Source organism: Blastococcus sp. TML/M2B (genome assembly GCF_016612865.1).
Classification (GTDB): Bacteria; Actinomycetota; Actinomycetes; order Mycobacteriales; family Geodermatophilaceae; genus Blastococcus.
This window is the reverse complement of record NZ_JAENZZ010000002.1, coordinates 111,634-169,304: the sequence shown is the minus strand read 5'-3', so window position 1 is coordinate 169,304 and position 57,671 is coordinate 111,634. Positions and strand designations below refer to the sequence as shown.

At 71.5% G+C, this 57,671-nt stretch carries 44 protein-coding genes, 1 tRNA gene and 2 pseudogenes (2 of these 47 only partly in view); 35 read left to right on the top strand and 12 right to left on the bottom strand.

Going from position 1 to position 57,671, the window contains the following annotated elements; all coding sequences use genetic code 11:
* The 3 genes in view from JKP75_RS09450 to JKP75_RS09440 are tightly spaced (at most 59 nt apart) and all read right to left on the bottom strand, a layout consistent with a single transcriptional unit that may run on beyond the window.
* Positions 1-393: the start of an MBL fold metallo-hydrolase gene (locus JKP75_RS09450; RefSeq protein ID WP_200491651.1), read on the bottom strand. It extends 987 nt beyond the left edge of the window; only the first 393 of its 1,380 coding nucleotides appear in the window; its start codon is at positions 391-393; the stop codon falls past the left edge of the window.
* Positions 394-452: 59 nt separating this feature from the next.
* Positions 453-758, bottom strand: coding sequence for a rhodanese-like domain-containing protein (locus JKP75_RS09445; protein WP_040339423.1), 306 nt, complete (start codon positions 756-758; stop codon positions 453-455).
* Between the two features lie 21 nt (positions 759-779).
* Positions 780-1,046, bottom strand: coding sequence for a metal-sensitive transcriptional regulator (locus tag JKP75_RS09440; protein ID WP_224499415.1), 267 nt, complete (start codon positions 1,044-1,046; stop codon positions 780-782).
* A gap of 1,762 nt (positions 1,047-2,808) precedes the next feature.
* Here JKP75_RS09440 and JKP75_RS09430 point away from each other — a divergent pair.
* From JKP75_RS09430 to JKP75_RS09295, 28 genes are all read left to right on the top strand, one after another.
* A complete protein-coding gene (locus tag JKP75_RS09430; RefSeq protein WP_200493005.1) occupies positions 2,809-3,393 on the top strand; it encodes a hypothetical protein in 585 nt (194 codons plus the stop codon).
* Positions 3,394-3,881: 488 nt separating this feature from the next.
* Complete coding sequence (locus tag JKP75_RS09425) at positions 3,882-4,334, top strand: helix-turn-helix transcriptional regulator (protein WP_040339420.1); 453 nt, start codon at positions 3,882-3,884, stop codon at positions 4,332-4,334.
* Positions 4,335-4,877: 543 nt separating this feature from the next.
* Positions 4,878-5,120, top strand: a complete 243-nt coding sequence (locus tag JKP75_RS09420) for a hypothetical protein (RefSeq protein ID WP_200493004.1) — start codon at positions 4,878-4,880, stop codon at positions 5,118-5,120.
* A gap of 778 nt (positions 5,121-5,898) precedes the next feature.
* On the top strand, positions 5,899-6,057 hold the full coding sequence (locus tag JKP75_RS09415) for a hypothetical protein (protein ID WP_200493003.1): 159 nt from the start codon (positions 5,899-5,901) through the stop codon (positions 6,055-6,057).
* Entirely contained in the window at positions 6,057-6,743 is a 687-nt protein-coding gene (locus tag JKP75_RS09410; protein WP_224499416.1) for an SAF domain-containing protein, read from the top strand. Before JKP75_RS09415 ends, JKP75_RS09410 begins: the two co-directional genes overlap by 1 nt.
* Positions 6,744-6,765: 22 nt before the next feature.
* Positions 6,766-7,563 carry a hypothetical protein gene (locus JKP75_RS09405; RefSeq protein WP_207147024.1) on the top strand — a complete coding sequence of 266 codons (798 nt, stop codon included), beginning with the start codon at positions 6,766-6,768 and terminating at the stop codon, positions 7,561-7,563.
* Positions 7,553-8,953: a CpaF family protein gene (locus JKP75_RS09400; RefSeq protein ID WP_040339418.1), complete on the top strand. Its 1,401-nt coding sequence runs from the start codon at positions 7,553-7,555 to the stop codon at positions 8,951-8,953. The genes JKP75_RS09405 and JKP75_RS09400 overlap by 11 nt, the downstream gene beginning before the upstream one ends.
* Positions 8,950-9,855 (top strand): type II secretion system F family protein, encoded by a 906-nt coding sequence (locus JKP75_RS09395; protein WP_200491653.1) that lies wholly within the window; start codon positions 8,950-8,952, stop codon positions 9,853-9,855. The genes JKP75_RS09400 and JKP75_RS09395 overlap by 4 nt, the downstream gene beginning before the upstream one ends.
* The gene (locus JKP75_RS09390; protein WP_040339416.1) at positions 9,852-10,766 is read left to right on the top strand and encodes a type II secretion system F family protein; all 915 of its coding nucleotides are present in this window, start codon (positions 9,852-9,854) and stop codon (positions 10,764-10,766) included. Before JKP75_RS09395 ends, JKP75_RS09390 begins: the two co-directional genes overlap by 4 nt.
* Positions 10,767-10,794: 28 nt before the next feature.
* A complete protein-coding gene (locus tag JKP75_RS09385) occupies positions 10,795-10,992 on the top strand; it encodes a hypothetical protein (RefSeq protein WP_040339415.1) in 198 nt (65 codons plus the stop codon).
* 85 nt (positions 10,993-11,077) lie between these two features.
* The gene (locus JKP75_RS09380; protein ID WP_309229719.1) at positions 11,078-11,464 is read left to right on the top strand and encodes a TadE/TadG family type IV pilus assembly protein; all 387 of its coding nucleotides are present in this window, start codon (positions 11,078-11,080) and stop codon (positions 11,462-11,464) included.
* Entirely contained in the window at positions 11,461-11,886 is a 426-nt protein-coding gene (locus JKP75_RS09375) for a TadE/TadG family type IV pilus assembly protein (RefSeq protein WP_040339414.1), read from the top strand. The genes JKP75_RS09380 and JKP75_RS09375 overlap by 4 nt, the downstream gene beginning before the upstream one ends.
* Positions 11,883-12,323, top strand: coding sequence for a hypothetical protein (locus JKP75_RS09370; protein ID WP_200491654.1), 441 nt, complete (start codon positions 11,883-11,885; stop codon positions 12,321-12,323). The genes JKP75_RS09375 and JKP75_RS09370 overlap by 4 nt, the downstream gene beginning before the upstream one ends.
* Positions 12,320-15,469 carry a LysM domain-containing protein gene (locus JKP75_RS09365; protein WP_242473274.1) on the top strand — a complete coding sequence of 1,050 codons (3,150 nt, stop codon included), beginning with the start codon at positions 12,320-12,322 and terminating at the stop codon, positions 15,467-15,469. The genes JKP75_RS09370 and JKP75_RS09365 overlap by 4 nt, the downstream gene beginning before the upstream one ends.
* A 225-nt stretch (positions 15,470-15,694) precedes the next feature.
* On the top strand, positions 15,695-16,174 hold the full coding sequence (locus JKP75_RS09360; protein WP_200491655.1) for a hypothetical protein: 480 nt from the start codon (positions 15,695-15,697) through the stop codon (positions 16,172-16,174).
* Positions 16,175-16,582: 408 nt separating this feature from the next.
* Complete coding sequence (locus tag JKP75_RS09355; RefSeq protein WP_200491656.1) at positions 16,583-17,155, top strand: hypothetical protein; 573 nt, start codon at positions 16,583-16,585, stop codon at positions 17,153-17,155.
* Positions 17,156-17,441: 286 nt separating this feature from the next.
* Complete coding sequence (locus JKP75_RS09350; protein ID WP_200491657.1) at positions 17,442-18,302, top strand: hypothetical protein; 861 nt, start codon at positions 17,442-17,444, stop codon at positions 18,300-18,302.
* Positions 18,299-18,673, top strand: a complete 375-nt coding sequence (locus tag JKP75_RS09345) for a hypothetical protein (protein WP_200491658.1) — start codon at positions 18,299-18,301, stop codon at positions 18,671-18,673. The genes JKP75_RS09350 and JKP75_RS09345 overlap by 4 nt, the downstream gene beginning before the upstream one ends.
* The gene (locus JKP75_RS09340; RefSeq protein ID WP_200493002.1) at positions 18,673-19,482 is read left to right on the top strand and encodes a hypothetical protein; all 810 of its coding nucleotides are present in this window, start codon (positions 18,673-18,675) and stop codon (positions 19,480-19,482) included. Before JKP75_RS09345 ends, JKP75_RS09340 begins: the two co-directional genes overlap by 1 nt.
* 118 nt (positions 19,483-19,600) lie before the next feature.
* Entirely contained in the window at positions 19,601-21,115 is a 1,515-nt protein-coding gene (locus JKP75_RS09335) for a hypothetical protein (RefSeq protein WP_224499422.1), read from the top strand.
* A complete protein-coding gene (locus JKP75_RS09330) occupies positions 21,112-22,626 on the top strand; it encodes an SCO6880 family protein (protein WP_375335656.1) in 1,515 nt (504 codons plus the stop codon). The genes JKP75_RS09335 and JKP75_RS09330 overlap by 4 nt, the downstream gene beginning before the upstream one ends.
* Positions 22,623-24,131, top strand: a complete 1,509-nt coding sequence (locus JKP75_RS09325; RefSeq protein ID WP_200493001.1) for an ATP-binding protein — start codon at positions 22,623-22,625, stop codon at positions 24,129-24,131. Before JKP75_RS09330 ends, JKP75_RS09325 begins: the two co-directional genes overlap by 4 nt.
* On the top strand, positions 24,128-25,297 hold the full coding sequence (locus tag JKP75_RS09320; RefSeq protein ID WP_200491659.1) for a M23 family metallopeptidase: 1,170 nt from the start codon (positions 24,128-24,130) through the stop codon (positions 25,295-25,297). Before JKP75_RS09325 ends, JKP75_RS09320 begins: the two co-directional genes overlap by 4 nt.
* Positions 25,298-25,355: 58 nt before the next feature.
* Positions 25,356-27,266, top strand: coding sequence for a type IV secretory system conjugative DNA transfer family protein (locus JKP75_RS09315; protein WP_200491660.1), 1,911 nt, complete (start codon positions 25,356-25,358; stop codon positions 27,264-27,266).
* Complete coding sequence (locus JKP75_RS09310; RefSeq protein WP_200491661.1) at positions 27,263-27,820, top strand: hypothetical protein; 558 nt, start codon at positions 27,263-27,265, stop codon at positions 27,818-27,820. The genes JKP75_RS09315 and JKP75_RS09310 overlap by 4 nt, the downstream gene beginning before the upstream one ends.
* Entirely contained in the window at positions 27,820-28,380 is a 561-nt protein-coding gene (locus tag JKP75_RS09305; RefSeq protein WP_200491662.1) for a hypothetical protein, read from the top strand. The genes JKP75_RS09310 and JKP75_RS09305 overlap by 1 nt, the downstream gene beginning before the upstream one ends.
* 16 nt (positions 28,381-28,396) lie before the next feature.
* A complete protein-coding gene (locus JKP75_RS09300; protein ID WP_200491663.1) occupies positions 28,397-28,693 on the top strand; it encodes a hypothetical protein in 297 nt (98 codons plus the stop codon).
* Positions 28,694-28,696: 3 nt separating this feature from the next.
* A complete protein-coding gene (locus tag JKP75_RS09295; protein WP_200491664.1) occupies positions 28,697-30,013 on the top strand; it encodes a hypothetical protein in 1,317 nt (438 codons plus the stop codon).
* Between the two features lie 840 nt (positions 30,014-30,853).
* Here the strand turns inward: JKP75_RS09295 and JKP75_RS23820 are convergent.
* The 4 genes and pseudogenes from JKP75_RS23820 to JKP75_RS09280 form a co-directional block, all read right to left on the bottom strand.
* Positions 30,854-31,480: a TIGR02391 family protein gene (locus tag JKP75_RS23820; protein ID WP_200493000.1), complete on the bottom strand. Its 627-nt coding sequence runs from the start codon at positions 31,478-31,480 to the stop codon at positions 30,854-30,856.
* 536 nt (positions 31,481-32,016) lie between these two features.
* Positions 32,017-37,248: a MobF family relaxase gene (gene mobF / locus JKP75_RS09285; protein WP_304504659.1), complete on the bottom strand. Its 5,232-nt coding sequence runs from the start codon at positions 37,246-37,248 to the stop codon at positions 32,017-32,019.
* 79 nt (positions 37,249-37,327) lie between these two features.
* A pseudogene (locus tag JKP75_RS21065) lies at positions 37,328-37,510 on the bottom strand (relaxase domain-containing protein); the annotation flags it as partial.
* A 527-nt stretch (positions 37,511-38,037) separates the two neighbouring features.
* Positions 38,038-39,186 (bottom strand): hypothetical protein, encoded by a 1,149-nt coding sequence (locus tag JKP75_RS09280; protein ID WP_200491667.1) that lies wholly within the window; start codon positions 39,184-39,186, stop codon positions 38,038-38,040.
* A 217-nt stretch (positions 39,187-39,403) separates the two neighbouring features.
* Between JKP75_RS09280 and JKP75_RS09275 the strand changes: the two genes are divergently transcribed.
* Both JKP75_RS09275 and JKP75_RS09270 read left to right on the top strand, forming a co-directional pair.
* Complete coding sequence (locus tag JKP75_RS09275; protein ID WP_200491668.1) at positions 39,404-39,550, top strand: hypothetical protein; 147 nt, start codon at positions 39,404-39,406, stop codon at positions 39,548-39,550.
* A 186-nt stretch (positions 39,551-39,736) separates the two neighbouring features.
* Positions 39,737-41,368: a hypothetical protein gene (locus JKP75_RS09270; RefSeq protein WP_200491669.1), complete on the top strand. Its 1,632-nt coding sequence runs from the start codon at positions 39,737-39,739 to the stop codon at positions 41,366-41,368.
* A 110-nt stretch (positions 41,369-41,478) separates the two neighbouring features.
* Here the strand turns inward: JKP75_RS09270 and JKP75_RS09265 are convergent, their stop codons facing one another.
* The 3 genes from JKP75_RS09265 to JKP75_RS23815 all read right to left on the bottom strand — a co-directional run bounded on the left by JKP75_RS09265 (position 41,479) and on the right by JKP75_RS23815 (position 48,451).
* Positions 41,479-45,099 (bottom strand): NACHT domain-containing NTPase, encoded by a 3,621-nt coding sequence (locus tag JKP75_RS09265; RefSeq protein ID WP_200491670.1) that lies wholly within the window; start codon positions 45,097-45,099, stop codon positions 41,479-41,481.
* A 143-nt stretch (positions 45,100-45,242) separates the two neighbouring features.
* A complete protein-coding gene (locus JKP75_RS09260; protein ID WP_200491671.1) occupies positions 45,243-46,478 on the bottom strand; it encodes a hypothetical protein in 1,236 nt (411 codons plus the stop codon).
* On the bottom strand, positions 46,475-48,451 hold the full coding sequence (locus JKP75_RS23815) for a DUF4209 domain-containing protein (RefSeq protein WP_200491672.1): 1,977 nt from the start codon (positions 48,449-48,451) through the stop codon (positions 46,475-46,477). The genes JKP75_RS09260 and JKP75_RS23815 overlap by 4 nt, the downstream gene beginning before the upstream one ends.
* 761 nt (positions 48,452-49,212) lie before the next feature.
* On the opposite strand from JKP75_RS23815, the gene JKP75_RS09250 reads away from it, so the two are divergent.
* Together JKP75_RS09250 and JKP75_RS24480 are read left to right on the top strand one after the other, a co-directional pair.
* Positions 49,213-53,352: a DEAD/DEAH box helicase gene (locus JKP75_RS09250; RefSeq protein WP_375539241.1), complete on the top strand. Its 4,140-nt coding sequence runs from the start codon at positions 49,213-49,215 to the stop codon at positions 53,350-53,352.
* The gene (locus tag JKP75_RS24480; RefSeq protein WP_375539240.1) at positions 53,312-53,995 is read left to right on the top strand and encodes a type ISP restriction/modification enzyme; all 684 of its coding nucleotides are present in this window, start codon (positions 53,312-53,314) and stop codon (positions 53,993-53,995) included. Before JKP75_RS09250 ends, JKP75_RS24480 begins: the two co-directional genes overlap by 41 nt.
* Before the next feature lie 347 nt (positions 53,996-54,342).
* On the opposite strand, the gene JKP75_RS09245 is transcribed toward JKP75_RS24480, so the two are convergent.
* Positions 54,343-55,572, bottom strand: coding sequence for an IS256 family transposase (locus JKP75_RS09245; RefSeq protein ID WP_200491645.1), 1,230 nt, complete (start codon positions 55,570-55,572; stop codon positions 54,343-54,345).
* Positions 55,573-56,112: 540 nt separating this feature from the next.
* Between JKP75_RS09245 and JKP75_RS24475 the strand changes: the two are divergent.
* Together JKP75_RS24475 and JKP75_RS21055 are read left to right on the top strand one after the other, a co-directional pair.
* Positions 56,113-56,460 (top strand): annotated as a pseudogene (locus tag JKP75_RS24475) (Arm DNA-binding domain-containing protein); the annotation flags it as partial.
* Between the two features lie 337 nt (positions 56,461-56,797).
* Positions 56,798-57,316, top strand: coding sequence for a site-specific integrase (locus JKP75_RS21055; RefSeq protein WP_255523330.1), 519 nt, complete (start codon positions 56,798-56,800; stop codon positions 57,314-57,316).
* A 101-nt stretch (positions 57,317-57,417) separates the two neighbouring features.
* On the opposite strand, the gene JKP75_RS09235 is transcribed toward JKP75_RS21055, so the two are convergent.
* Positions 57,418-57,502: transfer RNA gene (locus JKP75_RS09235), tRNA-Leu, on the bottom strand.
* A gap of 114 nt (positions 57,503-57,616) precedes the next feature.
* On the opposite strand from JKP75_RS09235, the gene JKP75_RS09230 reads away from it, so the two are divergent.
* Positions 57,617-57,671 carry the 5' end (the start) of a M20/M25/M40 family metallo-hydrolase gene (locus JKP75_RS09230; protein ID WP_242473270.1) on the top strand. The gene runs 1,286 nt beyond the window's last position, so 55 of the gene's 1,341 nt are visible here — the first part of the coding sequence; the start codon lies at positions 57,617-57,619; its stop codon lies beyond the right edge, outside the window.

Here is a 57,671-nt window from a genome sequence, read left to right as displayed (position 1 = left end):
GGTGAACACGGCCTGCACCTGACCGTCGGCGTCCGCGACGACGTAGCTGACGTGGTGGTGCGTGTGCCCGGGAGTGTGCAGCACGCGCAGCCGCATCGGGCCGGCATCGAGGACGTCCCCGTCGGCGGCCGGCACCCGGTCGTAGGCGACGGTGTCACCGGCCGGGACGACGTAGTCGGCGCCCACGCGGCCGGAGAGCTCGAGGCCACCGGTCAGGTAGTCGTTGTGCAGGTGGGTCTCCAGGACCAGCGCGATGCGGACGGCCCGCTTCTCGGCCAGGGCCAGCACGCGGTCGATGTCGCGCTGGGGGTCGATCACGACGCCGATCCCGCCGTCGCTGATCAGGTAGCTGCGGTCGCCGAGGCCGGTGGTCTCGATGATGTCGATCTGCACGGAAGGCTCCTCAGTACGGTACGGGGCAGGGGTATCTGCGTGGCAAATAGGAGACGACGTCAGGCGGTGGGGCGACCCTCGGCGATCCACTGCGTCATGCCCCCGTCGAGGTTGGCGACGTCGTAGCCCTGGCCTGCCAGGAACTTCGCGGCCTGGGAGCTGCGCCCGCCGCTACGGCAATCAGTGATGACTGGGCGGGCCCGGTCGAGCTCGAAGACGCGGGCGGGCAGCTGGCCCAGCGGGATGTGGGTGCTGCCGGCGATCCGGCCCTCGGCCAGTTCGGCGGCCTCCCGCACGTCGAGCAGAACCGCCTCGGTGCGGTCGGCGGCCTGAGCTGGAGTGAGCTGGGGAATCTGCTGGGTCATCGTGACTCCAAGAAAGATTGGTCAGGCGAGGGAGAGGAAGAGGCGCTCGAGCTCGCGCAGGTCGATCTCGCGGGTCTCGCTGTCCTCGTTGGTCGAGCAGAAGCGCATCCCGGTGGAGACGACGGCGAAGCCAGCCTTGTTCAGCGCCTTGGAGGCGGCGGCGAGCTGGGTGACGACGGCGGAGCAGTCCCGGCCGTCCTCGATCATGCGGACGATGCCGCCGATCTGGCCCTCGATGCGCTTAAGGCGCTTGACGACGTCGGCGAGTTCGCCCTGGGGGATGTCCACGGCACTACCGTACATACCCCGGGGGGTATCGGCAACCGGCCTTGCGGCGGCTCAGCGCCTCCGCGATACGAACCTCGCCGTGGGCTGACCGGTGCGTGTCCATGGGTATGCCTGTGGGCGGAACCGCGAGCCCTCTTCAGGGCGAACAGGTAGCCGGGTCTCGAGAGGTTCCCTGTCGAGCCGGTGGATGTTTCGCGGCACCGGTTTCGAGACCGGTCGTCGTTGGGGGGACCGGTTCGCCACGCGCCGACTCGTGAGGTGGGATGAGCGGCTGAGGGGAGGGGTCGACGATGGACCAGCGTTCAAGGCATCAACCGTGCACGGCAGTCGCGGCGGTCAGCGCCCAAGCGATTCTGCTCACTGGGCTCGCGTGGCCCGTCCGCCCGCCTCCCCACCCACGGACCCTCCGGTGGATCGGTCGCGTCATGAGTGGGGCGGGACTCGTCATAGCAGGGGTGGCCGCGGCCGGCTTGGGACCGGCGCTCACTCCCTCTCCGCTGCCTTCAACGCAAGCGCAGCTTCGGCGCGATGGAATGTTCGGGCGAGTGCGGCATCCGATCTACAGCGGCCTACTCCTCTTGGGCGCCGGTCGACTCCTGACCGCAGGCCGTCGTCGGGTTGCTCCGGCGGTCGCACTCACGCTGCTCCTGGCCGCCAAGGCACGATGGGAGGAGCGCCTCATGAGCACTCGCTTTCCGGATTACCCGTCATACGCCGCGACGACCCCCCGCTTCATCCCGGCCATGCGCCGGTCCCGCAAGTGACGCGGCGAGGCGGTCGTGCGCCGATGTGCTGCTACTCAGCTAGGCCATGTCCAAGCATGACCCTCTCAGGCCATCCAGGCCCCTCCGTGCGCCCGACTGGCGACCGGCAGGCCCCGCTGTGAGGGACGGGGTACGCATGCAGTCGTCTCTGAACTGAGCGGCCGACGGGTGGAGGCTCGTGCGTGCATCGCCCGGCGGAGCACGCACCACCCGGTCTGACAACTGAGGGGTGGGCACTGAGCCGGCGGGGTGTCGGCCCAGCCTCGTGACGACGAGAGGCGGCTGGCTGGGCCTCAGTGGTGATCGGCCGCCCGCTCCAGCCGCCAGCCCTCTCCACGGCACCCGTCCGGCAGCGGCGGGAAGCGGTGCCCCTTGACGTCGGTGGACTCGTAGGCATGGTCGCCGTGTCCCTCCGAACAGCGGTAAATCCCGCTGCGGGGAACCATCTGACCGGGGTGGAAAGTGTCCTCGTCAAGTGCCATCCGCGACCGGTACCCGGTAGCGGGCCCTGCACTCGGCGGGACGAACGGATCAGCCGCAGCACGCACAGTGCGCCGCCATGCATGCCGGCACGCTGATCAGAGGCCGTCCGTGCTGGAGCGGGAGTAGTCGGCGGTTGCCCGGGCATGAGTGGGGCGCCTGCCGGTGGACCCGTTGTCCGTGTGGCGCTCCACCGGGGGCGTGGGCGGCGACGTCGGCCGCGCGACCTGCGACTCAGGACGGATGTGCTGTGGACGTCGAGCTGACCACCGGGCAGAGCGTGATCGGCGCCTTCCTGATCGCCCTGGCACTCGCCGCGCTGCACCTGGCAGCCCCGCGGATCCGCAAGCTCCCCCTCGTCCCGGAACGGGCCACCGGCTCCTTCGCCGGTGGGCTCGCCGTGGCCTACGTGTTCCTGCACCTCCTGCCCGAGATCGCCGAGGGCAACGAAGCCATCGGAGAGGCGCTGTCCGACGTCGTGCGGCCCACACCGCTGATGGACCTCGGTCATCTTCCTCGTGGCGCTGTTCGGCTTCACCGTCTTCTACGGGCTGGAACGACTGGCCGATCGCCAGCACCGCGCAGCGCCCGTCCACGCCGTCTCACGGAGCAGCGGTGGCGCCGGCTCGCCGGAGGGCGGCACGGCGACGAAGGACGACCGCGATCCGGGGACGGAGCCCAGCCGCGGCGTGTACCTGCTCCACCTCTCCTCGTTCATGGTCTACAACGCCCTGATCACGTACACGATGGCGCTCCGGCTCCGCACCGGAATCGCCTTTGCAGTCCTGTTCACCATCGCCATGGGCCTGCACTTCGTGCTCACCGACCGCGGCCTGGAGGAGCACTACCCGACCCGGTTCACCGCCCGCGGACGCCTGGCACTGGCCGCTGCCCTCCTGGGCGGCTGGGCCGTCGCGGCACTGTTCGCGCCGTCCAGCACCCTCGTCGTCGCGCTGCTCACCGCTCTGCTGGGCGGCTCCATCCTGCTCAACGTCTTCAAGGAAGAGCTGCCCTCGACCCGCAGGTCCAGCTTCGGCTGGTTCCTCACCGGCCTCACCCTCTACGCGGCGCTGCTCACTTTCGTGACCGCACTGAGCGAGTGACCCGTCACGGCCCCTCGGAAGCCGGGCGCCAGCGACGGCCACCGCCCGATGAGGTGGCCGAACCCGTGCGGAAACGTTGTTCCGCCGGATCGGCCAACCCCTGGGCGCTACGAAGACCAACCCGGTCTTCCTGCAGTCGCTGAGACCTCGTCTCGATGCTCTGCCACGACGGTGCAGGCGCCCTCGGCTGCCGCGCGGGAGCTCCGGGGTAATGGTCCGGCCGTCCTCCGGGCCTTCCCAGCCCTGTGCCAGGAGGCTTGCGCAGCCCGCTGTAAGCCTGGAGACGTTCTCCAGTGAATGGAAAGCCGTCAGGGGACCGGACCCCCTCCGCCGCCACGGTTGCTCAAAGGTCAGCCCTGGCGCTCGAACGCTCGTCGGCCGCGTACCCCGCGCCGGACGATGAGGTGTCGTGCGACCGAGGCGGACGGTGAGCGCTAGGGTCCTACGCCACGAACGGGTGTCCACCGAACGAGTGATGGGGGGCTGCCGTGGCGCGGCCGCTGCTTCGAGGCGATCGCCTGCAGGCCGCCCGGGAGTCCGCGGGATTGAGCCGGGACGACCTCGCCGAACGCCTCGAGCTGTCGAGCCCCGCAAGAGTCCGCGTGTGGGAGCTAGGCCTGGAGCGTCCGCGGCCCCGCTTCGTGCCCCGACTGGCCGCCGCGGTGGGAATCGATCCGCTGCACCTGCTCGACGTCGATCCCGACGATCCACCGCTGGCGGCGCTCCGGCTGGCGGCCGGCCTGGCGACGAACGAGATGGGCGCACCGGGGGTGTCCGTCATGACGTACGTGCGACTGGAGGACGGCAGGCCCGGTACCGAGCCGACGGCGGACGCCGTCCATGCCGTGGCCGGATTGCTGGGTGTGGACGAGTCCCGCGTCCAGGCCGCGATCCGTCGCGCGCGCCGTGACCACGCGCCCTTGGCGTCAACTGGAGGTTGACCGGAGGATTACTGGAGATCTGGGGCTTTCCCTTCTGACGGTCTTTGGTGGTAATTTCCCGCAACCTCGTCCGGGAGGCGCCCGTGATCCGCAGGTCAGAGTCGCGTTGTGCGATGGCGGCTGGCCTCGGCGCGGTCCTGGAGACTGGACCGGCGAGCTCGCCGGCCGCGCTGCACGGCACCGCTTCGCGGGCGGTCGATGGGGTACGGGGCCGCATCGTCGCTCTCGCGTCGGTGCTGGCACTCGCCGCATGCGGAACGGACGGGGAAGCCACGGAGCAGACCTCGCCCCAGGCATCGGCCTCCGAGACCAGTGCGGCGTCCACCAGCTCGGGCCCGTCGATGAACCCTGACGAGGCGGCGGCCGCCGACGCGGCGATGGCCGTCTACCGGGATGTGACTCGGCTGGTCCAGGATGCGCGCCGCGACCCGACGCAGGACTGGCTGCCGGCCTACGCGCAGCTGTACCGCAGACCCCTATCGGTCCGCCGAGCTGCTCGAGATCTCGGCTCTCCGGGATCGCGGTATCGCCCACACCGGCGAGGTGATCCACACGCCCGACGTCTTCGCTGTCGACCTTGCTGGTGGCACAGACGGAACCCTCCGCACAGTCACGATCCAGGACTGCGTCGACACCCGAGACTTCCCGGCCACGGTCAAGGCCACTGGTGACGTCGTGAGCGTCGATCGACCGCCGCACGTCGCCGTTGCCACGGTTGTCTTCTACCCGCCACCCGAGGACCGCTGGTTGGTCGCCACCGTCGACGTGCAGGACGAGACGTGCTGACCCATTCCTGGGCGCGTGCGGCCGCCGGCGTCCTGGCGACCGTCCTCCTCCAGGTCCCGGCCGCGGTCGCCACCGCCGCGCCCCAGGAGATCTGCCTGCCCTCCGGCTTCTGCTACATCGAGGACATCCGGCCGGCCGTGCCCAGTTCGCCCTCCACCGTCCCCGCCCGGGCTGCGGCGCCGGCACCGTCCGAGTGCACCTCGTCGAACGGTGCTGCGGTGCCCTGCTACCAGGACAACCTTGGCTGGTATGAGTCATCCAGCGGCTGCTACCTCAAGCTGATGGACCCCCAACCCCCTCCCGGCTCGCCGCTGTGGGAAGGGCATACGCCAGGGGACGGCGGTGCCCTCTACATCGCCAACTGCGGTGCGGCGGACGGCGGCTCGCTCGGTTCCACGGCCACCGGGATCGCCTGGCGTCGCGGGCCACCGGCCGCAGTCATCGACCCCGAGGTCCTCGCACAGCGCGCCATCGCCGCCATGCAACTGCAGCCGCCGCTACTGCGCACCGCACCCCCGCAGGCGTCGGCCAGCGGACTGGTCGGCCTCCCGATGTGGATGTGGACCGATCGCGCGGAGAACGTCTCCGGACCCATCACGCGCTCCGCTACCGAAGGGCCGGTCGCCGTCGAAGCGACCGGCGTGGTCTCCCGCATCGCCTGGGACATGGGCGACGGGACGCCACCGTCACCTGCGGCCTCGGAACGCCTCACTCCCCGGGTGCCGACGGCCCCTCCCCGGACTGCGGCCACACCTATGACCGCGCATCGGCCAACCACGTGCCCGGCGGCGGACCGTGGCCGATCACCGCTACGACCACGTGGACGGTCACCTGGTCCGGTGGAGGTCGCACCGGCACCGAAACGGTGCAGCTGTCCTCGACCGGCGAGCTCTTCGTCGGCGAGCTCCACGTGCTCAACCAGGCCGAGGAGCGCTGATGGCCAGGATGCGGACAGCCCCCACCGACGACGTCGTCGAGGGCAACGGCTGGGTGCCCCCACCACTGCCCCAGGCTCCGGTGCTCCCGCCACCACGACGCCGCCGGCGCCCCGCCCTGCTGGCCCTGGCGGTCGCCATGGTCGTGCTCGGTGCACTCGGTGCCGCCTACCTCGCCACCTCGCTCGGCCAGACGACGTCGGTGATCGCCGTCGCTCAGCCGGTCGCCTGGGGGCAGACGATCACCGCTGCCGATCTCGTGGAGGCACGCATCGCCGCCGACCCGGCCCTGTCCCCGGTCCCGTACACCGACCGCGAGCGGGTCATCGGCCGAACAGCAACAGCAGACCTCCTACCCGGAACACTCCTCACCCGCGACGCGACCACCGATCAGCGGCTTCCTCCGCCCGGTCAACAACTCGTCGGCATCGGACTGCCGGCCGTGCAGCTTCCGGGCACGCCGCTGCGACCGGGGGACGACGTGCTGCTGGTGCCTCTGCCGACCGAAGGTCAGGCGGCACCCACCGCTTCTTCGGTCACCGTGGCGGCCACCGTCGTCCGCGCAGGGGAGCCGGGCACGGACGGGCGGCGTGTCGTCGACGTCCTCGTCGACGAAGCCGACGGCCCAGACGTGGCAGCCCGCGCAGCCGCCGGGCTGGTCGCTCTCGTCGTGGTCGCAGGGGAGTAGGCGACCCACCGTGCTGATCGCGATGACCTCGGCCAAGGGAGCCCCCGGCGTGACCACCGCCGCGCTCGCCCTCGCCCTGTCCTGGCCCCGCCGCACGGTGCTCGCCGAGCTCGATCCGGCCGGCGGCGACGTCCTGGCCGGCTACGGCCGCGGCGAAGTCTCCGCAGGCGGGCTGGCCGAGCTGGAGCTGGCGGCGCGGCGTGGCGGACCGGCACGGCACCTGGAGGCGCACCTGCTGCAACTGGACGCCGGCGCGCGGGTGCGGCTGCTGCCCGGTCTGACCGACCCCATCGGCGCGCGGCACGTGGACTGGCACCGCCTGGCCGGGGCGCTCGCCGCGATCGACGGCGGCACGACGGACGCGCTGGCCGACTGCGGCCGGCTCGGCGCCGAGCACTTCCCCCGGGACGCCGTCCGGCGGGCGGCCGCCGTGATCGTCGTGTCCCGGTCGTCGCTGCGCGCCGTGCGCGCCGCGACCCACGCGGTCGCCGCGTTGAAGGCCGAGTCAGCATCGGGGGCGGGTGTCTGTGCGCTCGCCGCGGTCGTCGTCGCAGCAGGGGAGCCCTACGGCGAGCGCGAGATCGGCGACGCTCTCGGCATCCCGGTCCTCGGCGCGCTGCCCCGCGACGACAAGGCAGCGTCGGTGCTCAGCGACGGCGTACCGGCCGGTCGCTCCTTCCACCAATCGGCGCTGCTGAGAGGGGCGCGGGAGGTCGCCGCCCGCGTCGCAGAGTTCGCCGCCCGGCACGAGGCCATACTCAGCCCGCCGGCCCAGGTCCCCGCACCGGTGCACCCGATCGGACACGAGCATGTCCGCTGAGCAGCTCGACCTGGGGCGGTCCCTGCCCGCCGTCAGGCCGCAGGTCGACTGGCCGTTGGTGCGCCGACTGCACGAGACGACGGCGACCGCGCTCGCCGAGGAGCTCAAGCGACGTCCTTCCCTGGGTTCGGCCGCGGAGCAGGAGCTGGCTCGCACGCTCATCCAGGACGGCATGGACGCGCTGGTCCGAGAGCGCATGCGCGCGGGGCAGGCGGTGCCGTCCCCGGACGAGGAGCTGGCGATCGCCGAGGCCGTGTTCGCCGCCCAGTTCGGGCTGGGCCGGCTGCAGCCCTACGTCGACGATGCGCAGGTCGAGAACATCGAGGCGCACGGCTTCGACAACGTGTGGATCGGCTACGCCGACGGCCGCGACGTCCGCGTCGACGCGATCGCCGACTCCGACGAGGACCTGGTCCGGCAGCTGCAGCACATCGCCGCCCGGCTGGGCCGCGCCGAGCGCACGCTGACCACGGCCAGCCCGCTGCTGACCATGCGCCTCCCTGACGGCTCCCGGCTGGCCGCGGTGATCGAGACCGTGCCCCGCCCGCAGCTTGTGATCCGGCGGCACCGGATCCGCGACGTCGACCTCGACGACATGGTGGGGCTGCGCGCGATCGACCAGCCGCTGGCCGAGTTCCTGCGCGCTGCGGTGCGGGCCCGGAAGAACATCGTGGTCACCGGCGGACAGGGCGCCGGCAAGACCCTGCTGCTGCGGGCGCTGGCCAACGAACTCCCGATCGAGGAGAACCTGGCCACGATCGAGAAGCACTTCGAACTGCTGCTGCACGAGCTGCCCGACCGCCACCCTCGGGTGGTGCCGTTCGAGGCGCGCGAGGGCACCGGCGAGCGCGGCCCGGACGGACGTCGCCTCGGGGAGGTGACCCTGACCGAACTCGTCGAGCACGCCCTGGTGATGAACGTCAGCCGGGTGTGGCTGGGCGAGGTCCGCGGCGAGGAGGCCTGGCCGCTGATCGAGGTCATGGAGGCCGGCGAGGGTGGTTCGGCCTGCACCCTGCACGCCCGGTCGGCCCACCACGCCTTCGAACGACTGGCCAACCTGTGCATGCGCGGCCGGGGCTCGGTCACCCCCGAGCACGCCTACCGGTCCTGCGCCTCGGCGATCGACCTCATCGTGCACATCACCACGGTTGACGAGCGGTGGATCGGCGGGCAGCGGCACCGCTTCGTCAGCCAGGTCGTGGAGTGCAACGGCATGGGGGAGGGCGGGCGACCGGCGGTCACGGAGGTCTTCGCCGCCGGGCCGGATGGGCGGGCGACGCCCGCGCACGATCCGGTCGACCTGGCCGACTACGTGCGGGTCGGCTTCGATCCCGGCTGGCTCCGCCCCGGCCAGGAGCACTGGGCAAGCGCCACCGGGGGACGGCGGTGACCGGCGTGGTGCTGCTGGCCGGCGTGTGCGGCGCGCTGGTGGTCGGTGGCCCCCTCCTCGCCGCGCATGCGCTCACCGCCGATAAGCGGCCGGCGCGGCCTCCTCGCCGACGCCGCCCGGCGGCGTGGGCCGACGGGCCTACGACGCGCCGGCAGCGAGCGCTGTGGGCGGCGGGTGCAGCAGCGGCCGCTGTCGTGTGGCTGGCTTCGGGGTGGCCGGTCGGCGGGGTCCTGGCCGGGCTCGCGGTAGTCGGGGTGCCGTGGCTGCTGACGCAGTTCTCCGCCGGGAATGCGGCGGTGGAGCGGCTCGAGGCGTTGCAGGAGTGGGTGCGGCGCACCTCCGATGTCCTGGCCGCCGGCGGAGGGCTGGAGCAGACGCTGATCCGCTCGGCGCGAACCGCACCGGAGCCGATCCAGGTCGAGGTCGCGACGTTGGCTGCCCGGCTGCAGGCGCGCTGGTCCACGTCCCGTGCGCTGCTGGCCTTCGCCGACGACCTGGACGACGCCGCCGGTGATCTGGTGGTCGCCGCCCTGCTGCTCGGTGCGGAGCTGCGCGGTCCGGGGCTGGCCCGGGTGCTGACCGAGCTGGCGCACAGCCTCACCGAGGAGGTCACCATGCGCCGCAAGGTGGAGGCCGACCGCGCCAAGCCCCGGGCCAACGCGCGCTGGCTGTTGCTCATCACCGTCGCCGCCGCCGGGCTGGCCGCCCTGAACGGGGACTACCTGGCTCCCTACGGCACCGCGCTCGGGCAGCTGGTGCTGGCCGTCATCGCCGCCTTGATGGTCGGTTGCCTGCTGTGGATGCGCCGGCTCACGGCGGCGGCGCCGACGGTCCGCTTCCTCGTCGACCCGACGACGCGCGGCGGGGCGGCACGGGACCCGGAGGAGGTGCCGGCCCGGTGAGCGCGGCGCAGGTACTCCTCATCGGTTGCGGCGCAGCCGTCGGGCTGGGGCTGTTCCTGCTGCTACGGACCGCGCTCGTGATCGAGCAGCCGCGGCTGTCCGACGCGCTGGCCCGGTTGGACGGGCGCGCCCCGATCGGTTCCGTGCGACCTGTCGGGGAGGTGGGAGACCGCTGGGCGCAGGCGGCAGGACGGACCGGGTCGTGGGCCGCCGCTCGGCTGCCCACGACCGGTCTGCAGGCGCCGGGATCGGCGTTGGCGCTGATCGGCTGGACGCCGGCGGGGTACGCCGTCCGCAAGATCGGCATGGCTCTGTTCGGCGCGGCGTTTGTGCCGCTGCTCACGGCCGTCCTCGGCATCGTCGGCGTCCACCTGCCGGTCGTGGTTCCGGTGGCCGGATCGCTAGCGCTGGCCGTTGGCCTGTTCCTCGTCGTCGACCTGGTCGTGCGGGACCAGGCCGCCGAGGCGCGCGGCCAGATGCGCCGGGCGCTCTGCTCCTACCTCGACCTGGTCAGCCTCCGCCGGGACGCCAGCGAGGGCCCCACCATGGCTCTGGAGCGTGCCGCCGCGATCGGCGACGGCTGGGTGTTCGGCCGCATCAGCGACGCGTTGGTCACGGCCCGGCTCGCAGGCGACCCACCGTGGGAGGGGTTGCGCCGGCTGGCCGCGGATTCTGGTGTCGGGGAGCTGGCCGACGTCGCCGACATCGCGGCGGTTGCCGCCCAGGAGGGCGCGTCGATCGCCCCGACGCTCCGGGCCCGTGCGCAGTCCCTGCGCGTCCAGCTGCTGGCCGACGAAGAGGCGGCGGCCAACACCGCCAGCGAGAAGCTCACCGCCCCGGTGGCGCTGCTGTCGATCGCCTTCCTGCTGCTCTTCCTCTATCCCGCCCTGGCCCGACTGATGGCCACCTGACCGCCATGCCCCTCAGAAGGAGAGTCCGATGATGCCGCTGATGACCACCCTGACCATCCTCGCCGCAGCACTGCGCGACCGGCTCCGCGATCTGCGGGGCGAGCCGGAACGCGGCTCGCTGTCGGTGGAGCAGGTGATCATCACGGTGGCTCTGATCGGCATCGCCGTCGCGCTGGTCGCGATCATCGCCAACGCGGTCACCTCCCGCTCAGCCGAGATCCAGTAGCCCGCCCGTGGCCCGCTCCGCCAGCTCACGCGGCCCCACACCGCTGTCCCGGCTGTGCCACGTCCGTGGCCGCCGGACCAGCGGCGTGGCGCGCCGGCAGCTGTCAGGGGAACGCGGCGCGGCGTCGGTGGAACTGGCGGTCACGTTCCCCGTCGTGCTCCTGCTGGTCATGACGTTGATCCAGGCGGCCCTGTGGTTCTACGCCCGCTCGGTCGCCCTGGGCGCGGCCCAGGAAGGCGCCCGCGAGGGTCGGGTGCAGCCCGCGTCGACCGCACGCGCCCAGTCGGCGGCCGAAGGCTTCCTCGACCAGACCGCGGAGGATCTGCTCACCGGCCGGGACGTGACCGTGGCGGGCTCCCCGAGCAGCATCGAAGTGACCGTGACGGGCACGTCGATCAGCCTCTTCCCCGGCCTGTCCGGGTGGGCGGTCACCCAGAGCGCCGTTGGCCCCGTGGAACGGCCCACGCCATGAACGGACGGGCGGGGGATCAGGGCTCGGTGTCGGTCGAGCTGGCGTTGCTGACCCCGGCGCTGCTGTTGCTGCTGTCGTTCGCCGTCGTGGCCGGACGTACCCAGGTCGCTGAGGGCGCCGTCGCCGAGGCCGCCCGCGCGGCCGCCCGGGAGGCATCACTTGCCCGGGACGACGTCACCGCCGCCGCACTGGCCAGAGCCCAGGCGGACCGCACCCTGGCCGCCCAGGACCTGCGCTGCCAGAGCACGAGCGTCGACATCGACACCACCGGCTTCCAGACTCCGCCCGGCCAGCCCGGCGACGTCACCGTGTCGATCACCTGCGTCGTCGGCATGGCGGACCTGCTCGCGCCGGGCCTGCCCGGATCGGTCACCGTCGAGGCGTCCTTCACCAGCCCCGTCGACGCCTACCGCGAACGATGACCAGCCAGCGACGCCGTCAGCAGTCGGACGCCGAGCGCGGCGCGATCGGCGTCTTCCTCGTCGTCCTCGTCCCCGGGCTGCTGCTCATCATCGGCCTGGCCGTCGACGGCGGCGCCAAGGTGGCCGCCACCCAGCGCGCCAACGCCATCGCCGACGAAGCCGCCCGGGCCGGCGGACAGGCGCTCGACGTCGCCGCTGCCCTCAGCGGGCAGGTCCGCGTGGATCCGGCCGCTGCGGTCGCCGCCGCGCAGGACTACCTCGACCGCAACGACGTGGCCGGGGCGGTGACCGTCGTCGACGGCGACACCCTGCAGGTGACCACCACGATCTCCGAGCCCACGACCTTCCTCGGCCTGATCGGGATCTCCACGCTCACCGTGGAGGGCACCGGCACCGCCGACCTGATCACCGACCAGCGCGGGGGAGAGGGCCCATGACCACACCACTGTCGGCGCAGGAGCTGCTGCGCCGGCTGATCGCCGGAGTCCTGCTGGCGGCCGCGGTCGCCGGCGTCCCGGTCGCACTCTGGGAGTTCGGCGGCGCCTACCTGCCCGACGAGCTGCCCTCCTGGGAACAGGTGACCACCGCGCTGAGCCGCCCGGACACCGGCGCGCTCTTCCTCGGCCTGCTCGTGGTCATCGGCTGGGTCGCGTGGGCCTGCTTCGCCCTCTCGGTGGCCGTCGAGCTCGCCAGCCAGCTGCGCGGCCTGCCACCGATGCGACTGCCCGGCCTGGCGGCGCCGCAGCAGATGGCCGGCCTGCTCGTGGCTGCCGTCCTCGGTGTCGGCAGCGGACCGCTGCTGGCCGCTCCCGCCCTGGCCGGCCCCCCGATCGTGGCCGACCAGCCGGTCGGCCACGAGGAGCCGGCGCCAGCCCCTGCACCGCCCGTGGACACCCGGCCGACCGGGCCTGCAGCGGCCGGTCCCACGTACACCGTGGCCCCGCGCGACACCCTGGGTCGCATCGCCGCCCGCTACCTGGGCGACTGGACCCGGTTCGAGGAGATCCTCGAGCTCAACCGCGGCCGGCCCCAGCCCGACGGCGCGCTCCTCACCGACCCGGGGCTGATCCGCCCTGGCTGGACGCTGGTCCTTCCACCGGACGCACGCCTTCCCGAAGCCGGCGCGACCGCCGGCGAGGTGACGGTGCAGCCCGGCGACACCTTGGCCGACCTCGCCGAGCAGCACGGCCTGGAGCACTGGCAACCGATCTTCGACCTCAATGCCGGCGGACCGCTGCCCGGCGGCGGTCGATTCACCGACCCCGACCTGATCCGCCCCGGGCAGGTTCTCGACCTCCCGCCGGCCGCCCCCGCGGCCGCCGCCTCTCCGCCGCCGACCGGTCCGGAGCCCCCGGCCGACGAGCCGGCGCCGGACGAGGACGAGCCGGCTGCCCCAGCGGAGCCCGCCCGGACCCCGGTCGCCTCGCCGACACCGGAAGGCATGCCCGAGCAATCGGAGCAGGCGGCGGTCGACGCCGACGCCGACGGTGGGGATGCCGCCGAGAGTCCGTCGGAGCTGGCGGCCGTGCTCGCCGGCAGCGGGGCGCTGCTCGCCGCAGGTGTGGGCGCCGCCTGGCTGACGCATCGCCGCCAGCGGCTACGCCGCCGCCGGCCCGGCCGACGGCTGGCCCCCGTTCCGAGGACGCAGTCGGCCACCCAGACGGTCGTGGCATCGGCGGCCGACGAGGGCACGGCCGACTACGCCGCATTGGACCTGGCGCTGCGCGGCCTCGCCGTGCGGATCTCCGCCGATCCGGACGGGCGGCTCCCTGACGTCGTCGCCGCCCGACTCCAGGGCGGCCGGCTCGAGCTGCGTCTGCACGCTCCGGCTGACCGTCCTCCGCCGGAACCGTGGATCGCGGACGACACCGGCCTCCGGTGGTCGGCACGGCTCGACCAGGACACCGGCGTCGATCCCCAGGTGGCCCGCACCCGCCTGGCGCCGTACCCGACTCTGGTCACCATCGGCACCGACACCGCAGGCCGCTGGCTGCTGGACGTGGAACGGCTCGGCGGGGTGTACGTGACCGGACCGGCCGACCGTCGCGAGGACTTCGCCCGGCATGTGGCCGCCGAGCTGGCCGTCAACGGCTGGTCGGACCTGCTCACCGTTACGCCCGTCGGCTTCGGCGACGATCTGGTCGACCTGGCCCCCGGGAGGATCCGCCCGGTCGACAGCGCCGATGATGCCGGCCTGCATGCCGGTCTGGCGGAAGCCGCCGAGTCCGACGACGACGTGCTGGACGGGCGGCTACGGGCCGGAGCCGGAGACGGCTGGATGCCGCAGGTCGTGCTCGCCCCATCCCCGCCGGATCGGGACTGCGCACTGGCCGAGGCCGTCGCCGTCCTGCGGGCCCGCGAGCGACGCGGAACGGTCGCCCTGGTGCTCGGCGCCGAGCCGGAGCAGGTCAGCGACGAGTGGCTGCTTACGCTGACCGACGACGGGTCGCTGCTCGTCCCCGCACTCGGGCTGCGGCTGCCGGCGCCACAGCTCACCGTCCAGCAGGCCCGCGACATCGCCACGCTGCTGGCCTTCGAGCGCGACTCCGAGGACGCCCCGATTCCCGCCGCCGACGGCGACCGCCCCTGGCAGGTGCACACCGACGCCGCCGGCGCGCTCCACGGCGACCTGACCGGTCCGGACACCGCTGCACCACCGACCTCCGCCCCGTCCCCACGGCTCCGACGGGGCTCCATCACCGAGGCCGTCCCGCACTCGACGCCACCCACGCCGACCGGCGCTCCTACGAGCGCGCGGACGTCGTGGACGACCAGCGGTGCTTCCGACGTTCCGGGGTCTGCAGCGCCGGCCGACGTACGCAGGGAGGTCGAGGACGACCTCGCCCAACTCGACCGCGATCTCGCCGACTGGTGGTCGCCGGACTGCGCGCGGCCGCGGCTGACCCTGCTCGGACCGGTCGCCCTGCGCGCGCACGGTGACGAGGCGGCCGTCGCCAGGTCCGGGTTGCGGCGCCGCTACGAGGAGACGGTCGCCTACCTCGCCACCCGCCCGCACGGAGCCACCGCCGACGAGGCCGCCACCGCGCTGCAGCCGGCCCGCGGCGGCAGGACCGACCCCGTCAGCGCCCGCGCCTACGTCCACCGGGTCGCCGCGGGCGCTCGCGCCTGGCTGGGCACCGACCCCGCCACCGGTCAGAAGCACCTCAGCTCCGGTCACCGCGGCCGCTACACGCTGACCGGCGTGCTCGTCGACGCCGACCTGTTCCGCCAGCTGCGCGCCCGGGCCGCAGTGCGCGGCGACGGCGGCCTGCCCGACCTGCTGGCCGCTCTGCGGCTGGTGTCCGGCCCGCCGTTCGCCCAACGTCCAGCCGGCTACGAGTGGTTGGACGGCCTGGACCTGACGCTCACCGCAGCCGTCTGCGACGTCGCCCACCAGGTCGTCGCCACGGCACTTCGCCGACGGCGACCTGGCCGCCGCCGCAACCGCCTCGGCCACCGCCCTGCTCGTCGCGCCGGACGACGAGCAGGTACTGATCGACGCAATGTGGGTGGCCTTCCACCAGGGGCACCGCGCCGAGGCCGAGACCTACGTCGGGCGCATCGTGGCCGTCCACGACGGTGAGGACGAGATGGACCTGCCCATGAGCACGGCGGAGACCATCAACCGCGCCCGCCGGCAGTTCCTCGACCGCGCGTCGTGAGGCCGCCGCACATACCCCATGACCAGGGAGCGGCCCGCCCACACGGGGCCGCAGCCTGGGGCGTGCGGGGATCCGTCTCCTGGAGATGTCGTACCGGCTGGCCACACTCGCGAGCGGGGGACCTGGGGAGGAAAGGAGTGACGCTGGTGAGCGTGGAGCCGATCGCCGCCGACCTCGATCTCGACGAGGTGGAGGCCGCGCTGCTGCATGCCGCGGTCGGTGACTACGCGGCCGAGGCTGCCGTGCTGCTGCTGGCCAACGACGGGTACTGGCCGGCTCGGCTGTGCGCCGCCGGCTTGGTCACGATCGAAGCCGAGCCGGTCGGCGGTCAGCTGTGGGCGCGCGTCGAATGGCCCGAGCTCGACCCCGCCCTCGCCCAGGGACGCCTGCACGGCAGCCAGGAGGAGCTGGCGGTGCTCCGGGTGGCGGTCAGCCTCGCCGACGGACGACCGGTCGACCTCGCCGACGTGGCGGTGGCGCTGGGCCGCCGTGCGCTCGAGCTGGTGTTGGCCGCGCTGGCCCACGCCGCCGGCAGCCACGATCACCGTGACGCCTCTCCGGCCGGCTCCGGCGCCGGTGCCGGCGTGCGGCTCGGACCGCTGGTCGCCTGGCCGGTGCGGGACTGACCAGCCATGCCCTACCCGTTCCGGCACGCCGTCGGCGCTGCACGGCACATGGACGGCAGGTGACCCCGCCCCATGAGGGGGCCGGACGTGATCCCGCACCCGGACGCCGTTCCGCGCGCGGGTCGACGCTCGTGGCGATGACAGGGCGGACCCGCGTCATCGATTGGACGTGGCACGGTCGCGGGGCTTCGGAGAAGCGGCCCGAGCAAGACGAAACCCCGGCGATGTGGCCGAGGCCAGGGATCGCTCCGGGGTCTTCACCGGCGAGTCTACGAGCGCCGGACTGACATGTCCACGTCCCCGCCGGGTGGCGGATCCGCGCCGGAGCCGATCGGTCATCCCTCACCCACCGCGCTGCTCGTCCAACGGCACCTGTCCGCGCCCCGGCTGGGAACCTATGCGCGCGCCGTGGGTGGCGACCTGGACCGCGCGGTCGAGCTCTACCTCTGGAACGCGGCGGTCGCCGGCGCGCTGTGGGAGGTGCTCGGCCACGTCGAAGTCGTGCTGCGCAACGTCCTGCACGATGCCCTGACCGCCCGTCACCAGCGGCTGGGTCGCGCCGGACAGTGGTACGACGACCCAGCTCAAGAGCTCGCCCAGCACGCCCGCGACGACATCACCCGAGCCAAGCAGCGGCTGCAGCGGGCCGGCGCCCCGCTCCTGCCCGGCAAGATCGTCGCCGAGCTCAACTTCGGCTTCTGGCGGTTCCTGCTCGCCCGCCGCTACACGGCCACCCTGTGGCCGGCCTTGCGGCCCGCGTTCCAGTACCTGCCCGGATCTGACCGGCGCCTACTGGAGGCCCCGGTCGCCCGGTTGCACGTGCTGCGCAACCGGGTGGCCCACCACGAGCCGCTGTTGTCCGAGCCCCTCATCGACCGCTACATCGACCTGCTCGACGTCGTGGGGTACGTCCACCCGCAGCTGCGCACCTGGCTGGACAGCCACAACCGCGTCCGCACCGCACTCGACGCGCGCCCCTGACCGGTAGCATCCGCCGGTCCACGGCACGGGTTCTCCGCTACTCCACCAGTCGTTCTCCGGCCCGAACGTCACCGCAAATGGGCAGACCGCGCCGGAGTGCCCGAGACCGCGGGAGGCCGCGAGCCTAGGTCGGCTGGAGAACTACTGGAGATCCGGTCGCCACCGTCGGCGCATGCAGACGACAACCCCGCATCGGGGATCGAGGCGCGGCCGGCCGAGCCGTGACGCGCCGCCGTCGGCGGCGACGGCGCCTCCCAGCCCCACCAATCCTCACCAGGCACGGTCGATGACCGTGCCTGCCATGCGCGCGGCCGTCGTGGCCATCCGCGCCGGTGTCTTCGACGACGTCACCGATGACGTCCTCGCGCACGGCGACCAGGCGTTCGGGGCCGCAGTCCGCAGCCGTGCCGGCCAACCCGACTCACCCATCCAGTGGACGCGAGCGGGCGTCGGCGGCCGTGTCGTCCTCGTCGTGGCCGGGCACGCGGGGGCCGGCGCTTCCACCGTCGCGTTGGCGCTGGCCGAGGGGCTGGCGGAGGGCCGGCGCGTGCAGCTGGTCGACTACTCCGAGCCGGCCCGGTCGGGGTTGTCGGCGGCCCCGACCATCGAGCTGGGCACCGACAGCGCCGGGTGGCGGTGCGGTCGCCGCGGTCGACTCGATCTCGTCCGGCTCGCTCAGCACCCAGCCGACGGAGCGCTCCCACCGCTCCCGGAGACCGACGCGGACGCCACGGTGGTGGTGGACACGGGGTGGTCGACGACCGGTGCGCTGCTCTACTCGCCCAGGTCGCTCGTCGGCTGCGCTCTGGTGGTCGTCACCCGGGTCACGGTTCCAGCGGTCCGGCAGACCGAGCACGTCCTGGCAGCCGTCGGCGGGGACGCGGCGGTCGCCGCGGTGGGCCCGGCGCGGTGGCCACGGCTGGTAGAGGCCAGCTGCGGTCCCCGGCTCCGTGAGGCGCGGTCGACGGGCCAAGTGGTCCCGGTGCCGCTCGACCGGCGTCTGCAGATCGCCGGGCTGACCGGGGACCGGCTGCCGAAGCCGGTGGCCGCCGCCGGCCGGGCGCTGGCTGCGCTCGTGGTCCCGGCGGCGCCACCCCGGCACCGGCGCCGGGCAGCGCGGACCGGGCGGGCCGGGGCGACCCGATGACGGTCGGGCAAGCGAGCGCGGCGGTGCGGGCGGCGTCGACCGTCGCGCTCGTTCTCGCCGGGCTGGTGGTGCTGAGCAGCGGACCGGCGAGCGCGGCGCCGGAGATCACCGCGGCGGTCTGCCCCGCCGCACCGCCCGGGATGCAGGCCTTCGCCGACGACGTGACCGCCTGGGTGAAGTGGGGCGTGCTGGCGCTGATCGGCATCGGCGCGGTCGCGTCCCTCGGGTCGATCCTGGTCGGGCGGATCTTCTCCCATCCGCACGCGTCCCGGTACGGCGCCATGGGCGTCGCGGTCGTGGTGATGGTGGCCATCACGTACACGGTGATCCTGACGATCATCGGCTCGATCACCGGCAGCGGGTGCACCTGATGCGCCGCCGCGCAGAACGCCCGGTGGGGGAGACGTCGACGTGGGGGCCCGCCCGCCTCCTCCTGCTGATCGTGGTCAGCGCCCTCGTGGCGCTGGCGGTACTGGCCGGACTGGTGCTGGCGGTCGTCGGGGCACTGACCGGGGAACGGCGGGACGGCGCAGGCGCCGCACCGCGGGCGGCCGCTCCCGCCACCGATCTGTCGCAGCAGGACGCGCTCGCCGCCGCGCCCATGCCGAGCGCCGACCCGGACGACGCGCTGCCCGGCCCGCTGTCCAACCGGGCCGCGGGCGTGCTCGAGGTACCCCGCGCCACGGGCGCCGGCCCGGCCGACGTGCCCACCGGCTTCCCCCGGACTCCGGAAGGCGCGCTGGCGCAGCTGGCGGCGATCGACGTGACGGCGATGCAGACCGGCTCGATGGACGGCGTGCGGCAGGTGATCGCCGAGTGGGCCGCGCCAGGTGGCCCTACCCCGCAGACCTGGTCCGGGGCGCATGGCATGGCCAGCCTGTTGTCGGCGGCGGGGCTGTCCGGTGCCGGGTCACCGCAGCTGGCCATCGTGGTCCGCCCGGTCATGGGACTGATCAAGGGCACGGTCGGTGAGGACTTCGCGGTGGTGTGCGTGAACTTCGAGTTCACCGTCACCGTGGAGGAGACCTCGCGGATCGCGATCGCCGACTGCCAGCGCATGGCCTGGACCGGGGACCGGTGGCTGATCGGAGCGGGGGCGGAGCCCGCGCCGGCTCCCTCGGTCTGGCCGGGCACCGACGCGGCGATCGCCGTCGGCTGGCGGGACCTGCGTCATGGCTAGGCCCCAGCTCGATCGAGGTGGCCGATCGCCGCGTCCGCTCATGCTGGTCGTCGTCCTGATGCTAGCGGTGGTGGGTTGGCTGACGACTGCGTCTCCGGCCTCGGCTGACTCGACGGTCGTGGCGTTCCCCGCAGCTCCCGCGGCGGACGACGTCTCGCTGCCGTGCCTGCCGATCAACCCGTTCTGCGTGATCGGCGAGGCGGCCGGAGCGGTGGTGGCCGACGTGTGGGTCAGCGCCATGTTGTCGCTGTGGGAGGCGGGGCTCTGGCTGCTGGGACTGGCCTTCTCGGTCATCGACGCCCTGGCGACCCCGGACCTGTCCGCCGACGGCCCGCTGGCCGGGATCTATCCGGTGACCTTCGGCATCGGTGCCACCGTCGCGGCACTGATGGCGCTCGTGCAGCTCGGGGCCGCGGCGGTGCGCCGGGACGGGCAGACCCTGGGCCGGCTGCTGATCGGGCTGGTGCAGTTCGGGTTGGTGTGGGCCGGCTACGTCGGCGTGGCGGCGTTGCTGGTCACCGGCGTCTCCGGACTGACCACCGCCCTGCTGCGCAGCCTGCTGGGCATCGACACGATGGCCGCCTTCGACCCGTCGATCAGCGTGGGCCGCGACCTGGTCGACGGAACGGTCGCCACCGTGCTGGGTGTCTCGTCGATCTTCCTGCTGGTGCCCGCCAGCGTCGGCTACCTGCTCGTGATGCTGGTTCGCGAGGCGGCGCTGATCGTGCTGGCGGCGACCTCGGCGATCTCGGCCGGCGGCCTGCTCGCGCAGTCCTCGAGCACCTGGTTCTGGCGCAGCCTGCGCTGGTTCCTGGCGGCGCTGCTGGTCGCCCCGGTGGCCGTGCTCGTGCTCGGGGTGGGAGTGACCATCACCGAGGGCATCGTCACCGGGGCTGAGGAGACCAGCACCGAATCCGCGATCGGCATGGCGGTGGTCGGCTGCCTGCTGATCCTGCTCGGCGCGATCTGTCCGCTGGCGCTGTTCCGGCTGCTGGCCTTCGTCGATCCGGGCACGTCGAGCGGGGCCGCGCTCCGCTCCTCGTTGGCCGCGTCCGGTGGAGCCGTGGGTGCACTGAGCAACCTCGGCGGCGGACGTGGTCGGGCCGCCGGCGCCGCAGTGGCCGCGGCCTCGGGCGGGGTGGCCGCCTCGGGAGCCGCGGCACAGCTGGCCGGTGACCGGGCCCAGGGCGAGTCGACGGCGGACGCGGCGACCAGCGGCCGCTTCGCCGGGGCACTCCAGGCAGTGACCGCCGGTACCTCCGCCGCCGGCCGGCTGGCGGCCGGCGTGGCTGCCTCGGCCGCCGACGTGCTCTCCGGCGTCGGCGTCGGCCACTCCGCGCCCTACTACGGGCAGCCGACACCGAAGGGGGCGCCTACGGGCGGACGTGGGAGCTCGGGAGCCGGACGACCGTCCCGGTTCGGGCGGCCGCCCGGCCGGGAGGACGGCTCCCGATCGCTGGGCGGCTCGACGCCCGGTCTGCACGGGACCGACGGAGGCAACGGCCCGGTCGCCACGACCTGGCCGTCGCAGCACCTCGACGGCAGCGGGCTCGGCGATGCCGACGAGACCGATCCGCCGGCCGCCCGGGCGGCGCGGACCGAGCACGGACCCGGCGACGGCGGTGCGCGGTGAGCGCCGCCCGATACGGCGACTACGCCAAGGACGTCTCCGGCTGGTTCCTCGGGATGACCGGCGCCCAACTGGCCCTGGTCACCCTCGCCGGAGTTCCGGCGCTGCTCGCCCTCAACGCCCAGGCCTGGGGCCTGTTCGTCCTCTGGCTGCCGGTGTGGGCGCTGCTGGCGGCGGTGCTGCTTGTGCCGGTCCGAGGGCGCTCGGCCGGCCGCTGGCTGGTCGATCTCCTCCTGCACGCGATCGGAGCAGTCATGGGATGGACGGTGTTCGGCTCCCGGGCCGCGCCCGGGACGGCCGAGAACCTGGCCGAGGCGGACCTGCCGGGCGTCCTGGCCGGCATCCGCACCCACGACGGGCCGCCCTTCGGTCAACTGTTTACCCGCCCGGTGATCGTGCAGAACTGCGCGGCTCGGACCTGGGCGGCCGTCGCGTCGATCACCCATCCCGGGATCGGCCTGGCCGAACCGGACGAGCGCAACCGGATGGGCGCCGGCCTGGCCGAGCTGTGCGAACTCGCTGCCCGAACCGAGCTGGTCGACGTCCTGGCCCTGCAGGTGCGCACCGTGCCCGACGACGGCACCGAGCGCGCGGCCTGGGAACGAGTCCACACCCGCGCGGACGCCGCACCCCTGGCCACCCGGATCAACGCGCTCCTCGGGGCCACCCTCACCCCGGCCGCGGTGCGCACCGAGGCTTTCCTCACTGTCGTCGTCGGCGAGGCGCGGATGAGCCGCGCCGCGCGGGAGTCCGGCGGGGGTGTGGACGGCCGCGCCCGGGTCCTGCACGGGGTGATGGCCGAGGTGGAGGCGGCGCTTCGCGGAGCGGTCGGCTGCACTGCGGTCACCTGGCTGGACTCCGCCGCCCTCGCCGCTGCGGTCCGCACCGGCTTCGCCCCGGGTGAGCGCGGCCAGCTCATCGCCGCCGACCTGGCCGCCGCCGACGGCGCCCAGCTGGCGACCGGGGTGCCGATGGCTGCCGCCGGCCCCAGCCAGGCCCGGGCCGAGGTGCGGCACTACGCGCACGACGCGTGGGCGTCGGTCACCGACACCGTCCTGCTTCCCGACTCGGGAGCGGTGCTCGGCGCGCTGGCGCCGGTGCTGGTGCCGACGGTGGCGGGGGAGCGGCGCTGCCTGACCGTCTTCCTGGCCCCGATGCCGCTGGACCGGGCCACCCGCCTGGTCGGCCGGGAGGAGCTGAGTGCCACCACCGGCAACGAGCTGCGCGCCCGGATGGGCTTCCGGCAGCGGGCCAGGCAACGGCGGGACACCGAGCGGATCGGCGCGGCGGACGAGAAGCTCGCGGCCGGGCGGGCCCTGGTCCGCCCCGCCGTCGCCGCCTGCGTCACGGTCCCCGCGACCTGGCCGGTGGCCGAGCACGGCCGGCGGCTGGATGCTTCCATCCGCGCTGCCGGCTACGTGCCGCTGCGGCTGGACCTGGCGCAGGACTCCGGCTTCGCCGCCGCCGCCGTTCCCCTCGGCGTCGGGCTGCCCGACCGCCGGAGCCGACGGTGATCGGCCGCGGGAGCCGCCGAGGTCGGGACGTCGCCGTCCTGCTCGACGACTTCGGCCACCGCCTCCCTCCGCAGCCCTCCGCGAACGCCGCACCGCGTGAACGGGGCCCGTTCACCCAGCTGGTGCCCGGCCGGGGAATCCGCGGCCGCGGCCGGGGCCGGGCGGCGGCGCTCGCCCCGCTGTCGGTGTGGCGGATGACCTCGGAGCAGACGCCGGTGGTGTGGCCGCTGATCGCCACCTCCGGTCTGCCACCCACCGGCGCGCAGATGGGACTCGACCTGCTGTCGGGCGGAGCGTTCTACTGCGACCCCGTCGGCTGGGTCACCGACGACGACATCCCGGTCACCAACCCGAACGTCGTCGTCTTCGGCAAGCCTGGCCGGGGCAAGTCAGCGACGGTCAAGGCCTTCGCGCTGCGCATGCTCGCCTACGGCTACCGCACCCTGGTCCTCGGCGACACCAAGGACGAGTACGAGCCGCTGTGCCGCGCGCTCGGCGTCGAACCGTTCGTCATCGGCCACGGCCTTCCCGCCCGGGTCAACCCACTGGCCTTCGGTCCGCTCGGGTACGGCTGGAAGCGACTCGACGCCGCCGAGGCCCGCCGCCGCGAGGCGCTCGTCTTCGCCCGGTGGCTCGTGCTGCTCCGTGGGCTGGTCGCCTCCCAGGCGGTGCCGTTCGGCCCGGTGGAGGAGACCGCCGTCGGTGAGGCGCTGCGCCTGCTCACCGGGTACCGCAGCGGAGCCACCCGGTTGACCGAGCCCACCATCCCGCAGCTCTGGCAGGCCTTGGACGAGCCTCCGCCGGAGCTGGTCAGCGGCTGCCGCTACGCCGACCGGCGGCACTTCCTCGACGCCACCCGGACCCTGCGCGACGCGCTCGGTTCCCTGGTCAAGGGCTCCCTGGCCGGGCTGTTCGACGACCACACGTCGATCGACGTCGACTGGCGCGCCCCGATTCAGTCCCTGTCGCTGTCCCGCCTCGAGCCGCTCGGTGACCAGGCCGTCGGCATCGCGCTGACCTGCCTGAACTCCTGGGGCCAGGCGATGCGGGAGATCGCCGACCCGGGTGACCTGCGCATCGTCGTCCGCGACGAGACGTGGCGGCAGATGCGCCTCGGCGCCGAGGCGATGAAGAGCCTGGACGCCAACCTGCGGCTGTCGCGCCGCGACGCCGACGTGCAGGTCCTGCTGGCCCACAAGCCGTCGGACATGCTCACCGCCGGCGACGCCACCTCCCAGGCTGTCGCCATCGCCCGCGACCTGCTGCACCTGTGTGACGTCAAGGTGCTGCACGGCCAGGACCAGGCCGTCGGCGACGAGCTGGGCAGCATGCTCGGCCTGACGCCGATCGCCCAGCGGCTGGTCACCGGCTGGGCGGTCGCCGGCAAGGGCCGGGCGCTGTGGTTGGTCGGGGACCGGGCGTTCAAGGTGCAGACCGTCCTCACCGGGCCGGAGCTGCGGCTGACCTACACCAACGAGGCGCTCGCCGCCGGAGGCCCGGCGTGAGCGGGACGGCGGCGCGGGCGGCGGAGTCGTACGTGCGGGCGTGGCTGTGGCAGGCCGCCGCTCCTTGCGCCCTCCCGGTGTTCGCGGGGCTCACGCTGCTGCTGATCCCGCTCGCGGTCGTCGGTGCTCACGAGGCGTCGACGCCGACCGGGTCGTCGGCCTGCTCGATCGGCGGCACCGGCGCCGCCGTCGCCGGCATCGAGCTGGACGCCGTCCAGATGGGCCACGCGCAGATCATCGCCGACGTCGCCGCGGCCCGCGGGCTCGATGCGTACGCGGCCACGGTGGCGCTGGCCACGGCCTACCAGGAGTCCCGCATCCGGTTGCTGGCCAACGACGGCAGCAGCCCCGAGCTCACCGGCGAGCAGGCGGCGGTGACCGCCACCAGCCTCACCTATCCGCACGACGGGCTCGGCTCCGACCACGACAGCGTCAACACCTTCCAGCAGAGGTGGCTGGCCGGCTGGGGCACCGTCGCCGAGCTGATGGACCCCGTCTACGCCGCCGAGGCCTTCTACGCCCGACTGGTCGAGGTGCCGGACTGGCAGACCATCCCGCTCACGCAGGCGGCCCAGGCCGTGCAGGTCTCCGCCGCCGGCGGCGCCTACGCCCGTTGGGCGCCGCTGGCCCGGGAGCTGACCGCCATGCTGTGGCCGACCGCCCAGGCCGCAGCGGCCGCCCCATCCGGCGCAGCGCCCGCCGTCTGTCCGGGACTGCCGGTGGCCGCCGGGTCGTGGACCCGGCCTACCGCCGGCACGGTCACCTCCGGTTACGGGTCCCGGTGGGGAACGCTGCACGCCGGCGTGGACATCGCCGGCCCCCGCAACACCCCTGTCTACGCCGCCGCCGACGGCACCGTGCTTCGAGCCGAGTGCACCAGCGACTACTGCGACCGTGACGGCAGCTTGAGCCTGGCCGGCTACGGCAACCTGGTCGAGCTCGCCCACGGCGGCGGGGTGATCACCCGCTACGGGCACCTCTCCGCGTACACGGTCACCGCAGGCCAGCACGTGGCCGCCGGAACGCTGGTCGGCTTCCAGGGCTCGACCGGCAACAGCACCGGTGTCCACCTGCACTTCGAGGTCCGCGAGGACGGCGCGCCGGTCGACCCGGTCCCGTGGCTGGCCGACCGCGGCGTCGACCTGCGCGCCTCCGATGCCGCATGAACCGCTTGGACTTCATCGAGGGAGAAGCCATGCACCACGCGAACGCAGGCGGTCGGCGATGAACGCCGGCCGGTCGCGGCCCGACGTCGGCCCCGCCAGCTGGGAGATCCCGCTCGCCGCCACCCTGGTGTGGGTGACGGCCGCCGCGCTCCTGCTGCCGGCCGGCCGCGCAGCCGCGGCACTGCTGGCCGGCGGCGGCTGGGTGTGGCCGCACGGGTCGGCCGCCCTGGTCACCTCCGTCGCTGGCCTGCTCACCGCCGATCCCACCGCCGGGCTGGACGCCGTCCAGGCGGCGGCGCTACCGCCGCCCGCGGTTGTGTACACCGTCATCGCCGGGTCCCTCGCACTCTTCCTGGCCGCCAGCGGGGGAGCGGCCTGGGCCGGGCACCGATGGCTGACCGGGCGGTCGGGCATGGCCACCCGCAGCCAGGTCGCCGACGTGCTCGGCAGCGGTCGGCTGCGTCGGGTCGGACCCGTCGTCCGCCCTGATCTGGCTCCGGCTCGCCGGTCCAGACCTCGCCGCGTCGTGAACACGGACGTGGGATGGCGGCTGGGCCACGCCACCGTCCCCGCCGCCGGGCAGCTGTGGGTGCCCTTCGATCGCACGACCGGCGTCTACGGCCCGCAGGGGTCCGGCAAGACCCTCGACCTGCTCGCCCCCGCTCTGCTCGACGCTCCCGGCGCGGCGCTGGTCACTCTGACCAAGGCCGAGGACCTGCTGCTCACCCTCGACGCCCGCGCGGCCGGCGACCGCCCGGTCGCCGTGCTCGACCCCTTCGGCGCGGTTCCTGGACTGCCGGAGCTGGTGTGGGACCCCGTCGCCGGCTGCGTGGATCCCATGACGGCCGAGCGCCGCGCCAAGGCCTTCACCGCCGGCACCGTTCCGGGTGCGGTCACCGGCGGCGCCACCGACTCGGCGGCCCGCTTCTACGCCTTCGAAGCCGCCAAGGTGCTTCAGGGCTACCTGCACGCCGCCGCGCTGACCGGCCGCACGATCGAGGACGTCCTGGAGTGGGCCGCGCACCCCCAGGCGGCCACCCAGCCGGCCGACGTCCTGCGCGCCCATCCGCACGCCGCGCCGTTCTGGGACGGGCTGCTGCACGGTGCCCTGCACGGCGACCCGCGCACCGCCGGGAACACCGCCACCACGGTGCAGCAGGCGCTGACCCTGTTCTTCCAGGCCGACATCCGCCGCCGGTGCACTCCCGCGCCCGGCCGGCCGGCCACGGACATCGCCGCGCTGCTCGCCGCCGGCGGCACCGTCTACCTGCTCGGCCGCGAGGATCCCTACGCCTCGGCGGCCCCGCTGATGACGGCTCTGTCCGAGCACGTCCTCGACACCGCCCTGCAGCTGGCAGGCGCCGCCCCGACCGGGCGGCTGTGCCCGCCGCTGCTGGCCTGCCTGGACGAGCTGCCCTCCACCGCGCCGCTGCCCACTCTGCGCACCCGTATGGCCAACGACCGGGCCCTCGGGATCAGCTTCCTCTACGCCGCGCAGACGTGGCGGCAGCTGGTGCTCATCTACGGCGAGGACGAGGCCCGCGCCCTGTTCGGGCTCACCAACGTGCTCGTCGTCTTCGGCGGCGGCAAGGACGGCGGCTTCTACCGCGAACTCTCCGAGCTGCTGGGCAGCACCCGGGTCCGGCGCACCTCCTACAGCTACCGGGGCACCGGATGGTCCCGATCCACCCACGGCGAAACCGTGCCCGTGCTGCGCCCGGAGGAAATACGCCAGCTTCCGCCCGGCCGGGCCCTCGTGGTCGCAGAGAACGCCCCACCGCTGATCGCCGGGCTGACCCGCTGCCTCACCGGACGTCGCGGCGAGCATCTGCTGGCCGCGCAGGCCTCGGCCCGCGATCGCGTCGCCGCTGCTCGCGAGCACACCGCCAGTGTGGTCGAGCGCACTGGCCGCGCGCACGCCGCGGCCGCCCGCGCGGGTCTCACCCCGGTCGAGCGGGGCCTGCGATGACCGCCTCCCACGTGGCCGTGCCGTTCCCGCTGCCGCCGCGGGAGATCCGCCGGGCCATCGAGCAGCTCCGGCAGGCCGAGGACGCCGGCCTCGACCCCGCCGGCCTACGGCTGCTGGACCGGCCCTGGGACCCGGCGACCTGCTCGGCTCATGTACGCACCCGGCTGTGGCCGTGGCTGGACGACGTCGCCGCCTGGCTCAACCACAGCTACGCCTGGCAGACCACCCAGGCGATCCCCTCCTGCTGGCCCGCCCATCCCCATCTCGTGCACGAACTCGCGGTCCTAGCCTGCCTGCGTGCCACCGCCGCCGACGCGGCGGCTCCCCACGCGCTGGAGGAGTGGCACCGCTACGCGCTGCCCGCCTTCCACGCCCGCCTGGCCGAGCGGCTCGGCATCGGCTGTCCACCCGGCCGGCACACCGACTGGCCCGCCCGCTCCTGGGCCGCCGAATACAACAGCCCGCAGGCGACCGCGGCGCGTCGAGCGTTATTCGACGGCGACCTCGGCGCCACCCCGACCGGCCACACCCCCGAAGCGGCAGGAGGCAAGTGATGCCCAGCGCCTTCCGGTCCGACCGCGGCGACTGGGTGTCGCTGCTCGCCGGCGTGCGGATCAGCCGCGCCTGGATGGTCCGGCACACCCCACACCTGCTCGCCGCCTGGTGCGACGCCGCGACCGACGAGGGCCGTCGCGCGATTGCCACGCGCATCCTGCAGATCGCCGCCGACCTGGAGAGCGAACCAGGGCACGGCGACGACGACGCAGCCACCGACCCGGCCTGGCGGCAGCTCGTGGCCGTCATCGACGCCCGCCTCGTTCGCGGCCCGGACTGGCTGCCGCTGGCCGCCGCGCTCGCCCGCGCCGCGACCGCCGGCTACGACGTCGCCGCCCGGCTGCCTGCGCTGGCCGCCGCCGCTCCGCTGCCCGACCGGCACCCCGCTCGCGAGCTGCACTGGCGGCTGCTCGACGACTGCGCCGCCGCCCTTCCGACGCGCGCTGCCACCGGTCACCGCTCCTCGACCACACACAGCCCGGTCGGTCCTCCACAGATGTCCCGCAACACCCCCGCCGCCGACCGCGGCGACGCAAGCGTCGACAGAACCAACCCCTGAGGAGAGGACGTGCCTCATGACCGTCGACACGGTCAGCGACCCCCTCGGCTACGCCGCCTCCCTGCTCGACGCCGTCGGCGCCGACCGGGAGCAAGTGCCTGCCGACATCGCCCTGGAGTGCCTCTACGCCGCCGAGCTCCTCGAGCTCGCCGGCGGACGCACCGAACCGGTCCCGCTGATCGACGGCGACCCCGCCGCCAGCATCCGCGCAGCCATGGGCGCACTCGGCCTCCTCGACGAGCACACCTTCGCCAGCACACCGGTCCTCGACGCCGCGCGCGCCGCCCGCCACGCCTTGCGACGGCTGGGCTGAACGGTGGTCACCACCCTGCGGCAGCTGCTCGACGACCTCACCGACCGAGCCGGTGCCCGCCCGGCGGTGGCGGCCATCGAGGACGTCAGCGGAGCACTGGCCCACCTCGGCCGGGCGCTGTCCGGGCTTGCCGAGGACGGGCTCACCCCCGGCGACAGCCACCGGCAGCGCAACGTCACCGCGCTCGCTGCCGCCTGCACGACCGCCGGCCGGCTGTGGCCGCACAGCGGCGGGCCGCTCACCGATCTCGCCGGCGCCGCCGCCGACCTCATCGGCCTCGACCGGTCGGTCATGGGCCGCTCCCACCGCTGGGCGGCCACCGTCGAGGTGGCCGAGGTCGCTGACCACTGCGCACGGCTCGGTCGCCGTCTGCTGCCGGAGGCGGCAGCTCCGGAGCTGGACGTCGTCCGCCAGTTGGCCGTCACCATCGAGCGTGACGCGCAGGCCGATCCGCCCACCGGCGCGGATTCCGTGGTGCTCGACCGTCTGGTTCCCCTGCCAGGACCGCCGTCCGGAGAGGCCGAGGTGACCGTCCTGGACGCCGCCGCCGGCCTCCTGGCCGCGCTCGACCGAGCACAGCGAGCCGACGACCTGACACTGCGGGACTTCCGTGCCGCCGTCGCCGCCGCCGAGCTCACCAGTCGCTACGCCGCCGTCGCGGCGGGCATGACCGGAAGGGACGCCGGACCGCTGCTGGTCGCCGGGCTCGCCTGGCAACACGCCGGCCGCGCCAGCATGGTCTTCCACGACGGACGCCGAGGAGCCCACGACGACCGCGGAGGCGTCGTCGCGTCGTCGCAGGCGCTCGTCCGCGCCTTGCGCAACGAGGTCGGCGCGCCCGCCGACATAGGGGAGCAGCACGACCGCAGGACTGCCGCGGACGCGGCAGCAGCGGTCCAGCAGGTCGCGAGCCACATGCCGGTTCTCGCCGACCACCTCACCATGGCGGTCGAGCGCTGGTCCCGCACCGGCCAGCTGTTCGCGAACGCCCGAGACCTGCCACGCATGGAGGCCATGCCCCAGGACCGGATCGAGGCGGTGATCGCAGGACGACACGTGCGGGCCAGCGGCGCCGACCTTGACGGTCTTCGGCAGGTCGTCGGTCGGGCCGCTGATCTGTCGACCGGACTGGCCGACGTGCTGCACCGAGCGGCCGGCACAGGGCCACGGGCGCAACAGCACCGAACCGACCGGCGCGACCGAGGAACGAAGGTGCCGGGCAACGCCGAGCGCGTGCTCAGTCGTGCTCACGCCGTCGACCGCGAGAGCGAGGGCATCCGGGTGCTCCACGCACCGCGACAGATCCCGCCGTCCCGATAGTCGATCCCTATGCGACCGAGCTCCCGCCCAGCGTCACAGCGAGCTGGTCTCGCCCTTACGGCCAGCGCGTTGTGGGTGCACCTTCCCTTGGCGTCACCCTCTCGTGCCGGCGCCCGCTCACCCCTCGACGACGAAACTGTCAGTGGTGGCCACTAGCTTCGATCGTCCGGCCACAACCCCTACATCTGGTAGCTACGTACAGTCCAAGAGCTAGATGTAGTGCTGGTTTGAGCGTGTCGCGCCCAACTTGTCGTGTCCGCGTGTTCCTCTAGTTACAGACAGCACAAAGCCCCGGAAGGTCCGGGGTGGGACCAGTCCGGGGCCTCGCGAGTCCTCTGGGCAGGAGGAAATCACGACGCTACAAGTCGTCGAGTTCGGCGCGGCCAGCGCCACGCTCGGGCGGACGGACCAGAAGCTGTCGGGAAGGAGACGACCGTGCCCCCTCGCCGTGTCGTGCGGACCACCAAGGTCGTCCGTGTGCCCGTCAAGGTGACTCGAACCGTCACCATCACGGTCAAGCCCCGCTGACTCGTCGCGCCTCGTCGCGATTGAGCAGCTGAAGTTGGCCTGACGCCTCCGCCGCCGGCCTGTTGGCCGGGGGCGTCAGCGCCTACCCCTCCCCACGGCCGTCCCTGTTGGAGGACACCATGGCAGCGAAGAACAAGACCAGCGCTAAGGCCGCCAAGGCGGCGTCCAAGGTGCTGCGTGACGGACGCACGTCGAAGGCTTCCAAGACAGCCGCCGGTAGCGCTCTGTCCCAGACCCCGGCCAAGCGCAAGGGGAAGTAGCAACTGCGGCGCGGGAGTCGGTTGACGCTGCCTCCCGCGCCGCGGCCCGGGCTCAGATCCGGCGGTCGACCGTCACTCGATCGAGGCGGCGGTGCAGGTACGACAGCATCGAAAACAGGTCTAGGGCATCGGCCTCGCTGACCGCCCACTCGGTGCGCGGAGCATGCGCCGTTGGATTGCGGAACGTTCCGAACACGCCCCGCAACACGTTGGCGAAGCCGCTGTGTTCGCTCACCTCACTAGAGGTTCGGTGAGCGTTGATGCGAATGACGGGATTGGCCTTGGCGAAGCAGGCGTTGACCAGATGAGCGCCGTCGAGCACGCTGCCGCTGATCTGACGCAGTCGTTCGGCCAGGCCTTTGGTCGCCTCGAACACGGCATGGAAGACCGAGCGTCGCAGCAGCTCCTCTTGGCAATAGGCAAGAACCTGCGGGTGCACGCCCCGGCGGTTCATCTCGCCGCGCAGCCGACCGGCCAACTCAGCAACCTCGTCGAGCGTCCGAGCCTGCTTGGCGGTGGTTGGCTTGCCTTGGTCGGTGATGCGAAGTCCGACCATCGACAGGACCTCGTTGACGCCCTGCTGCAGAGCTTCGAAGCGTCCGGGGTCCGCGATGTAGCGAGCGGGGTCGAGCGCAGCAACCACGAAGGTCAGGAGGCGATGGCTCGACTGGTCAGCCACCTGCCGATTGACGAGTGCCGCTGAGAGCCGATGCCGCTTGGTCCCCGTAGGGAAGGGGTCTTGGATGCGGACGCTATCGAGCAAGCGGGCGATTTCCCAACCCTTAAGCCCCGGCCACTCTGTCGATGCCAGTACAGCACTCAGCGAGTCGATTACGCCTTCAGACCAAGGAGGCCTTCTCGTCGGTGCCACGGGTGCGGACGGTACTTCGGCGCCGCGACAACTTCCGCGCCTCAACAGAGGCCGAGGTACTCCTCAGCTAGGTGATCGGCGAACCCGCGGCGCAGCGCGGCGGCGCGGGCTGGGAGCAGATCGCCCTATTCCCCGGTGTACTTGAGACTTCGCGTGGGACTCCACCACCGAGGGCATCGCCGAGCGACTGGTCGCCGACGCCACAGCCGCCGCTCGAGCTTGGCTGGCGGGCGCGCCCCTCCACTGACCCGTCCCTACGCCCCGGCCTGCGGGCCGGAGCGCCGCCTCAATACGGTTCCCGCCCTGCAGTCGGGTTCGACCTCTGATGTTCCTTCAGGGACCGACTATCGGGCGAGATGCAGGTCGGGAGAGTTGGCTCTCGGCGGCTGTCCCGTATGGGCAGCCCGCGGAGGATCCTCGGTTGGGGGCATCGAGCGGGACGCCCGTGGGGGATCAGCCGTGGCTCTGCTAAGCGCCGAGGTGTTCGAGTCGGCGTCGAGCACGGCCCTGTGGACGGTGCCGGGTGGCACGCCAAGTGCCTCGGTGACCCGATCGATGTGCGCCAGCCACCGGCAGGGTGGCAGGGCAACGATGATCGCGCCGGCCTCGCGCAGTGCCGCATGAATGTCCAAAACGCTCCGCCTGCACAAAGCCAGCGTCACGCGGGCGTCGAGCAGGATGTCGGCGAGGCTGCATGAGGAGTCGATGGCCGTCCGCAGCCCGGTGGCGCCGTCGCGGTGGACGAGGTCGGCGGGATCGAGCCCCTCGGGTAGGGCGAGGCGGCGCGGGGCGTCACCGCGGCTGGTGAGTTGCCAGTAGATGCGCTCGGCGGCGCGCTGCCCGGCGAGGTCGTTGTCGGTGGCCACGAGGATGCCGGGACCGTCGGTGCGGATGTAGCGGCCGAGGAGGTCGGCTTGCCGGTCGGTGAGGGCGGTGCCGAGAGTGGCAACGCCGACGGTCCGCCCGGCACCGGCCAGGGTGAGGGCGATGGCGTCCAGTGGTCCCTCGACGAGAGCCGGGGTGGCTCCAGCGGCGAGCGTGGATCGGGTTTCGTGGAGCCCGAACAGGTGCTCGCCCTTGCGGTACAGGTCGGTACCCGGGGTGTTGAGGTATTTGGGTCCGGCGCGTCCGTCGTCGGCTGCGGTGGGGTGGCGGCGGGCGATGAAGCCGACGATCGCGCCATCGAGGTCGTGGATGGAAAAGGTGAGCCGGTCGCGGAACCGGTCGATCAGCGCGCCGGTGCGGGCGCGCTGGGCGAGGCCCGCGGTGACCAGTTCGGTATCGGTGGCGCCGAGGCCACGCAGGTGGTCGACGAGCGCCGTCCAGCCGGCCGAGGCGTAGCCGGGGGTGAAGCAAGCATCGGCGGTGAGGTCGGTGCCCAGCCGGTCGCGCAGGTAGCCCGGCGCCCAGGAGTCGGGGTAGTGGTCGGTGAAGAAGGCGGCGGTCTGGGTGTTGAGCTCGATGAGCCGATCGCGGCCGACCACGGCGGTGGCCCAGAAGTGCTGCTCGAGCAGGTAGTCCGCGTCGTCGGCGGCCTCGACCGCGCCGGTCAGGGTGAACGGGTCCGGCGTGAGGTACCGCGGCGGCGACGCCGGGGGATGGGTGTCGTAGTCAGGGTCGAACGGCGCGTCCTCGTCGCCGGGCGGCACGTCCGCCGGGTCGGCGGCGGTGGTTGGCGCGGGCACGGTCGGCAGCAGGTGCGCGTCGTCGGGTGGCTGCAGATCGGCCGGCAGCGGTTCGGGGTGCTGCGCGGGGGTTGGGTCGGTGAGGGCGGCGACCCGGAAGACGAGCGCTTCGGCCAGCCCGGTCACGTCGCCGGTCACCGCGGGTGGCAGCCCGGCGAATGCGGCGGTGAGCAGGTCGGCGGGGGACCAGCCGGTGCGGATGCCGTTGGCGACCGCGGCGACCAGCGCCGGCCATGCGGGGTCGGCCAGCACGCGTTCGGCCTGTTCGACGGGCAGCCGGCCCAGCAGGGTGGCGCACCAGTCCGGGCGCGGTCCGGCCGAGCCCGCCGCGGGCACGGTGGCCGGAGCGACGTGGGGCGACAGCCGCCACCACAGGGCCGCGGCGGGCAGGTCGTCGGGCAGCGGACGCCGTGCGGCGACGGCGGCGAGCATGCCGGCGGCATCGAGACCGGCGCGGTCGGCGGCGGCCAGCCGGTCGGCGAGGACCGGCCAGTGCTCGTCGCGTCGGATGCGGGGGTCGATGCCGTCGGCCAGCGCTGCCCACACCGAGCTGTCCCGGGCGGGAGCGGCGGCGGTCACCGCCTCGTCGAGTCGCGTCTGGGATCGGCGTTCCGCAGCCGGCCGCCGGGGCGGTCCGGTGGGGCGCCGGTCGCTGTCGGGAACGGCGAGTGCTGCGCGCCAGACGGCGAGGTCGGCCCGCAGTGCCTCGTGGTCCGGGCCCAGCAGTCGCTGAGCCCAGGTCGGTGCGGTGGCCGCGGTCATCTCGACGACGGCGGAGGCAACACGGGCCGCGCAGGTAGTGACGTGATCCGCGCGGGCGGCCAGGTAGGGACCCCACCGCGGATCGTCGGCCAGGGCCGCCGGGATGCCGGGCAGCCACGGCAGCGGGCCAGCGGGGCCGGACACGGGCAGCCGGTGGTCGAGGACGGCAGCCGGGTCACTCGCCGTCTCCAGTTCCCGCGCTTCGACCGTCGTCCTCAAGACGGCGACAGGGTCGGCACCGGTGAGCGCGAGCAGCGCCAGGTGCCCGCGCAGCGCCGGCCACGCCGGCGCGCTGGTCAGCCCCGGGTGCAGGCGCTCGGCGGCGTTCTCCAGTTCTTCTGCAGTCGCGGCACCCAGGCGGTGGTCGGCGGCGACGCGCAGCGCGTCGGCGTACCGGGTGGCGGCGGAGTGCAATTGCTCGGCCGGGTCGGCCAGCGCCCGGCGGGCGCCGGCCGCGGAGGTCTGGGCGCCGTCGCGGGCCAGCATGCCGGCCAGCAGGTCGGTGGCGGTGGGCGGGGACACGGCGGCGGGGGTGACGATGCTGTGCGGATCGCCGTCGCCGACGGTGGTCAGGTACAGGTGGTTGGCGGCGCGCCCGCGGGAGAGCGCGACGTAGAGCAGCTGCCGGGACTCGCCGCCGGTGAGCACGGTGTGGCAGACGTCGGCGGTGACGCCCTGGGCGCCGTGCACCGTGGTCGCGTAGCCGAGCTGCACGTGCTCGGCGACGTAGCCCGCCGGCAGGGTGATCCGCCGTCCGGTGCTGGTGTGGACGACGTCGAGGGCGCCGTCCCGGCCGACGGCCCGGACGGTGAAACGGTCACCGTTCTTCACCCACTCGGTGGCGGTGATCGGCAGCCGCCGGTTGTTGGCGCGGGTGATGACCGGGTCCCCGGCCCCGGCGCGGGTGCCGTCGGCCAGCTCGACCTCCGCGCCCGGGGAGGAGGCAACGCGGGCCAGCCGTTCGGCCCGCGCCCGCTGGTTCAGCTGTGTGACCAGGTCCCGGGTGGCGGCCAGCAGCAGTGCGTCCAGACCGCGGGCGGCGTCGGCGGCCCAGGCGGTGTAGGCATGCTCGGCGCAGGCAGCCAGGTCCCCGACGTGCACGCGGCCGGAGTCCAGGTAGAAGCCCAGCCCGAGGGTGTCGCCGTCCCGGACGGCGACGGTGGCCGCGGCCTCGGCCGGGTCGGTGAAGCGCACCAACTGGGTCAGGGTGACCGCGCCGTGGGTGGCGGCGATCTCCGCCAGCACGCCGCCGGCGGCGACCGAGGTCAGCTGCTGGTGATCGCCGACCAGCCGCACCGATCCACCCCGCCCCAGGACGTACTCGACGGCGCGCGCCAGCTCGCGGGTGCCGGCCATGCCGGCCTCATCGACGACCACCAGCGTGGTCGGCCCGATGCCGGCCACCCAGTCGGGTGCCTGCCCGGCGTCGAGGCACCAAATGAGCTTGGCCAGCGTGTCGCACGGAGCCCTCACGGAGTCGCGCAGTCCGGCGGTGGCCACGGCGGAGGGCGCCAGGCCGAGCACCGTTCCGCCGCCGGCGGTCCAGGCGCGGGCCAGGGTCGCCAGCGCGGTCGTCTTGCCCGCGCCGGCCGGGGCGAGGGCCAGTTGCACCCGGGCGCCGCTGCCCGCGAGCTCGCGCACCAACTGCGCCTGGCCTGGATTGAGCTCGGCGCCGTTGGCGGTGGCTTCCAGCAGCGCCAGCTCCACCGTGGCCGGATCGGCACGTCGTCCGTCGCGGCGGCCGGCGGCTCCCAGGAGCAGCGCCTCGGCGTCCAGCACCGCCTCGTTGGTGTAGAGCCGGGCACCGGCGACGGTGTAGACGCTGGCCCCGTCCGAGCGGCGCATCTCCGCCGGCTCGACCACCGGATCCGACTCACCCAGCGGAACGGACAGGGCGGGGGAGAGCACCCCCTCGGTGACCCGGGTGACCGCGGCGTCCACGTCGTCCGGTGCCAGGGCGGCGGCCCGCACCACCCGCTCGGCCTCGGCGCGCACGTGCCAGACCTGCCAGGTGGCCCGCGCAGCAGAGACGGTGTCCAGCACCCGGACGGCGGCCGACCGGACCCAGGCCTCGGTGATCCCCGGGTGCGGGGATCCGCGCGCGCCCAGTACGCGGCCGAGCATCCGGATGATGCGGTCGGTGCCGCCGAGGACGGCGGCGGCCTCCCGCTGCCATGTGGCCCGCTGCTCGGCGAGCGAGCGAGGCTCGTGCTTGGGGCCGCGGGTCTCCAACGTCGCCTGCTGCGCCAGCGCGATCGCCTCCACCGCCGTGGGCGGCCGGCCGTGGTCGCGCTGGAAACCGTCGGCCAGCACCGCGCGGCGGACGTCGATGTCCTGACGCCGCGACGACCACGCCGTCAGGAGTCCCTCTTCCATGCCGGTGATCTCGCGCACCGTCCGCCGTCCCGGGGTGGGCCCAGGCCGGTCGGCGAACCGGAGCCCCAAGTGGGTGACCAGGTGCGCCTCCAGCCGGGTGTCGTAGCGCTCGGAGGCGGCGACGGCGGCCTTGTGCAGCACCCGCCCGTCCAGCGCCCGCCAGAGCCCGTCGCGGGTCTGCACTCTGTTGCTCACCGCCACGTGGCTGTGCAGATCGGGATCGCCGGCGCGGGAGTCGCGGTGAGTGAACACCGCGGCGATCAACCCGGTGGTCTCCACCTGTCGCACCCCGTCGGTGCCCAGCCGGGTAAAGCACGCGTTCTCCTCCAGCCAGGCCAGGGCGTCGGCGACCGCGGCGGCGTGGGCGGCCTCGATCTGCTCGGCCACCGCCCGCGGGGCCAGTGCCCACAACGCCGATACGGATTTGACGGGGGAGAAGGTGAGGTCGTAGCCGGCCACCGCCGTCGTCGCCGGCCGCGAGACCCGGGCAAGCAACCCTGAGAGCTCGCGGGCATCGTGCGGTGCGCGGCCGTAGGCCTCGGCGAACATGGCCCGGGCCAGGTCGCTGCGAATCCTCGCTCGGTCGTCGTCCGGAACCGGGGCTGTGGCCGGCTGTCCGCGGGCAGTGTTGAAGGCGGCGAACTCCTCCGCGCAGCGGGCTCGGAAGCCGTCGGCTCGAGGAGCGAAGACGTAGAAGGCCCGCCCCAGGGCTCCCACCGCCCGCGCCTCCTGAGGTGCCTGTCCCCGGGCCAGGGCCTCCTTCTCGAGCCGATCGGCGTCGGGATGGCGCCCCTCCCCGAAGAGGCGACTTCATCTGCTCCTCGGTGACGGGCTGACCGGCGCTTACTCCGCCGACCCCGGCCAGGCCGTTGCCGGTCCACCTCCCCGGGGACTCTCCGCGCTGGGAGTAGTAGTCACCCAGGCCGGCGTGACCCCGCTCCGTCGCGTCGAACGCTGCCACCTGCCGCGTCAGGTACGTGTAGCCGTCCCCGGCCGTCAGCTTGTGCAGCGTCATCACGGCCGCGGACCGTAGGAGGGCGGACTCCACTACGGCTGCCGCACTTCTCCAGTAGCCCGGTGCCGCAGAGTCCCGGGCCGGAGCCGCGTCGCTCGCTCAGATGGGCACGCAACGCTGAGCCCTAAGGCGCAACGACGAGCGGTTCGCTCAGGAAACCTCAGCCCAACACCGGAAGGCGCCGTCGGTTCCTGTCCAACCGAGCGCTGACGGGGCCCCGCTGGCCGGAATGCAAGACGTGTGATGCCTCGTGATCTTGGAGTCTCCAGTGCTGCTCGGCCCCGGGATGGTTGCTCCGCATGGGCGGGCAGCGCGCGATGCCCTTGTTGGAGGGTCGGCCCGGGTCTCGAGCACGCGGGGCCCGAGGACGGCCTATGGGACAGCGGCAACAGCAACGGCCCAACCGTCGGTTGCTCGCAGTTGCAGGAGAGTCGCTCGGGTGAGCCGTACACAGATCGCGCAGACGGCACGGGCATCGGACGCGCGCCGCGCGCGGGACAGCCTTGGGTGCTCCAGCATGTGCCTGGTTATTTCGCGCTCAGTCGGTTCTCCACCTCGTAGAGGTAGAACAGTTCGTGCTTGCTCAACTGTCTGCGCGCGTCGTGACGCCTATACGCCGCAGAGGCGGCTCCTTGCGCGGCAACAGCCGCCGTGGGCGCGGCTGCGCCCACAGCTTTGATCACGCCGTTGATCGACGTTAGGTCATCCATGGCCACCCACAAGCCCGTACCGACGAGGCCGCTGGCGTAGGTCTTCAGGTCAAGCAAGAGAGACCGCGACAACTCCCTAACGAGTCCATGCTCGGAGAAGCCCTCCCGTAGATCCCGAAGAGCAGGGTCCACCTCGTTCCGCCACAGGTCCTCGATCTCGACGGCAGACTCCTCGTCGTACGCCCTGTAAGCCAGCTTGCTGGCCATGAGGGACACGCCTCGGCGATAGCGGGCCAGCGGATCGGCGAGATCGGCCCGCAGATCCAAGAGTTCGTCGACCGGAGCTGCAGTGAAGGCAGGGAGTCGGGTCACGAAGCCGCTTCCCACGGCGGCCTCGCCCGCGTGCTTGACCGTCATCTGATGCGGCGTGGCCAGGCCGGCGTCCACTAATCCCCGCACCAGCTTCGCGACACTGTCGTCGAAGAGCAGTCGCACACGCCGGTTCTCCAGCAGCTCAGTGAGCAGCGCGACAAAATTTGCCGCCATTGCTCCTGGTTGCACCGCGTCATTGATCGCAAGTGGTGACACGGTCACCACGCCAGCCCTAATGGCCGGCTGTAGCTCAGACCCACCAGACTGCTCAAGCAGGCGGTCGGCGACCTCCCGAAACATGTCCAAGAGGCCATCGAACTGGCCATCGAAAGCAGCCATCTGATCGAGGACAGCCGGGTCGATCTGCCTTCCACCCGGCAAGCGTCGGACCCAGTCCGGGCCCATCTCAATGGCGAACATGGCCGCAGGAAGGATCTCTCGCCAGTTCTGCGGGAGCCTGCTCACGGTCTCGGCAGGTAGGCGTGCGAGAGCACCGTCCTCAAGGGACATCAACATGGTGAGAAGCCCGTAGCGGTCCCCGTCTGCCAGATCCGCCATGCTCGCCACCAGACCGGCGCCTGGACTGACCACCTCGATCTCGTCGGCGTACAACAGCGCCGCCCTGACGAGCTCGACCTCCTTCGCCAGCGACACCCCATCTGGGCCAGTTGACGGGAAGGTAGCCACGACAATCTTGAGCGGATCTACCGGTGGGCCGCTGGTTCGCCTGCGCGGCGGCCGAGGTCGGTTCGCCCTCGCCGGCCGGCGGCTCGTCTTTTGGACCACGGCTGACATGTTGCCCTGATCAAACGACACATTCGCGTACGGCTGCCGACGATCGCCTCGTACGTCGCCTCGGACGCGACGTCGCGTGGCGCTCCTTCGCCAACGCGACGAGCCCTACTCCGACCCTGGCGCCGACTGGCTGCGCCGCCGGAACGACGAGGCGCACACCCGCCGGCTGGTCTCCCAGCTCGAACGGCTCGGCCACACCGTCATCCTCGGTCCGGCCGTCTGACCCACTGCAGAAGAACTGAAGGACGGGCTGCGCCCGCCCCGCGCTAACGCGGCGCCTGCAACGGACCTGCCGGTCGATCTTGATGTCTCCAGTGCTGCTCGCCCCTGAGGGCTCCCCAGCAACGCCGTGCAGCCAGGAGGGGCACTCGCACTCTGGAGTGTCGGTGCGTCCTGGCACGCTTGAGCTGTGGCTGACTCCGAACGAACGCTCAACCGGTTTGTCCTGCGGGCGCGTCGGATCGAGGCGCATTCGCTGGCGCGCGACCGTCGGTCTCTGTCGGCGTTGAGCGACTTCTCGTTGACCGGCCAACTCCACTTGGACGGCACGATGGAGATGCGTCGGGCCCTGCCGGACGAGGAGGCGTTTGAATCGTTGGCTGCTCGGGTGCGTCCTGTCCTGGTAAAGAGTGAGTCGGTCTTCCAGGCGAATGTGCTGAAGGCGATTCAAGCGGCGGTCGATGTATCTCAATCCGAAGTGCCCGCGGACCTACTTAGACGGCTCGCGGATCTGAAGCGCGACTGGTCGCGTTTCGACCTCGATGGCACCAACGTTCTGCGGTTTGCCGTGCAGTCGTCTAGGGCCGACGGATCGGACGTCACGCCGCAGGTGTCTGACACTCAGTTGGCTGCTGCTTGGCTTTACGGCGACTTGGTCCACGTGGATACGCGTGGCAGTAAGAGTGACGGGCTACTTTTCCCGATAAAGGAGCGATATTCGGCCGCGGTTACATACTTCGCTCATGCGGCGGTGCTCTGCTTGATGACGCTGGACTTGGTGTTGGCGCTGCACAGACTTGGCGTAATCGCTCTTGATGCCGAGTCCGTCGAGCGCGAAGTCGTTGTCGGCGTGGGCGAACTGGTCGAGCGAGGTGCGGCCTACCTCGGTCCGGTCGGTTCGCCGATGCCAGATCTTGACATCGCGTTGGCAGAACTCCCTGAGGGGTTTCAGGCTTTCACGGTCACGGAACTTTTGCGCCAGTCGCCAGCGAACCGGGTCCGGGTGGAGTGTCGCGCGGCGGACGGCTCGAGCGTCTGCGACTACGAGGCTGCAGTGTCTCGACGTGGAGAGAGCGAAGGCCGACTGCACTGGGCGGCGCTTGTAGCGGGCAGCGTGACGTTCACGGTGTCCTTCGGCCTTAGGGGCGATCGGGTGACGGATGCTCGCTTCGAGGGCATCGAATGGCACGGCACGACGAATCGAATGAAGCTCGCCGAGGCGGTATTCGAGCAAGAATTGACCATGAGCGAAGAGGTCGTCTTCTTTGTCGGTGGCGAGAAGTTCTTTGTTCTCAGGGTCTCCGGGCTGGGGGCCAAAGATGCAGCGTCCATCGATGTGGCCGTCGACAGTCTCTATGACCTTGTCGTAATCGAAAACATCACTCGTCAGGCGCTGCAACCATTGAGTGGCATGTACAGCGGTTCTGATCGAGCTCTTCTACGTCGTACGCGTTTGCTCTGGGAGGGCGAGGTCGTTCCGTTCCGATTGAGTCCCCTGACGGCGACGGCACCGGCAGGTGTGGTTCCGAAAGCGATCGTGATGCCGGCAACCACCTTGACGATCGCCGGCACCGAGTTTCCTGTGCCGACCACGTTGATCCGTCACCCGCTAATGGTCCCCGAGTCGATCACGCGGACTCCCGAAAGCGATCCGCCGACGGATCAGATAACGATGGTCATTCCAGTGGAGGAACCATTCTTGGCTTGGGCACCCGAAAAGCGCACGATCAACGGGGACGACGACCTGCCCGAACCGACCCCGTGGGACCTATCCCATTTTGACGACCAGGTCTTCCTCGGCGGACGTAAGGACAGCGCCTGACGGTAGAACCATGCAGGCCTTGCGGGCGTCGATGGACGGGATCGTCCACGTCTGGGGGACGGAGTCGACCCGATCGTTAGGCGAACCCTGCAGGAGTCGACTGCGCTGGCCTACAGGGCGCCCGGCCGGGGACGGCTTCCCCAGTCGCAACTGTGACAGTCCTCGGCGTGGGGGTCGTTGCGTTGCGCGCACCAGCGGCATGACCAGTACGCGGGCGGGGGCACATCGGCTTCATCGAGGGAGGCGGCGCCGGCGGCGATCCGGATGGTTGCGTCCGCGTCCCGCAACGCCTGCGATCTCAGCACCTCCAACTGCGGGTCGTGTTCGTCGTCCTGCGACACGGCAGCCGCTGCTCGTCGGAGGGCAGGATCCTCGGTCTCGAAGAAGCTGTGCGCGCGGACGGCGGGTTCTGCGCTGAGGATGCAGCACAGCACGGCCACGAGGAACCGACGATCGGGGGGGACCTCTGGCACCAGGGCGGCAACCTCATCGTCGAGCCCAGGGAAGCGGGTGTCCCACAGGAGCCGGGCGGCTGATTCTGCGATCCAGTCTGAATGAGCCGCCAGCAGCTCGACGACCTCGGAGGGCTCAACAGGGTCGATCCGTCCGAAGTTCAGTTCAACGCCCCGTTCCGGCCACGCTGAGGCCATCTCGAAGGGCAAGGCGACCTGGTCGTCGGCTCCGTCTTCTTCCAGGGCGGCCCGGGCCTGAGCGGCCAGAAGCGATAGATCGAAGTCGGCGGCGAGCGCCATCGTGCGTATCCAGAGTGCCCGCGTCGACTCGGAATCCAGCCGCACTGCGGCGCGGAAATCGGGGATGCTCACCGAATCGTCATCGAGCAGCGCGATGAAGTCGCACAGGTCGGGCAGGCGCCACCGCTGAGCAGCGGTCAAGGCCACTTCGTCCTCAGCCAAGTCTGCGATGGCCGCGAGAAGGATCCGGGAGCCGTCTCGGTAATCGTCGCTGGCCTGTTGGATGAGCGCGAACGTCTCGGGCGACAGGGTTGGGAGCTTGAGGTCGTGGCCGTGGGCACGCATCGCGGCGGAGATGGCGATGGCATCGCGGTGTGAAGCCCTGGGCGCGAGGGCGGTGATCAGCTCCACCGCTCGACCGTCCAGTTCACCGAGCCGGGCCGCGGCGCGTGCTGCCCCCTGTCCCAGGCCCGCGAGCAGGCCTACCGACTGCCCGATCACCAGTCGACGGCGTGACGGATGCTGCAGCTCGACCTTCGGGGGGAGGGGGACGGCGAGCATCCGGAGCACGTCATCGCGCTCGTATGGCGTCAGCGGCCGGTGGCTGGTGTCCGCAGCTGTGAGAACCGCGATTCCGCGAGCGACGAGGTGCTGATCTTGGCTCACCGGCAGTGCCGCGAGGGCCTCAGCGCGCCGGGGCTCGAGGGAGGCCGGAAGCGGGAGCCGCGCGATCTCCAAGGCCCAGGGCCACACTGGTCCATCGCGCCGCAGCCGCCGCTCATCGAGCTTGGCTATCAGCTGCTTGGCCGTCGGCTTGTCAGTCGCCAACCCGGTGGTCTGGGGACCGGGGGTCGGAGGGGCGGTCGTCGCAGCGATCTGGGCCGCGTGGGCGAGCAGGTCCAGCAGTTGTGCGGCTTGGTCGACTGTCAGGGAAGCGCCGCTGTGGAGCGCCGCCGCGGCGAGGCGGCTACGTACATCGCTATCGCTTCCGGGCTTGAGTAGCTCGCTGATGATTCGCTGATCGAGCTGCACGGCCAGCAATAGTGCGGTGTGGCGGTCGGGGTCGGCCACGGCCGCCGACGTCCAGTTGGCGAGCTCGTCCGGAGGCATCGTGGGGCAGTACATGGCTGCCCCGATCTCGGCGAACACACGGCTGCGGGGGACCACATGGCCAGTGGGATCGGCTACGAAGACACCGACGTGGTCATCCCAGAAGCGCCGAACGAGGTCGGCGACCTCCGCGGCCGGCTCGGGGGCCAGCCCCCAGCGCGTCGCCATGGCCGAGGTGACGGCGGAGTCGACGTCTGCGATTGAGGCATTTGTTTGGTGGCTGAGCAGGAAGCCGATCGTCTCGAAGCCGATGAGCAGCTGACGGTCGCTTGGGCCGGGTGGCGTCCCCTCGGGTAGCAGCGGGCGGCGTCGCTCCCATCGGCTGACCGTCTGCGTGACTGCTCGGTGCAACACCTGAGCGGTGTGCTCGGGCGGGGCGGCGTCGCTGCTGTCTGCAAAGACCAGTGTGATCAGCACGGACAGCAGGGGAACGGTCCCCAGATCCTCGTGTGCTCGGCGGATGTCGCGGACCCGCCGTGCTCGCTCGGCCACCCAACCGTCCCGGTCCGCCTTGGGCACGCGGACCTCGGCGACGTGGCGCAGCAGCCGGTCTAGCACCGCGTCGAGGTTCCGTGGCGTCGTCAGACGGACGGCATCCAGGGCGAGCCGGCCCGCGGGCGTCATGCCGCTGGGGCGGGTGGTCAGCAGCACGCCCGTCTCGGTAGGCAGCGCAGACAGAACCTGCTTGAGGCCGTCGGCGACGAGGGCCCGACGGTCGAGGCACTCGTCCAACCCGTCGAGTAGCAGAACCGCCTCGCCGCGAGCGATCGACTCCTGCATTGCCTCGATGAGGTCGGCCTGCTCACTGGCCGGGGCCCGCGACGCTGCCGTCTCACACAGTCGCGCCAGGGTGACGTCCGAGGGGGCCTGACAGGTCCGGACGAAATCGCGCAGCCGGACCAGGATCGGCAGGGGTGCTGCGCGTTCCGTCGCCCATCGAGCGGCCAGCTGGGTCATCGCGGCGCTCTTGCCCACGCCCGGCAGACCCTCGATGAGCAACCGCGGCCGACGTCGGGCGAGGGGCAGTAGGGACACCTTCTGACGGTCCCGATCAGAGTCCTCGACCGTGACCTGCAGATGATCGGCGAGATCGCCGATGATCAGTGGCTCGAGGTCGTCGGCGAGCAGCGTGAGGTCCACTCGCCCGGATTCGGCCGAGAGCGAGACCCGGTAGCGCTCGACGGCAACTTGTCGGGCGCGGATGGCCGCGGCCGCAGCCCCGCGACGGTCGGCGTAGACCTGGACACCGAGGTCTACGAGATGGTCCACCCAGGTCTCTACGTCTCCGGAGTAGGCCGAACCGGCGTGAGTGTGTAGGTGCGCCTCCAGGTGAGACAGGGCAGTGACCCCGGAGCCGGCGGGCACCACCGTCCCCTCGAGCAGGCTGGAGGCGACGTCGTGTTGGGGCCGCCCGGGCTGGTCGGCATCGACGATCAGGACTGCGGCAGCGTCGAGGACCCGGTCTTGCTTCTCCTTCGGTACGTCGATCATGCGCTTCCGTAGCGCGGACAGAGCCTCCTGCTCCTTGACGGGGAAGACGGAGGTCGGGGCGGTACGCCGACGGCTCAGGGCCTTGCCGAGGTGGTGGACGATGCCTTTCGGCTCCGCCGTGGCCAACACCAGGCGGTCGCCTGGCTGAAGATCGTCAACCTGGGCCAGCCATTGCTCCACGGTGTCCTGCAGTTGGCTGTCATTGCCGCATGCGCGCTTGGCCGAGATGAACAGCCGGGATTCATCGGACAGCGTGCAGAGGAGGTCGTCCGTCGCGTGGGAAGTCTCGAACGCCAAGGCCACCGGCGTGGGGTTTCCGGGACCCGGATCGGCTGCCGCAACAGGGCGGCTGGCAAGGCCATGGGCGGCGAGGTAGACGGCGACGCCGCGACGGTGGACGCTGCCGGCCTCGTTCGCCTGGCCCGACCGGCTGGGCATGCCTGCCACCCTCCGCTTCCACTGGTTCTGCTGCCCGAGGGCTCCACAGTAGGGCAGCGGCGATCGCGGACCCGGACGCGCTGGCGACCCGTGGGCAGGTCAAGGGGCATGTCCGACTCGAAGCGACAACCTGGTTTCCCCCGTCAGTCCTGCCAGAGCTGCGCCAGCGGCGCCAGTCCCGCGGTCTGGAGGTCGCTCTCGAGCCACGACCGCTCGCCGGCGTATCCCGCGGCCCACACTTGGAGTTGCTCGTCGACGTCTGCCTGTAGGGGGATGATCACCGTCTCGCGCACCAGGTGCGGGCAGACGGTGCGCCGCAGCCCGGTTCCTTCGCTCGCAACAACGGTGACGTCCTCGATGGTCGGGTCGGTGGCTCCGGGTGCCACGGCCAGCCCGGAGGACACCACCACCCCAGCCACGTGTGACGCATCGGGAAAAGCCGCACGGAAGGCGACGCTCAAGAGTTGGATGCGGTCGGGCCACGGTCGCTGCTGCCAGTCGGTGAACTGGAACAGTCCGTCGAGCGCATCGACACGGATCCAGATCGAGGGCCAGCCGCTGGTCTGCCGGATCTTCCCTCCTACAGAGCGGGCGAGGCGGTACCAACGGTCGCCATGCATGGGCGCGCCCAGGAAGGTTGTGCCGTCGGTGGGCGGCTCGGACACCACCTGAATCGTTCCGGCCGGGGTGCGGAGTGTCTGACCCGTGCCGCCTCGTGACACGAGCACTGCGGCGGCGTCGACCTCGCGAAGCCACGCGCCGGTCGCGGCGGCGTCGAGATGGCCGGTGAGGTGGGTGATGGTGACGACTCCGTGGCGTTGCTCGATGGCGAGCAGCGCGTCCACGAGGTGATCTTCGTAGGCATGGTGGTCGCGGTCGGGGTCGGAACGGAACAGTGATGTTGTCTCCACGACCAGCGGCATCCGCCCGTCGGCTGTGTTGAAGACGACGTCGGCGCGGCGGTCGCTGTCGGGGGTGGGCGGCTCGAAGCCCGCTCGCCAACCGGTCGCGGTCGCAAGGCGCCCCACTTCCAGCTGCAGGAGCAGGTGTCGCCAGGCTTGCTGGTCCAGGCCGCGCTTGAGCTCGGCGCGCACCCGCGCGAATGATGGCTCGGCCGTGGCGGCGGCCAGTCGTAGTCCCAGGCTGAGGAACTGCGGTAGCGCGCCAGCATGAAACGCGAACAGGCGCAGCTCGGGCGGCAGCCCGCCATACGCGGCTTGCTGGCGACGGAGCCAGGAGGGCCCGAGCAGGGCCTCGAGATCCGCCAGGACCGCATGCACGGCCCGGCGGCCGTGGAGGGTAAGCCCGCCGGCTTGCGTGATTGCCCTGAGCTCTGCCCAACCGCTGATGGAATCGGCTTCGCGCCCTGGATGGGTCATGCGGACGAGGTGGGTCCGCTCGATCCGTCGAGGAGGCGGCTTCGTAGTCGGGCGCGCCGGCCCTCGACCGCGCTGTGCAGCCTCAATCCAGCGGTGGCGATCTTGACCAAGATGGTGTCGGCGATGTGCGCAGCGCCGGTGAGGGGCCGTAGCTGCGGAAGGACATCGACGTGGCGGCCAAGGTCGTCGGCGATGGGGCTGGCGGTGATGAGCACGGCCGCGGCGCGCAGGACGAGCGCGGTGTAGGTGGGAGTGAGCTCGGTGACGAAACCGTGCGCGACTTCGTTGCGGATGTTCGCCCCGAGTGGGCCGAGGAGGAGCCAGCGCAGGAACCAGGCCCAGTCCTCGTCGAGAGCGAGCTTTTCGAGTTCGGTCAGCAACACATAGAGGCCGGGGTAGCCCCCGGGGCTCTTGTCGACCTGAACGCGGTAGATCCCTTCGTCCAGCTCGCGGAGCAGTGCGCGCGCGGCGGCCTCGATCTTGGGGATCAGGACGCAGACGGCGGCCTCGTAGTCGCCGGCCCAGAAGTAGATGAAGCCCTTGGCGAGGCTGCGGGCGAGGCGGGGGTCGGCGGCGCCGACGTTGATCAGCAGGCCGGTCAGCTCGTCCAGGTCGGGCGTGCCGAACCTCTCCGAGATCCGGTGCAGGGCGATCGCTAGCAGCTGACCGTGGTTCTCGGCGGCGACGCGCCCGGCGAAAGCCATGTCGTGGCGGTCCTGCTCGGCCTCGGAGGAGAAGGTGGCTTGGGGCAGTCCGTTGCCGTAGATCGTGGTCGAGAAGAGCCGGCCGAGGCTGCCACGTCGTTCGACGGCGTACTCCCGAAGGCTGCTAACGCTGCCTGACGGAGCATTCGGGCTGAGCAGGAACACGGCGATGCCCCTCCGCCAGTCGGAGCCTCGCGTGAACTCATCGAGGTAGGACTCCGGGACCCAGTTGGGCAGGCTGCTGCTGGCGCTGATGCGCTGCATCCCGAGCTCTTCGGGCCGGATGGCCTGCATCTTGGCGGCGATGTCGCGCGCGTGGTTCGTCATGCCGCGCGTGGTCGCGGTGCGGGCAGCCGCTTCCAGGCGGTGCATCCGCACCGCAGCGTTCGGGGAGGCATCGGCGTCGCGCAGGTAGCCGGCGAGTTCGTCCCCGTCGATCGCGGCCAGGTCGCCGGCGGTGGCTGCACCGCCCGCGACCTTGCGTCGCATGGACGCGACCTCCGAGGCGAGGTCGGCGCGCGACACCACGGAGGCAAGGGTGGTGAGAACCGTGTTGGCGTGGTCACGGAGGGACGTGGTCTGCGTGGCGTCCAGGGGCTTCTCACACAGAGCCGCCACGAGCGGAAACAGGACGCCGGGACGATTCTTGCCGTCACCGGCCACGAGAGAGTCGACGCGTCGTTCGATCTCGTCGAGTACCTCTCCCTCAACTTCGGCAGCTTTGACCAGCCGGCAGAGGGTCCATGCCCGCACCAGGTAGGTGGTGGTGTCCATGTCGTCGGCGCGGTCGCCGACGGCGTCGAGGTAGGCGCGCCCCGCACGCCGGGCGTGACCACCGACATTCCCAACACGGCGCAGAAACAGCAGATCGCTGAGGCGGGCGAGCGCGGCCGGTGCAGTGACCTCCTCTGCGAGTGCTTCCCACAGGGCGACGTCGTCGGCACCCACGTCCCTGATGGAGGGAAGGCCAAGGCCGCCGCCGACGGCGAGGTCGGTGCCAGGTCGTCCCCGCAGCTCGAGGTTGAGGGGCCGGGCGGCGAGCTGCCCGAGGACCCGAACACACTCCTCGCTCAGCGGTGAGGTGAACTCCTTGACGGCCTTCTCGATGGCCCCCCATCCCTCCCAACCCTCGATCAGGTCGGTGAACGCGGCGTCGAGGACGCGTGCAGCGTGGGGTACGTCCGTGGCTGCAAACGTGTAGGGCAGGGGAGCGGCCGGAGGTGGATCGTCATCGGAGGTGGCGCCCTCGTCGGGACTCTCGTGGCCCACCTCCGCGGACCCGGTTGTGCCCTCGCCGACCGTCGAGGGAAGGTCGGCTCCAGGAGGTACGTCCGGCCGTGGCATTGGGAGGGATGTTGATTCCTCGTCGGGGTCGGACGCACTCACCCCGTCATGTTCCCAGCGCGTGGGAGGGACGTCATGCGGGTTGCGCGGGTCGAGCAAGGTCCAGCCGGCTGGGGGAATCACTGACAAGTGCCCGAGGGGGATTGGAAACCACCGTTACGCCGGACCGGCGAGTCACCTCCGACACGGAGCTGGCGTCTTGGCCCCATCACCCACTGCTCGCAGACGGCGGCTATAACTCAACGCTGGCGTAGGTGGTCATTGGCGACCCGGCATGGAACCGGGCTGGTTGCACTCGTGGTTGCAGTTGGCCCCGTCCGCGCTAGTTCCTCGTTACCCGCCGTCGCGCAAAGAGGCGGCTCAAGCGGCATACAGAACGCCAGCGAACTACGACGAACGCGATCATGACGGCCTGGCAGTGTCGGAGTTGGAAGTTCGAGCCAGCAGTCCCTCTGATCAAGTCGCGGTCGTAGAGCGTCGTCGAGCGCGCCGCCCAGCGCCGTAGACACGTCAAGTAACCCAGCACCTCGTGTTGCAGAGCCTCAGATGACGGGTTGAACCAGGTGGTCGTCGACCGTAGGTCAACGTCGATGGACGCGGGCCAGTCAATCTTGGGCCCTGCGAGGGGTTGACTCGTCCGGGCGGGGCAACCCTGTCCGGACGTTCTGTCGGGCAAGATGCGAAGCGTGACGGGGACCATCCACGCTGTCCTGGACCGGCTTCGCAGCGAAGCGCTGGACGAGCGGGACAAGGGCAGCAAGTTCGAGCGACTGATCAGGGCCTACCTGACCTCCGACCCCGAGTGGAAGTCGCGGTTCTCCGACGTCTGGCTGTGGTCGGACTGGCCCGAGCGTGCCGGTCGGCCGGACACCGGCATCGACCTGGTCGCGGCGAATGCCGACGACGGCGGGCTCACCGCCATCCAGTGCAAGTTTTACGCACCGGGTCGCACGGTCGCCAAGGCCGACATCGACTCGTTCATCTCCGCCTCGGCCTCCTCGCAGTTCACCAGGCGGATAGTGTTCGACACCGCGGCCGGCTGGTCGGCCAACGCCGAGGAGACGCTGGCCGGGGGAGTGGCCCAGCGCGTCGACATCGGGTACCTGGCCGACGCCGCCATCGACTGGGACCAGTTCTCCTGGACGACGCCGGAGATCGTCGTCCCGACGGGCAAGAAGGCGCTGCGCCCACACCAGCAGAAGGCGCTGGATGACGTCCGCGTCGGGCTCGCCGAGCACGACCGGGGCCAGCTGGTGATGGCCTGCGGCACCGGGAAGACCTTCACGAGCCTGCGGATCGCCGAGGACCTGGTGGGCGCGGGCGGCGCCGTGCTGTTTCTCGTGCCGAGCATCCAGCTGCTGAGCCAGAGCCTGCGGGAGTGGATGGCCAACGCCGAGGTGGACATCGCGCCGTACGCAGTCTGCTCCGACGTCCGGGTCGGACGGCGCACGCCGTCCGACGACGCCGACCAGCTCCCGATCGACCTGACCGAGCCCGCCTCGACCGATCCGCAGACCTTGCTGACTCGCTTCGAGAAGGGCGAGCAGGCTCCCGGACGCATGCGGGTGGTCTTCTCCACCTACCAGTCGATCGACGTGGTGATCCAGGCCCAGGAGCGGGGCCTGCCGAGCTTCGACCTGGTCGTCTGCGACGAGGCCCACCGCACGACCGGCGTCACTTTGGCCGAGGGGGACGAGTCGACGTTCGTCCGGGTGCACGATGCCGACGCCCTCAAGGCGACCAAGCGGCTCTACATGACCGCGACTCCACGGGTGTTCGGCGAAGAGGTCAAGCGCAAGGCGACCGATGCCGACGCGGTGCTGGCCGACATGGGCGACGTGGAGGTCTTCGGCCCCGAGCTGCACAGGCTCAGCTTCGGGCAGGCGGTCGAGGCCGACCTGCTCACCGACTACAAGGTGCTGGTGCTGGCGGTCGACGAAAAGTACGTCGCGGAAAATTTCCAGCAGGCCATGGCCAACTCCGGAGAGATCCCGCTCGACCAGGCCGCGAAGCTCATCGGCTGCTGGAACGGTCTCGCGAAGAACTTCGGACCGGCAGCGACCATCGGCGACGGTGCGGTCGTCGACCCCACACCGATGCGGACCGCGGTGGCCTTCGCCCAGCACATCAAGGCGTCCAAAGCGGCGGCTGCCGCGTTCCCCGACCTCGCCGACCGGGCGCAGATCGACACGCCCGAGGACCGGCCGCGACTCCGCATCCAGGCGGCGCACGTCGATGGCACCATGGGGGTTCACGAGCGCAACACGCACCTGGCCTGGCTGAAGGAGACCCCGCAGGACGGCGTGTGCCGGGTGCTCACCAACGCCCGGTGTCTGTCCGAGGGCGTCGACGTGCCGGCGCTGGACGCGGTGCTGTTCCTCACCCCGCGCGGCTCGCAGGTGGACGTTGTGCAGTCCGTCGGCCGGGTGATGCGCAAGGCACCCGGCAAGGAGCTCGGCTACATCGTGCTGCCGGTGGTGGTGCCCAGCGGCATCGCCCCGGAGGAGGCGCTGCGGGACAACGAGCGCTACAAGGTCGTCTGGCAGGTGCTGCAGGCGCTGCGCAGCCATGACGACCGGTTCCACGCGATGGTCAACCAGATCGAGCTGAACAAGCGAAAGCCCGACACCGTCGAGATCGTCACGATCACCGGCCCGACGGACGGCGACGGCGTGACCGTGCCCGACCCGGACCAGCCCACGCGGAAGACCACCGAGCAGCTGCTCATGGAGTTCCCGGCCGACGAATTCCGGGACGCGATGTACGCGCGGATCGTCGCCAAGGTCGGCGAGCGCCGGTACTGGGAGACCTGGGCGAAGGACATCGCCGACATCGCCGCCGCCCATGTCACCCGGATCAAGGGCCTGCTCGCCAAGCCCGGACCGGCGGCCGACGAGTTCGAGCACTTCGTCGCCGGCCTGCGCGGGAATCTGAACGACTCGATCACCGATGACGCCGCGATCGACATGCTGGCCCAGCACCTGATCACCCGGCCGGTGTTCGAGGCGCTGTTCGCCCACTCCAGCTTCCTGGCCGGCAACCCGGTGGCTCGGACGATGGAGAACATGCTGGCGGTGCTCGATGCGCACGCTGTCGGCGTGGAGAACGAGACGCTCGAGGGCTTCTACGACACCGTGCGCAAGCGGGTGGCCGGGGTGGACAACGCGGCCGGCAAGCAGCGGGTGCTCGTCGAGCTCTACGACAAGTTCTTCGCAACCGCGTTCCCGAAGACGGTGGCGAAGCTCGGCATCGTCTACACGCCGGTGGAGATCGTCGACTTCATCCTCCGCTCGGCCGACGAGGTGCTGCGCGCCGAGTTCGGCCAGGGGCTTACCGATGAGGGCGTGCACGTGCTCGACCCGTTTACCGGCACCGGGACTTTCCTGGTGCGGCTGCTGCAGAGCGGCCTGATCGAGCCGCACGACCTGGCGCGGAAGTACGCCAACGAGCTGCACGCCAACGAGATTCTGCTGCTGGCCTACTACATCGCCGCGGCCAATATCGAGACGACGTTCGAGGATCTCGAGGGGACGCCGCAGCCGTTTCCCGGCCTGGTGCTCACCGACAGCTTCCAGTCGTGGGAAGACGGCGACCAGCAGGACATCGACGTCATGCCGGAGAACAACGAGCGGCTGGAACGGCAGAAGCAGTTGCCGATCCAGGTCATCATCGGCAATCCGCCCTATTCATCTGGGCAGGATTCCGCCAACGACGACAACGCGAATGAGAAGTACCCGACCCTGGACGCCGCGATTCGGGACACCTACGCCGCGCGGTCGACGGCGACCAACAAGAACTCGCTGTACGACTCGTACATCCGGGCCATCAAGTGGGCCACGCTGCGGATTCAGGACCGCGGCATCGTGGCGTTCGTGACCAACGGCGGGTTTCTGGACTCGAACACCGCTGACGGCATGCGCAAGACGCTCGCCGAAGAGTTCTCCGCGATTCACGTCTTCAACCTGCGTGGCAACCAGCGCACCTCGGGTGAGGATTCTCGGCGCGAGGGCGGCAAGGTCTTCGGCAGCGGCAGCCGGGCCACCGTGGCCATCACGATTCTGGTCAAGGAGCCGGCAGCGACTGGGCCGGCCAGCGTGCATTACACCGACGTCGGCGACTATCTCACCCGCGAGGAGAAGCTTGCCACGGTTGCGGAAGTCGGCAGCATCGGCAGCCTGACCCCGGTCGTCATCATCGCCAACGAGCACGGCGACTGGGTGAATCAGCGAACCGACGACTTCGACCGCTTTCTGCCCGTGGAGGACGTGTTCGCCGTCCAGTCGGGCGGCCTCAAGACGAACCGGGATCCCTGGTGCTACTCGTTCGGGCCACACGCGGTCGAAGCAAACATGCGGCGCCTTGTCAGCACCTACGAGGCTGACAGGGCCGCTGGGCGGTCCTCGTCCAATGCGACCCGCGACGACAAGCTGATCAGCTGGAATCGCAGTCTTCTGGCGGACCTCGACCGGCGGCGGGAGCGCCGCTTCGAAGAGGACCGAGTCGTGACCAGTGTGTATCGCCCATTCACCAAGCAAGCGGTCTACTTCAGTCGCGCATTGAACGACATGGTCTACCGCCTATACGAGCTTTTCCCTGCTCCACAGGCGAGCAATCTCGGCATTTACCAGGTCGGGGCGGGCTCGGATGTCCCCTTCTCGGTACTCAGTCTCGACTGCCTACCGAACCTTCATGTCACAGGCGCAGGTAGTGGCGGCAAGTTCTTCGCGCGGTGGCGGTACGAGAAGGTCGACGAGTCGGGGATGTTCGACGGTCCACCAGGGGGAGGTGGTCGACGGCTACCGGCGTATCGACAACATAACCGATGAGGCACTGGCCGCGTTCTCGGCGGCGTACCCGAACGAGTCGCTGAGCAAGGACGACATCTTCAACTATGTGTACGGGCTGCTGCACTCGCCGGAGTACCGGGAGAACTACGCCGCGGATATAAAGAAGATGCTGCCCCGCATCCCGTTCGTCATGGACTTCCGCGCCTTCGTCGACGCGGGTAAGCAGTTGGCCGAGCTGCACCTGGGCTACGAGACCGTCGAGCCGTACCCGCTGGAGGGCCTCGACGTCTCCGGTCCCGGCGGCGAGGCGGACTACGCGTTCTTCGCTGTCCGGGACAAGAAGATGGCCTTCGGCAAGCCGACCGCGGAGCAGAAGGCCGCTGGGCTACGACACGATCGGTCGGTGATCCACTACAACGACCGGATCACCCTGCGCGGCATCCCAGAAGAGGCGTACCGGTACATGCTCGGCAGCCGGTCGGCCATCGAGTGGATCATCGACCGCTACTGGGTGAAGACCGACAAGGCGTCGGGCATCGTCAACGACCCCAACAACTGGTCCCGCGAAGTCGGCGATCCGCGCTACATCGTTGATCTGCTGGCACGCGTCGTCACAGTCTCCTTGGAGACGATCAGGGTGGTGGACTCGCTGCCACCGCTTTATGTCCGCCACGACGCGTGAAAGACGCGGGACGGTCAGCCCGCGATCACGGTGCGCCGGCCGCTCTTGATGCGGCACAGGCCGGCCACGAGACAACGCTTGGCGGTCCATACGCAGCGTCGCTCGTGGGCTGGCGGCCCGTGCCCCTGCACCTGCACGAAGCTGCGCGACGTCGAGGTCATTCACGGCCGGGGCGTGCCTTATCCGTGCCTTAAGCACCGGCCAAAGCCGGTGATCAGCGGTCAGCAGGGGTCAGCACCGTTATGGCACGGGAGCGGCGCACAGGCTGCGCTGAGCTGCGCAGACGGAGGTGACGTCCCGCTGAGTGGTGGATGTAGTCCTCACCGTGTTGGTCAGCGGTGTGGTGACTATGACGCGATCAGTGCCGGTTGCGCCACCTCCTTGGTCGGGTTCGGGTGGTTGAGCACGGCCATGGAGCCCTCGGAGAGGTAGCGGCGGTCGGAGACCTGCCATTCGTCGTGCGCCTCGACCAGCACCGCGCCGGCCAGCCGCAGCAGTGCCTCGGGGTTGGGGAAAACGCCCACGACGTCGGTGCGGCGCTTGATCTCCTTATTCAGCCGTTCCAGGGGATTGGTCGACCAGATCTTCTTCCAGTGCGCGACCGGGAATCCAGCGAAGGCCAACAGGTCCTCCTCGGCCTCGCGCAGCATCGCCTCGACCTTCGGGAACTGGCGGCCGAGCATGCCGGCGATGACGTCGAGCTGGGAGTGCACGTGTTCGGCGTCGGGCTGGGCGAAGATCGTGCGGATGGCGGCGGCGACCATCTCGCTGTTGCCGCGCGGCACCTGAGCGAGCACGTTGCGCATGAAGTGCACCCGGCAGCGCTGCCAACTGGCGCCGAGCAGGACCGCGCTGATGGCGGCCTTCAACCCGGCGTGGGCGTCGGAGATGACCAGCTGCGTGCCGGTCAGCCCGCGGGCCTTCAGTGAGCGCAGGAACGCTGTCCAGAAGGCGCCGTCCTCGGAGTCGCCGACGGCGAAGCCGAGCACCTCCCGGTGTCCGTCGGCGGCCACCCCGGTGGCGATCACGACGGCCTGGGAGACCACCCGCCGGTTGACTCGCGCCTTGCAGTAGGTCGCGTCGAGGAACACGTAGGGGAAGGCCTGATCGGCCAGCGAGCGGTCGGCGAAGGCGGCCACCTCCTCATCGAGGTCGGCGCAGATCCGGCTGACTTCGCTCTTGCTGATCCCGGTGTCCGCGCCGAGCGCCTTGACCAGGTCATCGACCTTCCGAGTCGAGACGCCGTGCAGGTAGGCCTCCATGACCACCGCGAACAGCGCCTGGTCGATCCGCCGACGCCGCTCCAGCAGCGATGGGAAGAACGAGCCGGCGCGCAGCTTCGGGATCCGCAACTCCAGATCCCCGGCCGTCGTCGACAGGGTTCTCGGGCGGGAGCCGTTGCGCTGCGCGGTCCGGGCCTCGGTGCGCTCGTGCGGGGCGGCACCGATCACCGCGGTGAGCTCGGCCTCAATCAAGGCCTGGTAGATCGTGGTCGCTGCCGACCGGATCCGGTCATCGACATCGGCGGCCTTCAGTGCATCGAGCACCTCGAGCAGGGCAGACTGGTCCAGGGCCATCGTGTGCTGTGTCCTTCCGCGAGAACCATTGGCGTGGTCTCGCTGACCATCACACGATGGCCCCTCGCACGTGATCACCCACGCGGTCGTGGCCTGGACTTACACCACCAGCGGGGACGTCACCCAGACGGACATACGAGCCGGTCAGGGCATGGAGCGGGTGACCGGGATCGAACCGGCATGGCCAGTTTGGAAGTCCGGCTATCGCGCCGCGCTCTTCATGTCCCGCGATTTTCGTCGCGTCATCGACGTCCGAGACCGAGGATCGAGTGCGTCCACGCGGTACCTCTCCGCAGGGCGGCCTACCGGAGAAGGACTGGAGAGGCTCGGTAGGTCGCTCGTGAAGAGTCCCACGGTGCGGGCGTTCAGCTGGGCGGTCGCGTCCTGACCGTCGTCCACAGCGTCGGCTTGCGTCCACAGATGGCTGCCGGTGCCGGCCGCCGGACTACCGCTGGGCGTTCCGTAGTCGTTGCCGTGGCTGGCCTGAAGCAGTCATCCGGCTGACAGCGGAGTCGCGGGGTCGAGCGATGGAGGTCTGCGATGGTGAAGCCGCGGAGACGGCAGGCGGGCGAGGGCGGGATCAGCGAGTACATGACCAAGGCTGGTCCGCGCTTCCTGATCAAGTTCACTGCTCAGCGACCGGACGGTACAAGGCGCGTCGTCCTCAAGCGCGGGTTCAAGACCAGGAAGGACGCCGCTGCGGCACTGCGCGCGGAGGTCCGCAAGGCCGAAGTGGGGGAGTGGGTCGAGCCGTCGAAGCAGCGTCTCGACGCCTACCTCGCCGAGTGGATCCAGGGCCAGCGGCTCAGCCCCTCAACGCTGGCCTCCTACCGGAAGAACATCCGGCTGCACATCGATCCGTACCTCGGTGCACAGTCGGTCGCCCGGCTCACCGGTCCAGCGGTGGACGCATGGATGCGCACACTGGAGGAGTCCGGCCGCGCGGATGGTCAGGGCGGTCTCTCCGCCCGAACGGTGCGCTACGTGTACACCATCCTGCGGTCGGCGCTGGGTGACGCGGTCACACAGGGACGGCTCTCGGTCAACCCGACCGACCGGTCGACACCGCCGAGCCCATCGGAGGCGCGTCCTCCGGAGATGCAGGCGTGGACCGCGGCCGAGCTTGGCCGGTTCCTCAGCTGGGCGGAGGCCTATGACGAGGACCTCGCCATAGGCTGGCGGCTGCTAGCGGCCACCGGGATGCGCCGCGGAGAAGCGCTGGCCCCTGCGCTGGCGCGACATCGACTTGGACGCCGGCCGCCTCGCCATCCGCCGCAGCGTCGGCGTCGTGAAGACCAAGGGCGCCGGCGAGCGCTTGGTCGAGGGCCCCACCAAGACGGGCCGGTCACGCGTTGTCGACCTGGACTCCGGCACCGTGGCCGCGCTGCGTGCCTACCGGGCCGCTCGCGGACTGTTGGCGCTCGATCTCGTGCGCGACTCGGCGCTCGTGCTCAGCAACTTCGACGGCACCCATCGGCACCCTGAGCGGTTCTCCCGCCACTTCGCCGGCCATATCGCGCGGGCGCGTCGAGCGCTGGGGGAGGAGCGGCTGCCGGTGATCCGGCTGCACGACCTCCGCCACACCCACGCCACGCTCCTGCTGGCCGACGGCGTGCCGGTCAAGGTCGTCTCAGAGCGCTTGGGCCACGCGAGCGCCACGATCACGCTGACCGTCTACCAGCACGTGCACCCCGGCATGGGTCGCGAGGCGGCCGACCGCTTCGCTGCCCTGCTCGAAGGGTGATCCGGTGCGCGAAGTATCACGCGGGTATCACGAGGCCCTAGGAGGCCGTTCCAGCAGAACGCCCCGGGCTCCTGACGTGCAGGAACACCGGGGCGATGTTGTGTCCGAGGGGGGACTTGAACCCCCACGCCCGATAAAGGGCACTAGCACCTCAAGCTAGCGCGTCTGCCATTCCGCCACCCGGACGAGTGCGTGGCAAGACTACCGGACCCGATCCGGCGTCCGAAGCACCCCCTGCCGGCCCGGTGCGCCCTGCTCCAGCCGGTGGGGAGGGGACGCGCCCGGTGGCACGATCGCCGCATGACCGACGACACGGTGGCCCCGCTGACCCGAGCCCAGGACGAGGTCGCGGAGC

What these genes read in the sequence shown, in the direction of transcription:
- JKP75_RS09245 (WP_200491645.1), bottom strand. Translation starts at nt 55,572, where the DNA reads ATGGCCCTGGACCAGTCTGCCCTGCTCGAGGTGCTCGATGCACTGAAG.
- JKP75_RS09350 (WP_200491657.1), top strand. Translation starts at nt 17,442, where the DNA reads ATGACCGTGCCTGCCATGCGCGCGGCCGTCGTGGCCATCCGCGCCGGT.
- JKP75_RS09260 (WP_200491671.1), bottom strand. Translation starts at nt 46,478, where the DNA reads ATGACCCATCCAGGGCGCGAAGCCGATTCCATCAGCGGTTGGGCAGAG.
- JKP75_RS09305 (WP_200491662.1), top strand. Translation starts at nt 27,820, where the DNA reads ATGCCCAGCGCCTTCCGGTCCGACCGCGGCGACTGGGTGTCGCTGCTC.
- JKP75_RS09340 (WP_200493002.1), top strand. Translation starts at nt 18,673, where the DNA reads ATGCGCCGCCGCGCAGAACGCCCGGTGGGGGAGACGTCGACGTGGGGG.
- JKP75_RS09265 (WP_200491670.1), bottom strand. Translation starts at nt 45,099, where the DNA reads ATGCCCAGCCGGTCGGGCCAGGCGAACGAGGCCGGCAGCGTCCACCGT.
- JKP75_RS09315 (WP_200491660.1), top strand. Translation starts at nt 25,356, where the DNA reads ATGAACGCCGGCCGGTCGCGGCCCGACGTCGGCCCCGCCAGCTGGGAG.
- JKP75_RS09445 (WP_040339423.1), bottom strand. Translation starts at nt 758, where the DNA reads ATGACCCAGCAGATTCCCCAGCTCACTCCAGCTCAGGCCGCCGACCGC.
- JKP75_RS09310 (WP_200491661.1), top strand. Translation starts at nt 27,263, where the DNA reads ATGACCGCCTCCCACGTGGCCGTGCCGTTCCCGCTGCCGCCGCGGGAG.
- JKP75_RS09375 (WP_040339414.1), top strand. Translation starts at nt 11,461, where the DNA reads ATGAACGGACGGGCGGGGGATCAGGGCTCGGTGTCGGTCGAGCTGGCG.
- JKP75_RS09410 (WP_224499416.1), top strand. Translation starts at nt 6,057, where the DNA reads ATGGCCAGGATGCGGACAGCCCCCACCGACGACGTCGTCGAGGGCAAC.
- JKP75_RS09400 (WP_040339418.1), top strand. Translation starts at nt 7,553, where the DNA reads ATGTCCGCTGAGCAGCTCGACCTGGGGCGGTCCCTGCCCGCCGTCAGG.
- JKP75_RS09365 (WP_242473274.1), top strand. Translation starts at nt 12,320, where the DNA reads ATGACCACACCACTGTCGGCGCAGGAGCTGCTGCGCCGGCTGATCGCC.
- JKP75_RS09370 (WP_200491654.1), top strand. Translation starts at nt 11,883, where the DNA reads ATGACCAGCCAGCGACGCCGTCAGCAGTCGGACGCCGAGCGCGGCGCG.
- JKP75_RS09405 (WP_207147024.1), top strand. Translation starts at nt 6,766, where the DNA reads ATGACCTCGGCCAAGGGAGCCCCCGGCGTGACCACCGCCGCGCTCGCC.
- JKP75_RS09345 (WP_200491658.1), top strand. Translation starts at nt 18,299, where the DNA reads ATGACGGTCGGGCAAGCGAGCGCGGCGGTGCGGGCGGCGTCGACCGTC.
- JKP75_RS09385 (WP_040339415.1), top strand. Translation starts at nt 10,795, where the DNA reads ATGATGCCGCTGATGACCACCCTGACCATCCTCGCCGCAGCACTGCGC.
- JKP75_RS09300 (WP_200491663.1), top strand. Translation starts at nt 28,397, where the DNA reads ATGACCGTCGACACGGTCAGCGACCCCCTCGGCTACGCCGCCTCCCTG.